The following is a 49115-nucleotide window of genomic DNA, read 5'->3' on the forward strand; positions in this document are numbered from 1 at the left end:
CCTCTACCTTGGCAGAAGCCTCTCGAAAAATTAACCCCTGGAAGAGTTGCTCAAGCTATGGGTGGAGTTTTTGCGGTGATTGGTACTCCAGCCCAACCACCCAAATCTCGCGGAAAGTCTCCAGGCTGGAAGACGGATCAACCACGTAAACGTAGAATTCGCTACCCCATAGTTAAAAAAACTACAACCAAGCCCCGCAAAGAGCAATCAGAATCTGCTTAGTAGTGTAGATTTTCATCTCTGAAGTCTGTTTCTTTTCAACTCAGCGTTGCTGAGTCTTTTCTTGTTGCCTAGTCTAAACTCCAGGAGGAACTACCATAATTCTTTCCTTATTGGAATAATCTTTACAGCCCTAACTAGGGAGTTACTTTCCAGAAGCGAATCAAGCCAGCTTTTTCGTCATGAATACGCTGTTCGGGTCATGAATGTAGTCAGCGAAGGGGCCTCGGTACTCGAACCCATACCGTATCCCGCTGTGAATAACTTTTACCAAAAACTTAAGTTACGCAACAGAATTACTGCTGCCACTAGCTACACCTTGCGATGTAATATCGTACCGCATATGAGTGGGAACCGCTATAGTTGAATTTAATTACCAAATATTATTGCCCTGCTGTAAATACTCACCTCGCCAGCTCATACATAATCACTTTTCCTTTCCAATTTTCTTCCACAAATACCAAATACTCACCATTTGAACGACGAAAAGCGCGGATACCGTAAGGTATATCAATCCAGCCACTTTCGCCGCCAACTTCTGGGCCTGGTTTTAACTGTTGTACTTGTGCTCCCGTCTTGGCATTGTAGACATATACCTCGGCGGTTTTAACTGTCACGGCAAATACATAATCTCCCGCCACACTCATAGCCGCCGTGGACACTTCGCGTTTGCCGGTGGTGTCGTAAGGAATTACAATCCGCCAACGAGGAGTACGATTTCCTTTACTCCAATTGTCAAAACGGGCAATCTCAGATCCAGCAACTCCAGCATCGTCACCGAATGCAGGGTGAGCTACTGTAAAGCCTGACAAATACATACTATCTGTTTCGGGGAAATATTCGATCCGCCGCAAGTCGTTAAATATGTTGGGAGTAGTTTGCTTTTCCATCGAACTATAGCTGTAGATGGGGTTGCCTTTAGGATCTATTCCCTGTAAAGGATAGTGGCGAATGCCATCTTCTGTTCGTAAAGCTTTCCAAACATCTCCTTTGCTGTCTACCCACCAGCCGCCGATATAAGGATAATCTTTGCTGGTATCATATTCGTTCTTTTCAAATTTGCCATTACCGTTGCGATCGCGCCAGATCCATTCCCCTTTTTCTGGTTGATACGGTGGCCAATTTCCGGTGATAAATGGTTTATCAGCGCCATTGCTACCGACAAACATTCCTGCTGGTATAGCTACTTTACCATCTGTGCCTGGATTAAAACGATATATTTGCAGGAAGCTGTTATACATATCTGTGAGGAACAAAAACGGCTTCCCTTGGATGCGGCGAACAAAGGTTCCATCTGGCGATGTATGCAGACGGGGATCTTGAGGATATTTGAAAGCATTTAAGGTGTAGGCTTTGTAAGTCCATTGCTTACCAGCAGGCTTACTGTAATCCATTAGATAGTGTTCTTGTTTGGTGAATACATCTGCACCATCAGTTTTAGGATCGGCATCTGCATTATCGACGAATATCAATCCTAGCGATCGCCACATTAGTTTTCCCGATGGCGAAAATTTCCGCAAATCTGTTCCTGATTTGTTGAAACCATTACTATTTATATAGATATTGCCTGAAGCATCTGTACCAACTCCGGTAAGTCCATAAAGTTTTAAATCTTGAACTTCACCAGGAACTCCTGCATAGATACCGCCTTTCGCACCAAAACTACCCACCTGCGTCGGCTTATCTTTGATGTCATAAATCAACATTTGCTGACGCGGCCCATTTTCTGCCACTAACAGCTTACCTTGATGATTAATTGCGATCGCAGTTGGTTCAACAATATCTGCAATCTGTTGGGGTAATTGCTTTCCACTCGGCGAATAATGAAGAATCTTGGCAGGCTTACTACCATTTTTGCTTTGAATAATCCACAGATTTTTTTGTGGATCAATAGTTATTGCTCCGGGATTAGCAAAGGTAAAGCTGCGTAGTTCCTTCATCGTATCAGTATCATAGACACGAATCTGGTTGGTAGCAAAATCACTCACATACAACTCGCTTCCCACAGTTGCTAATCCAGTGACTTCACCTTTAGTACTGGTAATTAACATACTTTTATCCCAGCCACGCCCTTCAGGAAACGGTGCAGGTTTTCCCGACAAATCATAGCGTCTAACGCAATGCCAAGTTGTTCCTTCTGCTGGGTAATCTTCATTGGTTTTGCCCTTCGATCCCTGAGTCATGGCAATGTAAATATATTTACTATTTACTGTTACAGCTTTGCCACCTCCACGACTCCAGCCGTGAGTATCCCCAATAGCACCAATAACCTTACCATCCTTATAGATAGCTGCTTCCATTCCCGCCTCATCCCAATGGCTGTTAGTATAAACTGTGCCATTAGGGGCAATATACATTGCCTCAATATTGTTTTGTACCCGCAAATTTCCACTGCCAATCGTGTTACCTATCCACGATGTTTTATAGGTAGATGTGGATGTTCCCGTATTGTGTTGTATCGGACTTTCACTGGCAATAGTATTACTTATCGAGATTTCTTTGTGTGTAAGTGTGGGTGTTTCAGTATTGTTTTGTATCGGACTTTCACTGGCAATAGTATTACTTATCGACGATGTTTTGTAGATAAGCGTGCGTGTTCCAGTTGTCGCCCAGTCTGTTGTAATTCCAAGAGTAGTAACAATTACTCCAACAGTCAGACTGAGTAAAAAGTTGAAAGTTTTACTTTTTTGTATATATCTAATCTTAAATATTGTTTTGAGGTGCTGGTTGAGTCGGTGACGGAGTTTTATTAACTGCGTCAGTAATTTATTTTTCATATATTTTTTAAGCTTTTAATTATTTATATACAATCATTTTTTCGGTAATCCGCAAAAAATATAACTATTTTGAATTGGCTAAGATACAGGCTATCCATAGACATCACATTTAATAGCAAGTTTTACATAAGCTTTATAAAACTGACCTGATTATTTGAAATTTCAACTAATACATTTAAGGTATTAATATTTACCTATTATTTACTAGCTATGGTAAAAATTAATACAAAATAATTCTGAATTTATTACTTTTTATCAGCTTTTCTCTCTCCCTATATAGCATTCAACTTTCTTGATTGGCAGGTATCATATATGTCTAGTTAGGTGTTGTTTGGTTACTAAAAATACAGTTTCAATTCCTTGTTGACGTTGACATATAAATAGTTTATAAATTGGTGTTCTATACAAAAGCTCTTATTGATAATGTATATTTGAAAATTTTAGTGATTTCGGTTTGTATACAGATGTAGACGCGCACGACTGTGCGCCTGTTTTAATATATTTATAGGAAATACATCAATGGGAAATAAATCAGAAAACTTTGCTTCATCGTCTGCATCTATTCTCACCCTTGGATTGGGCTGGTTTCCCAAAAGTCCCGGTGGACTAGAAAGGTATATTTATGAACTAACTCATAAATTAGCAGCAAATCAAGACCAGGTTGAATTATGTGGAGTCGGTCTACCAGAGGCGGAAATAAATTCGCCAATTAAGCTGACTAATTTGGCTTCTGTTGATAGTGCTATTTGGCAAAGATTATGGTCAATTCGCACTAATTTCCAGAAAACAAGAATAAGCAAACCAGATGCTATTAATCTGCACTTTGCATTATATAGCTTTCCTATTTTAGATATTTTACCAAAGGGAGTACCAGTTACTTTTAACTTTCATGGGCCTTGGGCTTCTGAGAGTCAGCAAGAGGTAGTTAATAAAAATCTCAGTCTTTTGATCAAGCACTGGCTAATAGAAAAAAATACTTATAATCGCTGCGATCGCTTCATTGTTTTGAGCAAAGCATTTGGTAAAATTCTACATGATAAATATCAAGTACCGTGGAGCAAAATTAATATTATTCCTGGTGGAGTTGATATTAACTGGTTTCAGCCAAATTTATCACCCCAGGAGGCTTGTACAAAGTTAGGCTGGCCTAGTAATCGCCGGATAATATTTACATCCCGCCGCTTAGTACATCGAACCGGAGTTGATAAATTATTGCAAGCACTGGCTATAATTAAGCCCAGAATACCAGATGTTTGGCTAGCGATCGCAGGTCGTGGTCACATCCAATCTGCACTACAACAACAGGCTACAGAGTTAGGACTAGATGACAATGTTAAATTTTTAGGTTTTCTACCTGATGAGCAATTACCTATAGCTTATCAAGCTGCTGAATTGACTATTATGCCTAGTCAATCTTTTGAAGGATTTGGATTAGTAATAATCGAGTCTCTAGCCTGTGGTACTCCTGTTTTATGTACTCCAGTTGGGGGAATGCCAGAAATTTTATCAGAATTCTCACCCGATTTAATTACTACTTCGACCGAAGCCTCAGCCATTGCTGAAAAATTAGAGCAAGTGCTTTTGGGAAATATCCCCATACCTTCACGAGAAGCCTGTCGCCAGTACGCTACTACACACTATGATTGGAATCAAATCGCCCAACAAGTACGGAAAATTTTATTAGCTTAAAGAAGTGATTGTAATAGCTGACTTTTTAAGTTATGTGGAAAAGTCCACCAAAAACCTAACCCCCTTACCGACGCGGTAAGGAGGAAAATTCAAAGTCTCCTAAAAGGAGAGAGAAATAGAAGTGAGGTTTTCCAGATGCCGTGAAAAGTCAGATTGCAATAAATATTAGGGGCACTACGCGGGCCAAAATTAGCTAAAGTAGAGGTTTTATGAGAATTCTTTTCTTAGACCAAAGCGGTAAACCAGGGGGTGCCGAATTATGTTTAATAGATATTGCTAAACCTTATGGCGATCGCGCTTTGGTAGGTTTATTTGCAGATGGGTCTTTTAGAACTTTATTACAGCAAAATAATATCCCAGTAGAAGTTCTTGCAACTCAAGCAATCCAAGTTCGCAAAGAAAGCAGTTTGCTACAAGGATTCAAGAGTCTAGGACAACTTGCACCTTTGATTACTAAGGTAGTTAAAAAAGCCCGTGAATACGATTTAATCTATGCCAATACCCAAAAAGCATTAGTTGTAGGAGCATTAGCAAGTTTTTTCAGCCGTCGCCCTCTGGTTTATCATTTACATGATATTCTTTCCACAGAACATTTTAGTCAAACTAATCTTCATGTTGCTATTAACCTAGCTAATCGTTTTGCCTCATTAGTAATTGCTAATTCACAAGCTAGTAAAACCGCCTTTTTACAAGCGGGAGGAGACCGAAATATAGTTGAAGTTGTCTATAACGGCTTTGATCCAAAAATTTATCAACCTGATGAGTCTGACATCAATAAATTACAGCAACAGTTAGGGTTAGAAGGAAAATTTGTAGTCGGACACTTTAGTCGTCTTGCACCTTGGAAAGGGCAGCATGTTTTAATTGATGCCCTTGCCAAATGTCCACCAGAGGTGATAGCAATTCTAGTGGGTGATGCACTGTTCGGCGAACAAGATTACGTCCAAAAGTTACACCAACAAGTTTCTGAACTGGGACTAGAAAACCGCGTTAAATTTTTAGGATTTCGTTCTGATATTCCCCAGTTAATGGCAGCTTGTGACTTGGTGGCACATACCTCTACTTCCCCAGAACCCTTTGGTAGAGTGATTGTAGAGGCGATGCTATGTGGAAAACCTGTAGTTGCAGCAAAAGCTGGAGGTGTAATGGAATTAGTAGAACATGGACTTAATGGTTTTTTAGTGACACCAGGAGAACCCCAGGAACTTGCACAAGTAATTATCACCTGTCTTCAGGAGATGGAAATAACTGCAACTATAGCCAATAATGCCAGGGCTACCGCTAGTCGGCGTTTTGATATTGCAATTATTAATCAACAAATTGCCCAACTACTATCCGACAGATTATAATTACCTGATTAATCTAATCTACCTAGATACAACAGCAGAGTCTGTCTCATGCAAATGGGATCTCTCAGTTTGGGTTTGCAAGTAACGATAGAGACGATTCAGGGCATTTAGATGAGCGTAAGCTGCGGCTACTACAATATCAGTATCAGATGCTTGTCCAGAGAATATCCGCTCTTGATGCTTCAAACGAACTGTGACTGTTCCCAGTGCATCAATTCCTCCAGTCACAGATTGGACAGAAAATTCAATCAGTTGATTGGGAATCTGCACCAATTGATTGATTGCTTGATACACCGCATCCACCGGGCCTGTGCCTACACTCGCATCTGTGAGAATTTTGCCCTCAGGAGTGACAATTGTAATGGTTGCAGTTGGGCAAGTGCAGTCACCACAAATTACTTGGACGTGTTCGATTTGGAAGCCACTTTCTACTTGAATCTGCGTTTCATCTCGAACGAGCGCTTCTAAATCCCAATCTGAGATTTCTTTTTTCTTATCGGCCACTTCTTTGAACCGATTGAAGGCTTTATTCAAGTCCGCCTCGTTCAATTCAAACCCCAATTCCTTGAGCCTTGTACGGAAAGCATTTCGTCCAGAGTGCTTGCCCAAAACAATGCGATTTTCTGGCAAACCGATCGCAGCAGCTTCCATAATTTCATAAGTCTGGCGGTGCTTGATGATCCCATCTTGGTGAATACCAGATTCATGGGCGAAAGCGTTTGCTCCCACGATCGCCTTATTGGGTTGAATCAGCATCCCAGTTAATTGGGAAACCAAGGATGAAGTTTTGTAAATCTCCTGAGTCTTGATATTAGTCAGGGGTGTATCGGCATCAACCGGACGACCAAAGTAAGGATTGAAAAAGGGTTTGCGAACCTGCAACGCCATGACAATCTCTTCTAAGGCTGCATTGCCTGCTCGTTCCCCAATGCCATTAATGGTACACTCCACTTGACGCACGCCATATTCAATTGCTGCCAAAGCGTTAGCTGTCGCCAAACCCAAATCATTTTGGGTGTGAATGGAAAGAATCACCCCATCGATATTGGAAACATGTTCTCGAATTCCCTGAATCAGAGTTCCGATTTCCTTGGGTGTGCAGTAACCAACGGTATCAGGAATATTAATTGTAGTTGCACCTGCTGCGATCGCTGCCTCCAAAACTTCATACAGAAACTCTGGTTCAGTGCGGCTGGCATCCATTGGTGAAAATTCTACATCGTCTACAAACGACTTAGCATAGGCAATCATTTCTGATGCGATCGCTAATACTTCGCTACGAGATTTTTTCAACTGATATTGCAGGTGAATATCGGAGGTAGAAATCATTGTGTGGATTCTGGGACAAGCCGCTCCCTTCAAAGCTTCGGCGGCTGCGTGAATATCCTGGCGAATGGCTCTAGCTAAACTGCAAATGATTGGCCCACCAGGTATTCCAACTTGTTCAGCAATGCTTTTAACAGCTTGAAAATCTCCCGGACTAGCAACAGCAAAACCGGCTTCAATCACATCGACACCAAGGAGAGCTAGTTGATGAGCGATCGCTAATTTCTCTTCTACATTGAGGGTTGCGCCCGGTGACTGTTCACCATCCCGTAGGGTGGTGTCGAAGATGATAACTCGGTCTGGTTGAGATGCGATGCTCATAACTGTCTCCCGTGGTATTGAAGGGATGTTTAAAAAGCTGACTTTGGATATTGTATACAATCTTTTGGATTTTGTATACAATATTCAATATGAACTTAAATGACCTAGCAGCGAATGTGCTGCAACAACAACGCAGTACCCCAGATTTAATTGCCGATGCTTTGCGGGAAGCGATTCTGGGCGGCATTTTTCAGGAAGGACAATCTCTGAGACAGGATGAAATCGCCACTCAGTTTGGCGTTAGCCGCATTCCCGTGCGCGAAGCCCTCAAGCAGTTAGAAGCAGAAGGATTAGTGACACTGCATTTAAATCGTGGTGCGATCGTATCGGTGTTGACAGCACAAGAGGCGCAAGAAATTTGTGAAATTCGCAGCGCTTTAGAAGTGAAAGCGATGCAGTTGGCAATACCCAAGTTCAGGGAAACAGATATAGAAAAAGCTGCTGTGATTTTAGAAGCGACAGATCAAGCAACTGATGCAGGTGTGTTGGCAAAACTCAACTGGGAATTTCACGCAACGCTGTACACCACTGCTGAACGTCCCCGGTTGCTGACAATGATTAAAACTTTACACGTGAATTGCGATCGCTATGTTCGCGTACAATTAGCGCAGATGGATTACCAAGAGCGATCGCAAAAAGAACACTATCAACTCCTAGATGCTTGTCAAAAGCAGGATACAAAAGCTGCTATCAGGTTACTGAAACGACATATTGACACCGCAGGAGAACAGCTAATTGCATACTTGCAGCAAATTGCTCAGAAACGCTGATTCTTGTTGGAACGAGATGATCTAGCAGAACAGATTAAACCGGAAATTACCACTATCCTGTTCAACAAACCTCTCCCTACCTTGAACTAAAGTTCAAGTCTATCCCTCTCCGACTCGGAAAGGGACGGTTTTACATTGTAAAACCAGGGAGAGGTCTTTTTATTCAGCTCACGTTGTTCAGAGAAATAGGTGGTCATCCATGAAAAAACTGATCCAGCGTATTAAGAGATTGCTCCAACGTATCTTCAAGAGTTTTGCATCCACTCCTCAGCAACCATCACCCTTAATAAATTCTCGCCCTTTAGACACTTCTATTCCCAGTGTTTCTCCCCGATGGGAGTCTGGTTTGGTGCTTGTGTGTTCACAATGTGCAAACGAGCAATCAGGCTCAACGGCTTCCGAAGACTTAGAGAATTGGTTAAAATCACGTTTAAAATTTGAGGGATTATGGGGGGAATTTCGGGTCGCTAGCACCAGTTGTTTAGGAGTTTGTCCAAAATCCGGCATTACTGTCGTTATTGTAAGTAATGGAAGTAGCGGTAATAGTCCATGCTTAATTGTAAATCCTCGGAGCGATGTCTACGACGGGCTACGCCTACGCGAACTTCTTTACTCACGCATCAAACAGAATAAAGATTGATTTTGCAGCTTTACTAACGCTGAGATTAGGATATTTATTTCACGAAATTTTTGAATACAAAACTATGTTTTTTATTACACAATAGTTCGGTTAAGTGGCAAAGCAAAAAGGGGTGAATTAAAATATTCACCCCTTAGCTTTTTCCCACAAGAGAAATGAAGAATACTTATCCAAATCTCATCTCTAAACGATTACTACTTTAAGCGAGGTATATTTGGTATTACCAAAGTACTTGAGGAATTAGTGCTTCGGGCATTAGTGCTTGAGGAAGCAGTAGTTGGAGAACTAAGATTCAAGAAATCGATGAGTTTGAGAGTACGTTTACGAATTTTCCAGCGCCGATTTTTATTGATAACTTCATCTTCATAAGTACCATTAGCAACATCAATGCTGGTTTCCGAACGTTTGTGAGTTGCATGGAGGTAAGAGGTCATCGTTGCTTGATTATTTTGAACTGAAATGTTTATCGTACCTATCAAGTGTTGGGTAGCTGTATAACCATTTCCTTGGAATACTGAATAGACAAAATCTGCCCAAGAATCTGTTCCAAAACGTGTTTCACTCGCCCCATCAGGAAAAATGGCAGTGAGGACTGAATCTTGAGTAAAACAATCCCGATAAATATTCTTTCCCTCTAGGAGATTTCCTCTACCAATAGCATCAGTTCCTAACGCGTAACAAGATGTTAATTTTTGAATTTCTAATTCTGCGTTAGGTTGAGATGCACTTGCTAGTTCAAACTTACCTCCAATAAACAGCACAAGAGTGACTGCAAGCACAATCAAAGTTATACGATTTAACAAAAACGAGATAGCCTTTGGAACTATTCGCCCACTTTCTCTTCTCTTTTCCACAGGATGACCACCTTAATTTTTACAATTTTCGTATCTTGTACTTGCTGTAAACTCAAGTTTTTGCTGGACTTGTTAGCTCATAAAAACTTGGCTAAAATCCTTGGGAATTTAGCGAGAGCTTACTTTGATATCAGCTAGTAAATTAATTTACTAGTAAACAAGAAAAATAGTACAAGATTTGATGTATGTAATTATTTATAACAGATAAATGATGAAATTCTGGGTATTAATTATCACTGCATTTGTGTTGATTTGATTAAGTAATAAAGTTATCATCTGCATAGTTTTATGAAAAAGTAAATAACCTTTGCTTGACAATTTTTTCCAACTAAAATAGAGTTACTATAGCAATATTTAAACATTCGTGATATGAGAAATACACGACTTATTTGAAAAGTTGCGTATCTGCGGATATAGCTTTGCTAATGGGTCTCTAGCGTGAGAAATTATTCTCCCAAAACGGGAATAGAAATTATAAATTCTGTTCCTTGTCCCAACACTGATTCACAAATCAAACTTCCACCGTGATTTTCTACTATAATTTGGCGACTAATAGATAATCCTAATCCTGTACCTTTTCCTACACATTTAGTAGTAAATAAATTTTCAAAGATACAGGCTTTAACCTCTTCTGACATCCCCTTAGCATTATCTTGAATCTTAATTATCAGATTATTATCTTCATCTATCTTAGTTAAGATAGTAATAGTATTAGGGTGATTGTCTTGAATTTCTATAAAACTACGACCAATATTTGCTTCTTCTAAAGCATCAATTGCATTTGCAATAACATTCATAAACACCTGATTCAATTGTCCTAAATAACATTTGACTAGTGGGATATTTTCGTACTGCTTAATGATTTGAATTGCCGGACGATTATGATCAGCCTTTAGCCGATGCTGTAAAATCAATAAAGTACTATCAATACCTTCATGGATATTAGCTAATACTTTAGAGGTAGTATCAGCCCTTGAAAAAGTACGAAGGGAAGTACTAATATTACGAATGCGCTGTGTCCCTACTGTCATACCATCAATCATTTTTGGTAAATCTTCTAGCAGGAAATCTATATCTATTTCTTCGGCTTTTTCTTCAATTTCAGCACCAGGATTTGGGAACTTTTCTCGGTACAGTTGCAGATGCCCTATTAAATCTTTAACAGTATCTTTTGCTTGGAATATACTACCTGTAATAAAAGCAACCGGATTGTTTATTTCGTGTGCTACACCTGCTACTAAATTACCCAAAGAAGACATTTTTTCACTTTGGATAAGTTGTAGTTGTGCCTCTTGAAAATCTTTTATTAACTGTTCTAATTCTCTAGATTTGTCTTGTTCTCTTGTGTACAATCGGGCATTTTGTATGGCAATAGCCATTTGAGAAACCAAGACTTTTAATACCTCTACCCTTTCTGGGACAAAAGCTCCTGATGATATCTGATTTTCTAAATAAATAATACCTGTAAGCTGTGATTGGTAAATAATGGGCAAGCAAAAGATTGATTTTATTTTAGATTCCTGAATATAAGTATCAAGGTTAAAAGGTTCTGTAGCTACTGCATCATTTAATACAAGATATTGCTGAGTTCGAAAAACGTAATTAATTACAGAGAGCGGTAAATCCTGATAGGTTTCAACAGGAATAGAGCGTAAAACTGTCACTACATTGTCAGCAAGATTTCCAGAAGCTTCGATATATAGTTGATTATCTTTAAGTAGAAGTAGTACTGCTTTTTGTGCAGCAGCATTTTCTAGTAAAATTTTGATTAGCTTGCTCAACAAATTTTCTAAAATAATTTCATTGGTAATCGCTTGCGAAAACTTGATGAATGCATTAAAATCCAAAAAATCACTCAAGCTGCTATTAGTAGTCGTGGTAGTGGTAAGGTGAATTGTATCTATTTTTGAAGTAGTAGTTTCTATCGTATTAGTTTGTCCTACTAGAAAAACATACTTTGATTCTAAGTATTTAACTTTAGCGATCGCACCCCAACGAATATAGGCATAATAAGCTTTAGTTATATAAGTTTGATGAATTAACTCTTTACCTAAAGATTGATAAAATTTTCCTGCTAACTCATAGGCTAAAGCTTCCTCTTGGAGAAAACCATTTTCTTGAGATTTTGCAATAGAGTTTTCATAGTAGTCCATTGCTTCAAGCTTTTGACCCAAAACCTGATAACGTTCTGCCTCCACGAGATAAAATCTATGTAAGTGATTCGTTGGAGCATGATTAGCCCAGAGTTCCATCTTTTGCTGATTAGCTTGGACTTTTTCCAGAATAGCTTGCTGCTCAGACTCTTTAGCAGTATGATATATTGCCAAATGGGCTAAAGAATCATAAAAATAGAACAGTGGAACAACAAACAACCCTGTAACACCACCTAAAGATTTTTCTGCGATCGCAGCGTTTTCTACAGCTTTAAAATACTCTCCAAATATGTAAGAAAGCATTAGTTTATTAACAAATAAATGATTAATTGTGTAGAGATCATTTACTTGCTGATGAATTGGCAGCATAGTTTGCTCGTCGTAGGCTTCTCCAATTAAACAGTCCGCAATTTCAAAATTCCCTTTCAAGTTTAAAACTGTTTGTAAATATACTGAGTTCCAAGTTAAAGCTACTTGTTGGTTAATTTTTTTCAGTGATTCACAGTAAGCTACCAGTTCTTTTTCCAGAACCCAAAGTTCCTTACCCAGCCAAAATGAATGGTAGGGATAAATGTAAGCACAATAGCCAGCATATTCTAAATCTCCGGTTTCTAGTCCACTAGAATATCCTGCCATTGATGATGTTAGTGTTTCCCTAACATGCTCTTTCCAATGCATAACATGAGCGCTGACAACCGTCAGAATCTTAGCCTTGAGTTCTTGAGAATCAAATTGTGACACTAGACTTGAAGCCAACTTACCAAATTCATAGCCAGAATCAATTTCTCCTTGAACTCCACAAAGAATTAATCCATAAAGACTATAACCATAGGCAGATACAGCCGTATTGCCATGCTTTAAGGACAAATTGACCATTTTACAGACAATAATTGGCATCATTGCAGGAGCAGTTTGAAAAGCCGCAGGGAGAACCCCCATTAAGATTCTCATAGCTGCAATCTTGTTAGGGTCGGTCATTAATGGTAAGTTAATTAAATCTGCAATGGCTTTCCCTTTCAAAGAAGCAGCGATTTCATCCATCCCCTGCTGAAAATCAGATGATGTCGGTTCATCTGGAAAATTTATTCCTAACAATTGTAGAATTGATACTGCTATTTTGATGGCTTCTAGTTGTTTGCTTTGAATAATAGAAGCGATAATCTGTACTTCATAGACTTTAACTTTATCTAAAAGGATTTTGGCTTCTTGCTGCGCCACCTCAGCCCATTGTTGCATCTGCTCAAAATTACCGCCCAGATAGGCTGCCTCTGCGGCTCCTTCATATAAACCTATGGTTAAGGTATATTCAGTTTGCCAAGCGTCTATATTTAAAAGTTCTATCCCATTTGTGAAGTACTTAAGAGCAGCTTCGTAAGCTGTAGAAGCTTTAGCTTTTCGCCCTGCAATTAAATTTAATTGTGCCAAATCAGTTTTCTCAGATTGCTCTATCAGGTTAACAATACCTACATTCAACTGATTGACAATATCAAAAATATTAGCTTCTATTTCCTCTTTAGGTATATTTTGTAGAAGCAATTGTCCAATTTTCAGGTGAGTAGATTTCTTTAGTTCTTCTGGAATCAACGAATATGCTGCTTGTTGTACTCTGTCATGCAAGAACTTGTAACCCACCCGTGAAGTGTCGAAATTTAAATTGACCGCTTCTTCTTGATTAAAAACCAAAGGAATGCGGTAAGCCTCACTTAAAGGCAGAATTAATCCTGCTTGCAAAGCCGAGTGTAAATCATTTGCCGTCAAAGAAGCCGATTTTTCATTGACTATTGATAAAACATCCAAGCTAAATCTGTCACCCACGCAAGCCGCTAGTTTTAAAACATCTTGGGTGAGCTTTGGTAGCTTTTGAACTCGACTTGCAACCAGTTCAACTACATTTTTATCGGTAATTCCGATTGATTGGATATCCTCTAAGCTCCATTGCCATTTAGCATTAATGAAATCAAATGTTAAAAGTTTTTCTTGATGAAGTGCTTGAATTAGTTGTGTTATAAAAAATGGGTTGCCGCCTGTTTTATTAGAAATTAATTCAGCTAGTTTGATAATTTGATTATCAAATACTCTGTTTTCGGAATCATAATTAACTTCTGTGTCCTGTAGAGTTTCTGCAACTAATTGAGTCACATTCCCTAAATTTAAAGGTTGCAAGACAATATTATTGACAACCGTGCCACTCTTTTTAATTTCTTCTATTTTTTGGATTAAAGGATGTGCCGGACTAACTTCATTATCTCTATATGCCCCAATAAATAACAGATATTTGCTGTCTGTATCAGTTATGAGCAGTTGAATTAAATTCAAGGTAGCTGAATCTGCCCATTGTAAATCATCTAAAAAGATGACTAAAGGATGTTCTTTTTGGGTAAAAACTTGGATAAATTCTTTAAAAACATGGTTGAAGCGATTTTGTGATTCCGTTGCACCAATTTGGGCAATTTCAGGCTGTGTACCAATGATTAGCTCTACTTCTGGAATTACCTCAGTAATAACTTTTCCATTTGTTCCTAAAGCTGATAGAATTTTATTCCGCCATGTTTCTATTTTTTCATTATTTTCAGTCAGCAAATACCGCATTAAATAAGCAAAAGCTTGAATTAAAGAAGCATAAGGGATATTTCGCTTTAATTGATCAAATTTACCAGAAATAAAGTAACCTTGTCTGCGAGTAATGGGTTTATTAACTTCGTTGACTAGAACTGATTTGCCAATACCAGAATAACCAGAGACTAGCATCATTTCACTAGTTCCAGATGTAACGCGCTCAAATGCAGCTAAGAGTTCATTAACTTGTTCTTCACGACCATATAATTTTTGTGGGATTAATAACTGGCTTAAGATATCTAAACGACCTGGAACAAAATCATTAATTGTACCCTTAGTTTCTAACTGGTTGAGACATAATTCTAAGTCTGCTAATAATCCTGTGGAACTTTGATATCTGTCTTCCGCATTTTTCGCCATCAGCTTCATGACAATTTCTGAGACGACGGCAGGAATTTTTGGATTTAATGTCTGCGGTTTTATTGGTTGAACAGCAATGTGACTATAAACTATTTCTAGGGTGTCTTGGCTAAAAAATGGTGTTTTCTTAGTGAGCATTTCATACAAAGTCACACCAAGAGAATAAAAGTCAGTGCGATAATCGATAATGCGATTCATTCTCCCAGTTTGTTCAGGAGACATATAGGCAAGTGTGCCTTCAACGCAGTTAGGGTTAGTAAACTGAGGATTTTCTTTATTGAGGCGGGAGGCTATACCAAAGTCAGTGAGTTTAACAATACCTGTCTGGGAGTTAATGATAATGTTACTAGGTTTGATATCTTTATGAATAATCTGGTGCTTATGCAAATAACCTAGAGCTTTTGTCAGTTGAATAACAATGTTTAAATGCTTGATTAAGTCAAAATTTTCTGTCTGTAGAAGTTGATCTAAAGATTGACCACCAAAGTCTTCTAACAACAGTCCTACACGATTATCAAAGGTTTCCAAACTAATTGCTTTAACTATATTGGGATGGTCTAAAGTTTGCTGAATTTGATACTCATTTTTAAGGCGAGTAAAGGCTTCGAGGGTTGGGTATTCATTTTTAAGCAACTTGAGGATAACTCGCTGTTGCGTCTTTGGGGTTTGTGTTTGATAAATAATTGTTTGGATTCCTTCATGGAGAGTCGAGTTGATTTGGTATCCAGTACGATTTGGCATTGATTTTTGACTATCAAGTTACAAAATTAGCATCACCCCTTGTCTTGTCATCAAAGGGGCTCTATTTTAATTATTCCCAGTACGTAGAAAATTATTAACATTGAGCTCCCGTATCTAAGGGTTATAAATTAACCTTGTAACAAAAACCAATGTCTACAGCCCGACTGTAACTTTTACGCTAACCGCAGATAAGGACACTTCTGTAAAAACCCAGAAGCCTTATTGTGAGCATCTAGGTTATGAGTATGTGCTGGCGTAGGTCGAATAATGCCATCAAATAAGTCATCTAACCCATAAGGAGTAAAAAATTGCCATTGGCCTTGTGTATCTAGCCGAACTCCCACAGCAGTAGCAGTGTGCAGCCAATCTGTGATGCCATCCTCTGTACTAGTGTAGGATCTGCTACCAAGCCGCCAACGAGCAAAACTGGCTTGATTTTTGACATCAAACTGGTCATGAGGAAATTGTTCTGTAAGAGTCGCCTTTGCTGCTAGTTCCTGAGAACGGTTTCCCTCTATATCAAAGAATGCAATATCAAAATCTTTAATACCTAACCCACACTCATTACCAAAAATTGAAGACCAAACTGTGTTTCGGACTGCACCCCCGGCTAACCACCAGTTAGGTAAATTTAGTTGAGCGATCGCAGGTAATACTGTATTAATACGTGTATCAGTTAAAATCATCTGTAGACGAGTGTTACTATTCATATCAAATTCCTGAAATTGTCAAGTAGAAGGTGAAAATATTATTATTCACATTTCATTAAGCTTACGGTGTTGATAGTCCTGCTATGACACTTGGCAGGTCAATATTTTTAGGGTAACTGCTGAAGTCATAGTATAAAGAGAACAGGATTTTACGGAAGGGTAAATGGTGAATTTAGAATTTAGAATTTTTATCTATGGAAGATTTATTCGCACGACTAGAACGCACACTCAATCCTGAACTGCCTTCTCTAACAGAGTCACAACAAAAACTTCTACAAGAACTTAGCATTGATGAAAATCAACCCGGTACGATTCTGCATGATTTTCAAACTTTGATAGATTTCTTGCAACCAAATGGAGTGGAAGTTAGTAGTGTTAATAACCTTTTACCACTTAAAGTACTATCGGAAGTTAATTCTCGGTTAAGTCACCCAATTGAAATTAAACTCAAACGCCCTGTACAGAAATCATACCCCTACATTAATGGACTATATTTGTTATTACGCAGTTCTGGGATAGCCCAAATTAGATCCCAAGGTAAGAAGCAAATTTTAGTATTAGACGCAGCTACCTTAGAATCATGGTCAAATCTCAACTCAACAGAACGCTATTTCAACTTATTAGAAGCCTGGTTAATTTGGGGAAATAACGAAATTTTGGGTGAGCATCAAGACTCATTCGGTAATTTATTTAGATGTATTCAACTTTGGCCCCGCGTTCCAGATAAATGTTTAAAGTTTCCTAAATATGAAGACCAACACAATATTAGTTATGACCCTGGTCTGCATAATGTTGCTCTATTAGAGTTATTTGGATTGATATCAATCAAGCAAGGGAAACCACAAGAAGGCAAAGGGTGGCGCATTACTAGTTTACAACGCTTGCCCTTTGGTGATGCTCTTTTGCAACTACTATTTCCGCTAGGGATACGAGGAGAATTACAAGATGATGTAAATGTGAATTTTGGAAAATTGCAGCCACATTTACAACCATTTTTTCCAGAGTGGGAGCATAATTTATTCGTTCCAAAACAAGGCTTCACTAATGGTATTTATATTTTTAAAGTGTCTATTTTTCAAGCTTGGAGAAGCATTGCCGTACCAGCAAAAAAACCACTATGCTGGCTAGCAGAGACAATTCTCGATGCTTTTGATTTTGACTATGACCACTTATATGAGTTTAGTTATAAAGACCGTTTTGGTCGCACAATCAAAATAGGTCATCCCTATATGGAAATCCCCCCATTTGCAGACCAAGTGCAGATTGGTGACTTGTCTTTAGAACTAGGTGCTAAAATGACCTATCTTTATGATTTTGGTGACAGCTGGAAATTTGATGTACAGTTAGAAGCAATTAATCCGCCTGATAATAAAATCAAAAAACCAAAGATTTTAGAAGTTCACGGAAATGCACCTCAACAGTATTGGAGTGAAGATGATGAATCAGATGATGATGAGGGAGAGTAATTATACTGTTTTAGTAACTCGATTTATATAAAAGTACCCCTAGTAAAATTAATGTCACTTTCTAAATAAGTGATAAGATAATAATTTTTATTTTACCCAACTGAGCTGTCGAAGTAAAAGACAGAATTTTATCAGTAAAGTGATTTAATAAACCTATTAAATTATTTAAAATATCAATATTGAACTCAAATTATAAGCTGAGTTTGTATATCATAGAGTTTTACTTAGTTATCTGACAATGATGTGAAAAACAGCTAACACGGTATCAATATTTTCCCGTAAAATCTTACTGGACATATCGAATTATGTAATTTAGGTAAAATTGGATAATAAACTTAATTTCAGTTCATTCTCGAAAGTTTTAACAGTTATTTGCACACAAGGTTGATGAAAAACGATACACCACAAGATTTAAACCAAGACCAAGAGATTGGACGCTTGATTGATGAAGTAATGTCTTCATCTCTGACTGATGAACAGTATCGCAAAAAGATGCAGCGGCGTAAGGAAGTACAGGATCAACGCATAGCACAAGCTGTACCAGAAAAAGGATTAATTATTGTAAATACTGGTAATGGTAAAGGTAAAACTACTGCGGCTTTGGGGATGGTGTTACGATCGCTTGGTCACGGGTATAAAGTTGCGATCATCCAATTTATCAAAGGTAGCTGGGAACCTTCAGAAAAAAGGGTTTTCAGTTATTGGGAAGACCAGATAGAATTTCACGCAATGGGCGAAGGCTTCACCTGGGAAACTCAAGACCGCGATCGCGATCTTGATAAAGCTAGCGCCGCGTGGGAGAAATCATTAGAATACATCCGCAACCCAGACTTTCATCTGGTGTTGTTGGATGAAATCAATATTGCCCTCAAAATGTCTTACTTAGAAGTGGATGATGTTTTAGCAGGTTTGGCGCAAAAACCAGCTAATAAGCACGTTATTCTGACAGGTAGAGGCGCACCAGCTGCTTTAATTGAGCGTGCTGACCTCGTAACGGAAATGACCCTAGTTAAGCACCCTTTCCGCGATCAAGGCGTTAAAGCGCAACCAGGAATTGAGTATTAACTTGAAGATTATTTGCACATTTGCAACGTGCGGCGATCGCTAGCAGTGATGGAATTTAAGCGATGAAAGTCTTGCAAAGCCACCGAGTAAGCATAAGAGTTTAACTCATCTTCACCGACTTGAGGCAATCTATTGCTTGCAGCTACCTGATTCGACTGAGCAGAACTGGCTTCATTTGACGAAGTATTAACCGTCATCGCCAACTCTCCTGATGGGTTGAGTGTACCCTGAAAACAATTAAACTCTGATTGGGGCATATACAATGCACCCGTTACCTTATTCTGCTGCTTTTGAAATATGATGTAACCTTGACCAAGCTGGTTAGATTTTGGGGATTGACCATAGAGGTAAACCCCATCTTTTACAGGAAAAACTGCTTTTGGTAAAACTTCTGTCCCTTTTGTAGCTCCCTGAGAACTTGGAACCAACGCTGTGGTTGTAGGTAATGTTTTTCCGCTCTTATGGACAAAAAGCCCTCTATCTCCAGAAGCTGCATTCAGTTGACTTCTCTGCTCTCTAACTCTTCTTAGCTGCGACAAAAGAGAGTTTTCGGAGGTTTTCTGAATCTGAGCCGATGATAATGGAGAATCTGTAACTGATACTACTTGAGTTTGCTTGGCTATACAGCCCAAACCGAGAAGTAAGCCTAAGCCCGCGAGGGAAATTCCCCACTGACGGGGAGATAAGAACTGATGAAGGTTGTTAAGCACCCTACTTCTCCTGTTAAAAAAATAACTAAGTTCTCTAGAACTTACTTAAATCATAACCAAGTCTTAATTGTCAAAGACTTTGTTAACGACTTATATTACTATTGTCCAAAAAAGAAAACTGTCAAAAACTAAAGTTTTTATTTAATTTAGTTCAACAATCTTAGATTACCATCAGTTAGAGTCTTTATTCTTCATCCAATAGATTCATCCCATTGGGTGAGGTTAATCAGAAATTAAAGGTTCTCAATTAACATCGTTTTTTGGCATTTTGTTTTTTACTTTTTAATAAATAAAAATTACTGACACTATTTTCTCAGATGCATCACCGTATAAATACAGTGTGAAATGTGAAATCTAAATATTTTCCCTGGTTATCAGCATAAAAAAATCGCCCCCTGAATTCAGGAGGCGCATCACCAAGGTGGTTTAGAGACGCGGCATTTTGCGTCTCTCGTTTTAGCTAGCAACGTATTCTTTAACATTGGCACGACGGCGACGCAGATGAGCCAAAGCTTGATGTTCTAACTGGCGGACGCGTTCACGGCTGAGATTCAATCTCTCACCAACTTTCGCCAATGACATTTCGTTACCATCTTCTAAACCAAAGCGTAGGGCTAAAACTTCTCGCTGTTGTGGAGTTAGCTCTGCTAGCAGGTTGTTCAAGTCTTGGCGTAAAAATTCCTGGTTGGTGTAATACTCTGGCGATGGGCCGCTATCTTCGAGCATTTCTTGCAACTCAGTATCCTGGTTATCGCCAACTTTAACATCCAAAGACACTGGTTGACGCGCCATGTTCAGGTACTCGCGGATCTGAGCAGGTTCTAATTCCAGTTCTTTGGCAATTTCCGCTGGAGTGGGCGATCGCCCCAAGGTTTGAGCCAATTCGCGCTGCACTTTCTTGATTTTATTCAATTTCTCAGTGATATGGATCGGTAACCGGATGGTGCGACCTTGTTGAGCGATCGCTCGGGTAATCGCTTGGCGAATCCACCAGTAAGCGTAAGTTGAGAACTTATAACCCCTCATTGGGTCAAATTTCTCAACACCCCGCTCTAATCCTAGTGTTCCTTCCTGGATTAAATCCAGAAATTCCATATTCCGCTTTTGGTACTTTTTAGCAATAGCAACAACCAAGCGTAAATTCGCTTCGATCATTTTTTGCTTTGCCCGTTTACCTTGCGCCACCGTTTGTTGCACCTCGGTTTCCGATTGTTGAACATGATCAGCCCACTCTGACATATTCGGTTCGCGGTGCAATTGCTTCGCCAAAGCTTCTTTGGCGTCGATGAACTTCATCATTTGTTGTACCTGCTTCCCATAGACAATCTCTTGTTCACGGGTTAACAGTGGTACACGACCAATTTCCCGCAGATAGGTTCGCACCATATCAGCCGTGAATTTGGTATTGAGGTTTTCCGTTTGGGTGTTGACAGTAGGCATTGGTGCGTTTTCCTCTACTCCGTAAACACAAAGTATATTTTCTTACTAAAATGGTTAGGGAAAGGTAGTAAATCTATCACAAAATATCGGAAGCTATCAAAAGTAATTATCAATTGATGCAGCCGTTGTCCAGACGGTAAGCCCCCAATGATAGGTTCCCCTACCTTTCCTAAATTTTCAATCTTTATATAAGCACGCTGGTTGTTTTTGAGAATTCTTCTTTAGGCAGTTACTGACAGTGGCTGAAAATCCGAAGTCGGTATGAGTTCCACTTAGCTTTATAGTACGATAAATCAGGCAGATAGTAAAGTATCTTAAGATAAAGCTTCTAATTATAATTCAAAGTTGCCCGTTTGCAAAAAAAATTAAACTTCCTTGAAATTACTGACTATATCTATAGTGACGCTAAAAACTCCTCTTCTGTTGCCAAAAACTAGCCGGATAACCGAACTAAATTTGCTGTGAGGATGGAGGGATGTTACGAATTGGGCATTAGTCATTGGTCATTGGTCATTTGTCATTTGTACTGAGTGACTCGTGCCGAGCAAAACCGAGGTAAGTCGTTGGCGCAATCTCTGTGTCCGACACGCTGTTCGCGTTCGTAGAGAAGCATTGTTCATTTGCAAAGGACATAGACGCACCAGCGGCTTCCCGCAGGGTAGGACAACTGACAAATGACAATCTAAAATCCAAGGTCAGCTTTGGCGAGTTCAGCAGCGGCAAATACTTCTGCGTCAGGTTTTTCTTCCCAGGCTGGTTCACCAATTTCTTCGTAAAAAGTTGCATCGTAAGGACGGGTACGCACTACTACTGGCATCGGAACAGCATGACCCAAAATTAAAGCCTGTTGCTTAGAGTCTAACTTTGCCAATACCGATCGCAGTCCGCTACCACCAGATACACCCGTAAAAATCGCGTCAATGTCTTTTTCGTCATTAAGCAAAGCGGTAATGCGAGTCCCGATCTGGGACATAACTTCATTATCTATTCCTGATGGACGTTGATCAACTACCAAAAGTGTGACAAAGTACTTCCGCAGTTCACGGGCAATAGTCCCAAAGATAGTGCTTTGGACGATAGCCGGGTCAAGGAAACGGTGCGCTTCTTCAATGGTAATCATCAATGGCGTCGGGCGATCGCTCGGGTTTTTGCTTTGCAGGAATTTATCTGCTTTCTTGACGTAATGCTCGTGAATACGTCGGGTGATCATATTCGTCACCAACATATAAGAGAGCATATTAGACTGGGAACCAAATTCTATCACAACATTCTTCCCAGATTCCAGGCACTGGACAATTTTACTAATATAATTCTGAGGGCAAACCGCTCGCATGTACTTCAAGCTATCCATCCGCAGGAGTTTGCGCTGCAATGCCATAATCGAGCCTTTGTGTCCGCGCTTCTCGTCGCAAAACATCTCGATTTCTTCATTAGTCATATTCAGCAACTGGACAATCCAAGATTTGCCAAACTCGCTATATAGAATATTGGCGTTATCCAGGGCTGCGTCAGAGAGTCCTAAATCTCGACTACATAACTTAATATCTTCAACTTCAATTTGCTCGTAACTCAGATAGAGTTCTTGAGCATCACGCACACCCCGGCGCTTTGTCGATTCCGGGTCGAGGGTGTAAACTTCTACCTTGCTGGGGAATAGTTGCTTTAAACCCTTAACTGTATTTACGTTCTTCCCTTCTGCAACAGCTTCCCAGCCATACTCAGAGTGCATATCAAAAATCAAGTTTACTGCCGCATTTTTACGGATAACACCAGCTAAAAGTAACCGTGTTAGAAAGGATTTTCCAGTACCAGATTTCCCAAAAACCCCATTACTCCGTTCCACGAAGCGATTTAAATCGATGCAAACGGGCACATCCATGTCCAAAGGTTTGCCGATAGAAAAATTGCGCCTCTGGGGGTCATCTTCCCAACCAAATACCCGGCGAAAATCGTCAACACTTGCTTCGTAAACTTGACTAAAGTGGCTAGGAATAGTTTTAACAGGCAACAATTCCATCGTAGTACTGGTTTGGGGCACAAATGAAGCCAAGCCCGTCACCGATGGGAGGAAGGGGTTTGTGGATTTGCCATTTGTGGGGGAGAAAGATTCTTCCGATTCAGGAGTGAACATCAACATCGGTGCGAGGTTGATAGTACCGTATGTACCACTTCCGGCTAAAACATCTCGTAAAAAAGTGTCTTCCCAACTGGGGGGATTTGCAATAATTCGGGCATTAGCAGCTCCCAATGCTACATCTGTCAGCATACAAAAAAAACGCGATCGCATCCCTTGCACAACGAGGAACTTACCTACCCGCATATCTTCCACAGAAATGTCAGGATGCAATCGTACTTCTAAACCTTCAGTTAGAGAACCTTGAATAACCGAACCTAATGGCTGTCCCGAATTCATTTTATTAGTCATTAGTCATTAGTCATTAGTTATTTTCCCCCATGCCCAATGCCTAATGCCCCATTACTTAGTCAATCTGAATTGAAGTTGGCGCACTTCCCGTTGGTGGAGTGGTACTGATTAATGGTTTACGGAATTGAGCATAAAGGCGATCGCGCCAGCTAAAGAATGGTTCATAATCTATATTCTCTGCAAAGATTGGCAATCCTTTACCTCTAATAGAAGCTGGTAAATCCAGATAGGGGCCAGATGGGAACTTGAGCAATATCGATAAGCCAGCCACTGCCAAGTCAGCTAAAGTCGGCTCATCTCCTGTTAAATAAGGACTATCTGCCAATAATAACGTTACCGCTTCCAAGTCTTGTTTTAAGGATGCGATCGCTGACTTTATCACATCTGGACTATAACCTACGCCAAAACCCATCACTGTCAGTAAGTCAGCAGGTACTCCTTCAACCAGACTTTTAAATATATCTGGTGTTGAGGTGGGTAATAAAGACTTGCGGAAATTTTGATCTTGACTTATGGCTGCAAATAGTGCTTTGCGACCTTTGATACCTATGGACTCATCAGCCCATTCTTCTATTAATAAAGTTAAACCCCGTTTTTTAGGGTCTTGCGGTATTATCGGGCGATCGGGATATTCTAAGTCTAAATACTTAGCTATTTCCGTAGAATCCGCAATATACTTATTCCGATCCTTTAATACTGGGACTTGTTTCTGACCAGTCAGCCGGAACAGTTCTACTTGCCCAATACCAGGCGTAACCTCTATTTTGCGGTAATCTAGTCCTTTAAAATCTAGAATTAGGCGCACTTTCTCTGAGTATTGAGATAGTTCCCATTGGTATAATTCCAACATGTTGTCTACCTTATAACTGGTCAACTTCTTAACTTTACAATTGTATCTTTAGTTAAAGTAATTTTTCTTAACATTAGTTGCTTATTATCTATCTAATTGACATTAGGATTGAACTTATACCTGAGTTTATAGAAAAATTCTCGATTGAAAAAATATTATTTTCTGAGTTATCAAATAATTAAATAATTTAATTGGGTATACATAAAACAATTGAACCCCTAAGTCTTAGTCTTCAGCAGTTACTTTAATTTCCGTAACTGGTTAGCCTACTTAAGATATTTAAGTACTTAATTTATGTACTTTTACTGAGTCAATTAATGAGGATTTTGGCACCGTAGCCCTGTCACATATATAACTCAGGTTTTTTAGCAACTATTAAGTCATATATAAATTCGTATAAAAGCTTACCTTGGGTAAACTCTGTAACAAAGCTTGTCATAATTCATAACTTGTAAATGTGAGATTTTTCCACTTTCTTAGAATTTACGATATACCAAGTGAGACTTTTTAACTCCTTTTGGTGTGATGGAGAAAATCTGCTCAATTTACATGAAATGTATGCTAAGTATATTTCATCTGTTAAGCGTTAGTCGGGGTTATATATTTAACCTCGTCAACACAAACTCTTCGGAGGAATAATGTTACTTCCCTCTTCGGTTAGATTTTGTGCATAGCAAAATGTTATAAATCTTTATGTAATGTGTGGACAAAAAAGACAAACAAAATTTATGAAGACAAATTACAGCAAATTGCTGACCACGTTGGCAGGCATAGCAGGATTTACTAGTTTCAACCTTCTCATTACCTTACCATCTGATGCGAAATCCGCACTAAATCCTAACCCCAGTATTTTCAACGAAGCCCCTTATAATCAGGGTCAACGGCTTGAAGCAAACGCTTCCCCAATAGAAAAAGGCAATACCAAACGCCAACAAGTAGCGCAGCAAAGTGGTAAAACAAATCCCAGACCAAGTATTTTCAACGAGCCTCCTTATAACCGGGGCGGTAGTGCTACACCTAGTGAACCAACACCCCGCACCCCACGTAGTACCCCAGAAACTCAACCCACTGAGACACCTACTACAACTCCACCAGGGCCAGGGGCAACTGACAATCAAGGTAAAAACTTGTTAGCGTTGGCAGAGTCAAATGCTTCTTTTACCACCTTAACTAAGGCTTTAAAGGCAGCAGGGTTGACTGGGGCTTTGCAAGGCAAAGATAACTTAACTATTTTTGCACCCACTGATGCAGCTTTTGCTAAGTTGCCACAAGATGCTTTGCAAGAATTGTTAAAACCAGACAACAAAGAAGTATTGCTCAAGATTTTAACTTACCATGTAGTGTCTGGTAAGGTATTGTCCACTGATTTGAAATCTGGTGAAGTTAAAAGCCTTGAAGGCGGCGCAATCAACGTTAAAGTTGATCCTGCTACTGGTGTAACTGTCAATGATGCTAAAGTTACTCAGGCAGATATCACAGGCAGCAACGGTGTAATCCACGCAATTGATCAGGTTATTTTACCTCCTGATTTGTAGTTTTTCGGTATCAGTGCAACCTGTAGAAGACTAGGTTGGCATTAAATATTAATACGAAAAAATTCCGTTCAGATGCTAGTTTTGGACGGTTTTTTTGTAAGAACATTGCATGACTTACTCATTGACACGCAAGAGCAAATATGAGTGGTTTGACAAACCATATCTGTCTTCAAGGCATTGGTGTCAACTTAACGTGAAAGCTAGTCTAAAAGCTTTTATCTCGTTCCCAGTCTCCGACTGGGAACAAGGTTTTAAAGGAGTTTTAACTTAAGTTGACACGTATGAGCATTACTGTGCTTCTACAGTGCTAGACTCACCGCGATGCATTTGCTCCCCTACTTTGACTAGGTTTGCATTACAGACTAGACATTACATCCCGTGCAACCGCTAAAGTCTGCTCAATGTCTTCTTCGGTGTGAGCAAAAGAGGTAAACCCAGCTTCAAATTGAGAGGGTGCTAAGTAAATACCACGCTCTAACATACCCCGATGGAAGCGTCCGAATTTAGCTGTATCAGACTTTTTCGCATCTTCGTAGTTATGAACTGGGCCAGAGGTAAAGAATAAACCAAACATCGCGCTGATTTGACCGCCACAAGCTGCATGACCAGTTTCTTTAGCAATTTGCAGCAAACCATCTGCTAGCTTTTTAGTAATCCGCTCAAGATAGTCGTAAGTACCTGGCTTTTGCAACAATTCTAAAGTTTTAATACCAGCAGTCATCGCCAAAGGATTACCAGAAAGAGTCCCAGCTTGATATACGGGGCCGGCCGGAGCAACCATTGACATAATATCTCGACGACCGCCATAAGCTCCTACTGGCAAACCACCACCAATCACCTTACCCAAGGTTGTTAAATCGGGAGTAACGCCAAATTTTTCTTGAGCGCCACCGTAAGCAATACGGAAGCCTGTCATCACTTCATCAAATACCAATAACGCTCCATGCTCATGAGTTAGTTCCCGTAATCCTTCTAGGAAACCCGCGTCAGGTGCAATAAATCCAGCATTACCAACAACTGGCTCAAGAATAACGCCAGCAATCTCGTCACGGTTTTCTTCAAACAACGCTTTGACAGATTCTAGGTCATTGAAAGGCGCGGTTAGAGTGGTGCTAGTTGCCGCTTTCGGAACTCCTGGTGAGTCTGGCAAGCCAAGTGTCGCAACACCAGAACCTGCCTTCACTAGAAAAGTATCGGCGTGTCCGTGGTAGCACCCTTCAAACTTGATGATTTTGTCTCGTTTTGTAAAAGCCCGCATTAGTCGCAAAACTCCCATACAGGCTTCAGTTCCAGAGTTGACAAATCTGACCATTTCGATGCTAGGAACGGCATCGATGACCATTTCTGCCAAAACATTTTCTAGGACTGAGGGAGCACCGAAACTGGTACCTTTTTCTAAAGCTTCATGCAACGCTGCAATTACTTCTGGATGAGCATGACCGCAAATAGCTGGGCCCCAAGTACCTACATAGTCTATGTATTGGTTGCCGTCTATATCCCAAATATATGCGCCCTTAACACGATCAAAAACGATGGGTTGTCCGCCCACAGATTTAAAGGCACGAACAGGAGAACTGACTCCTCCTGGCATGAGGTTTTGAGCAGCGGCGAAGACTTCTTGTGATTTTGTTGTTTTAATTGTGGTATTTACCAAGGTTCTCTCCTAACAGTGGGCAATAAAAAGCTCTATCTTAGGATAGGGTCAAAAACTGCTTAGAATTTCTATCCTATATAAATAGCTGAACCAAAAAATAACAATATGTTATACAAGTCGAATAAAGACTTGCCTCTAGATATTCAAACTCGATTATCTGAAGCATACCAGGATCTTTACCGAGCAGCTTTTAACTCGGCAATTCATTGGTATGGTGAAGCCTCAAAAGCTCACAAAGTCGCGTTAAGTGCTGTAAAGATGCAGTCTGCTATGGAACGAAATACTCTTGTTGAGAGCTAGATAAGATAGTGCAATAAAAAAACATGCCAGTTGCTCTATTCAGAATGGTATCGTGAATCCATAAATTATTCTCATTAGAGCAAACTAGCTGGTATGTCTTCTAACGATTCGCGCTCACTGCATTACACCATCCCTGTTGAGAAAATTCGCTACGATGAACGGGGTCTGGTGCCTGCAATTGTCCAAGATTATTTGGATGGAACTATCCTGATGATGGCGTGGATGAATCAAGAGTCGTTACAAAAGACTTTGGAAACTGAAGAAACTTGGTTTTGGAGCCGTTCCCGGCAAGAATTGTGGCACAAAGGAGCAACTTCTGGGCATATTCAAAAAGTGCAAAGTATCCGTTATGACTGTGATAGTGATGCGCTGCTCATAGGGGTAGAACAATTAGGAGATGTTGCCTGCCATACTGGAGAACGCAGCTGCTTTCACCAAATAGAAGGGAAAATTGCCCCACCGCCAGGGGATACATTGTCGCAATTATTTCAAATAATATGCGATCGCCGCGATAATCCTACTGAAAGTTCTTATACCTGTAAATTGTTCGCAGGTGGTGATAACAAAATTTTGAAAAAGATTGGTGAGGAAACTGCTGAGGTGGTAATGGCCTTCAAGGATGATGAAGCAGATGCGATCGCAGGTGAAGTTGCTGATTTGTTATATCATACTTTGGTTGCCTTAGCTCACCATCAAGTTGATTTGAAATCGGTGTATCGCAAGTTGCAAGAACGTCGTCAGTAAATAATATAGGCAAATAAATGAGCGAGTCGGGGAAGTAAATACAAAACTTTTTCCCTAACTTCGCCAGTCTCTAAAATTAAACAAGTGTGCAAGTGTGCCGTTTTTTCTAGATGATATGCTCTTGTGATGCATCACTCAGCTTCAGCAAGGTGTTACGAGATAGTGGTTCACCTTTAATAAATCTATAGCTAGCAAAGCCTTCTCCCAGGTGTTCAAAGTGGGGAACTCGCAGTTCAACATATTTTTGCACCACTTCTAATACCTTAGCTTCATGGGAAAGTACCTGTTTTCCCCAGTCATCTTTGGCAAAACGACATACAATCTCATGATTAACAATCACCACATCGTTAACCATTCCATCTTGATTAAAGTCAAGATGCTCAACAGAGATATTGGGATAGATAGCACCAATTTTTTCGATATACGAAGCAGGAATATTCATAGTAGATTATGACACCATGACAACAAACAAAAAATCAAAATTTATCGGACTTTTAGCCTGATCGCAGCGATTTAAATGATTTGTCCGTTTGTTGTATCAACGTACCACTATGATTTAACTCCCTATAAAATCGCTAAACATGAGCATAATACCATTTTGGTGATTACTCGGCCAAAATTCGATTGAGATACTGTAAAATTGCCACAGCGATCGCCACACTCAAGATGAAGCATAGCCAGAAACTATTGGTAATAATTTGCGGATGATCTAATGCCCATCCACCCAAGGGATGACCAATAAAAGAGCCAACAGCCCAGCACAAAGCGTTAATGGAAAAATAAACGCCGCGTTGATTTTCCGGGGCTAACTCAGTGACTAAAGAGGCAGCAGATGGGTTGTAGGAAACAATCGCCATAGCAAATACTCCTAATGCCAATATTGCCCAAACTAGATGATGAGATGGGGCAGTGCCGCTTACCCAAATCAGGCCAAAACCAATTGCCCAAAGAATGGCGGAAACAGTGAGCGCGAGTGTGTGTGAGCAGCGTTTTAAGACACTGGTAACAGGCAACTGACAGATGATGGCGAACACCAGATGCCAAGCAAATAGAACACTAATCGTAGTTTGAGCAAATCCTTCGATAGTACTTTTTATAACAAAGTTTTTGAAGTAAAGCGGCAGGGTGCTGTGGATTTGAGAAATATAGATTGTGAAGAATATATTAACTGCTATATACACCAGGAAACGGCGATCGCTTAATACTGCAATCCAAGAAGTAAAAAGTTCTATCTTTTCAGATTTCCCTATCTGCTGTTGTTCGGTTTCACTAATTCCCACATAGACAACCCCAAAAAATACTAAAAAAGAGATGGCATCAATGACAAATAGCCATCGATAACTCCCAATTATCGCGATCAAAAACCCAGCGAGCACAATTCCGATCGCTAACCCAAGATTATCAGCTAGTCGAGCGATCGCAAAAGTTTCGCGGCGATTGTCAATTTGGCTAGCGTCAGCAACAACAGCTTCAGCAGCCGGCCAATAGAAACCTATCCCTAAACCGCTAATCAAGCTACCGATTACCAAAATAGTAAAATTATTGGTTGCAGCTAACACTAGAGAAGCAATTGCTGAAATCGCCGTCGCTAGCAACAAAGTGCGGCGACGTCCCCAGTGTCCAGAATCAGCCAAAGAACCACCTACAATCCGCCCTACAATGCCGGAAATCGAAGCGCTACCCAAGGCTACCCCAACACTGGTTGCAGATAAACCAACTTGATTTACAAAAAAGATCGGAGCGTAAAACAGGGTACAGCCGGTGCCAACTTCCGACAGAAATCTACCAATTGCGAAAATCCATACCTGGCGATGTATCGAGGGCAGCCACGATGATAACTGAGATTGAGAAGCTAATTTCATTAGTTTAAATGTCATAGTTTGGTGACATTTTTGTAATTCTTATCATTGGCTGCTATTTTCCTCACTCATTCCACAGGGTTTCCACAGGGATTTTAGCAGTTTTCCACAGGTGCTCTACGAGTCAATAGGCTGTTGCCGTCTTACTGGGGATTGTTAATTAACAGTGCTAAGGAACTTCAAGGGCTGAGTTTTTGTAAAGTAAAGTAACGAAAAATCGGTTCTAATGCTGATTATTTCGTTCGTGTTTATTTTTTATACAATCGTTTTTAACATTTCGCAGCATTGACAAACCCACCCCCTCTTGGCGCACAATGATTCGGCTTGCTTTTGTAATCCGTTCAACCGTTGGCATCAAATGTGTAAAATATATTACCACCAGATGTAAGCGTAGATTGACGGGATAGCGAAAGAGCGTGTGAGGTAGCCTTAAGCCGCTTTACCGCAAGCAACTTGTCCCTCTTGATTATCCTCATAGGAGGAAAATCTCATGAAAGCAACGGTTAGCATCTTTACTGAAATTCCCGAAACACTCCACGAATCCTTAAAAAACTACTTAGAAACCCATCCTGATTGGGATGAAAACAGAGTATTGACGGCGGCGCTATCATTGTTTTTACTCCAAAATGGAGATAGCGATCGCCGTGCTGCTCGAGTCTATCTGGAAACTTTGTTCCACCACTCCACAGTAGAAATGCCCAGCATCGATTCACCCGCAACAGCTAATCTACTAGACACCCCATAGGTACTGGTATGAACGGCGTTATTCTGGCTCATGCCCTAATAGGGGCACGTCAAACCGTGCCCCATAAATGGGATTTTGATCCAAAGCGATCGGCCATGTTGGGGCAATATTACAACAAAAAAGATCAGTAGATTCTGATCCTTAAAGAGGTTCCAATAGTTTCTCCTGTTGCCAAAACTACTAGTTGGTAATAGCGCAAGATTTAAAATTGAGGCAAGACTTGAATATATTAGTTGACCGTTAGTACTTGTTGTATAGCGGTTTTATTTTGGATACAAACACGTTCGTAGGGGCGCATAGCTGTCATTGGTGTCAGAAATAGCTTAACTGTTGGCTTCCTCACCCGCCTAGAACTAAAGTTCAAGGCTAACAGCTAAAGTCTACTGAAGTAGATTAAAGATTTTTGGGTATATTTAGTCATCAAGAGATGGCTTTTGTTATTAGCAAGGAACTGAGGTTCCTTGCGGGACATAACTTTTACATTAAATTGACACCAATGATAGCTGTGCGCCTCTATTAACTCCAACCTCAGCACCGTTATATCTACCAAAACAGTCAGATGCAAAGAAATATTTTCCAGTGGACTCTCCTTCCTGCCCACTGTCTCAAACAGATAAATAAATATCTCAAATAATTGCCTGGTCTGTATTTGAGGAATATCTATCTATTTTGATTGTCTAAAATTTGTCTTTTACCGAAGCCAAAGAAATTCACTAATTTCTCCCCCAAGAGTCAACAGTCAAGAGTTAAAAAACTCTAGACTGTTGACTCAGGATTTAGCTTCCAATTGCTGGGGATGAGCAGGAGATTCAAACTTATACCCAACACCACGTACAGTTTGAATTAATGCTGGCTGACTAGCATCAATTTCAATCTTCTTGCGAATTTGGCCGATATGGACATCTACAACCCGTTGATCGCCGACATATTCATAGTCCCATACCTCTTGGATTAGCTCCGCACGCCGCCAAACTCGACCTGGATGACTGGCTAAAAAATGCAACAAGTCAAACTCCAGAGCAGTTAAAGGTACTGCTTGGTTATTAAGTGCCACCTCCCGTCGCACTGGGTCAATCATAAGCTTTTCAAATACCAAGCGTTTTTGCTCGGCAGTAGTTATCACTCGTTGACGCCTCAAAATAGCTCCGACTCTGACTTCTAACTCTCCTAGCCCAAAAGGCTTGGTGAGATAGTCGTCAGCACCTTTAGCAAAGCCGCGAATTTTGTCAGCTTCGTCAGCACGGCTAGTCAACATCAGAACAAACACACCATTACGACTTTGCATCTCTTGGCAGAGGTTAAACCCAGTGATATCTGGTAAATTCACATCTAGAATCACCAAATCGGGGTTAAATTGCTCAAATAGAGTTAAGGCTGTCTTTCCATCTTCGGCAGCCTCTACCTGATAGTTCTGCTTAATCAGAAAGCGTTGGATTAAATTCCGAACCGCAGGGTCGTCGTCTACTACAAGAATCTTGGCAGGAGCCATGACCATTACTTTGCACAAAAATTCGTAAGATTAACAAGAGGGTTGCGTAAAAACGCAGTTGCCACTTTAGGACTAACTAAGAATCTACATGGCTACGGTATGAGAATCCTGATCATTCAAAAATAAATACTCTAATCAGGTTCTTGACACCAAGACACGTTCTTGATCCCAGTTAGGTGGTAACTTAAAACGTTTCAATTTTAAATCGATATGCGGTTATATACCACAAGCGATTATTCAGTATAATTAAAAAAAACTCTATTAGGGCACAGTAAGTTGCCAAATTTGAAACAGAAAAGTTGATTTCTTCATAAAAACTATGTGTTTTAGGTACTCTCCGTTCAAATTCTAGATTAGAGCCAGAATTAGGCAACGACATGAGGGTATACACGGAGTTATGGTGATATGTTAAAGTGACTATAGTTGAAATTACAAAGTCGATCAAACTAACCCGTGCTACTATCCTGGTAGGGCATAAAATAGGTCGAGACTTTAGTTTCGATCAAAATAAAACCTAAAGCTGTTTTTTCTTCGACAAAAGACTGCCGCTGACTGAGGCTGAAGTAACAAACTCCCATGAGCGATCAAAATCCCTACGAAAAACTTGGGGTATCAGAAGAGGCTAGCTTCGATGAAATTCAGGATGCTCGTAATCGCCTATTCGAGCAACATAGTGGCGATGCCAAGCATTTAGAAGTAATTGAAGCAGCTTACGATGCGATTTTAATGGATCGCTTACGGATGCGCCAGGAAGGTAAAATTAAAGTCCCTGAGCGTATCAGGTTTCCCGAATTGCGCGTGCAATCGCCTCCAAAAGAAAGTCCAACCCCTCGCGAGCAGTCACCTGCATGGCTGCAACGCATGCTGGATCAGCCAACGCCTGCGGATATACTCTTACCAGGAGCTTGGTTTCTTGGTTTGAGTTCTATTAGCCTGTTTTATCCAGAGGGAGGCGATCAGGTTTTGCAGTTAGCATTGGTAGTTGGGGTAGGCACCAGTATTTACTTTCTCAATCGTAAGGAAGGCAAATTTGGCAGAGCAGTTTTGTTCACCCTGGTCAGTTTAATAATTGGCTTAATCGCTGGGGGACTAGTTGCTAGCTGGCTATTACCACAAATATCATTTGCCAGTCTGGGAACCAATCAGTTCTCTACTGTAGTGACGTTTATATTGCTGTGGTTGGTTAGTAGCTTTCTACGCTAAATTGCTACTGGTAAGCAAGTTTCTATAAAGAAGACGTGGTTTATGTGTGTTCTTCTTAAATAATAAAATCAGGAGTCAGAATACCTTTTCTGACTCCTATTTTAATTTTCAACCTGAATGCTGATTAGATTATAAAAATGTTGGCTGAAAACCCTAAAGTTGAAACCTAAATCCATATTCCGCAGGTTAGTTAACAAAGAAAATAGTATTTTCGACAAGATATCAACAGCTTGATACAGCGACCTAGTTTTAAACGTACCGATGAAGATTTTTATACCAAGATAGCTAAAAAGTAAAACTGCTCTGGCCTGCGCCCAGAGCAGAATTTAAACAGAGGAGGTTTATTTCGGGACTTAATAGTTAGTGTTGTCCCGGTTCAGGTACACCCTTCCAAAGCTAAGAGTTTGGTTGCTCCTTGCTTTAAAAAGACCTAAATACACTTGCGATATTTGATGTGATAAACCAAACCACGGTGGGCGAGGTCAAAGGAGTCAACAGTCGCCATCCCTTGACCATTGGCGGTCATCGCAGCATTCACCCGCATATTTACACTGTCGCCACAGCGTGACCAGACATCAGCCACAGTCACTAATTGATCTCGAACGTTGTAGTCTCTTTCGCCGTTAAATGTCCTAGAAAAAACAGGGCCACGTTGACCAGCAAAAAAGTACTCTGCTCTTAGTCTGCCAATTGTGGCGGGAGCAACATAGCCCCGATAATCAGCATCGTAGAGGGAAATTTGAAAGCCTTGAGGTACTTGAATCGGAATGCTCAAGTTACAGCTTTTGCGTCTTTCTGCTGTCTTATTCCCCAGAGCTATAAACTTATCAAATAGAATACTTAGCTCTTGGCCATCGGGACTCACACCCACACTAGCAGATCCTTCAGGGCAACCGTTACCACCATATTCTGCACCTAAAATTTCAACTTTGTCGTTAGCAAAAGCAGGGCCGATAGAAGCCGTCATCAGTGTAGCCGCAGCCAGAAAAGCTTTTATAAAGTTGTTAGATGTTTTCTTGAAGTTTTGATTATTCATCACTCACCTGTCTTGAGTATTTTCAATAGTATTAAATCCAAATTGGATGCGACCAATTTCGGAAATCTCTGAGGCTATTCATAAAAGATAAAGGGGAAACAATCCTGTAGAAGAATAACTGTAAGATTCAAATACAAAGTATATTTACTGAGTAATAATGTCTTGCATTCAGTATTTTTGAACTCTACTTGGTATTTCTTGGTTATTAATCATTTTCGAACTCCAGTAAACTAAGTTACCCTCGTCAGGTGAAATTCACCTTTAACTTTTTACATGACTTACTATGCCTGGATTTTCCACTTGCGAGAAATCCAGGTATTGCTAAGAGGCTATTTATAAAGTAAATCTAAAGGAGGGTCATCAGGTAAAAACGCAACGATACTATACTGTTTATGCAGTATATCTACATAGTAAATAATGCGAAAGCCTTATTCTACAGACCTTAGTGACTCAGAATGAGCAATTTTAGCTCTTTTGATTCCACCAGCTAAACGCGGTGGACATACCCGAACAACTGATATGCGATCGTTATCCCTAATAGGGATTTTAGTTGATTGCGATTTTCTATTTTTTACGATGAATCACTTGAGCCACCAGTTTCAATCTCTAATAAGGATTCTAGTTGATTGCGATCGCTTCTCTCTGAAAACCCTGCCTTATTTGGTTTTTAAGGTTTAATAGCGCGGGGTGCAAAATTCTAACATAAAGAGTGGCAATTGTGCTAGACGAAAATATCTGAAAGCCATTCTACATAAGCTGCGCGGATATTTGAAAGATTATACAGCCGTCAAGTCCTTAAGCTCAACTACAGACTTTCTTTTATTCCTAGCGAAAACAATTGCCACCCCTCAAACCTCTGCGTTTCACTTTTAACCCTAAATTTGCCACGATGCACCAAACTGTACCTAGCTGACCTTAAAGCGATGCCTGGGTTGGGCGACATCTACGCACTTTCTATGATGATATCGTTATAAAACTTAAAATTTTTCCTTAGCAGCTAACATCTGTAAAATCTTTTCTACATGATCCAACTCTCCAACGATTCGCCGAATTGGGTGCGGCCAAACTTTGACAAGGGTGGGAGTTGCAGAAACCTGATTGAGTTCTGCTTGTTCTGGATGAGTTAAAACATCAATCACTTTCAGAGTATAAGGATGTCCGAGCGATCGCTCCAACAATTCGTGTAAATTTTGCAGAATGCGTTCGGTGGTACTGCTATGTCCTGCAACAAACAAGCGCAGAACATAGCCTTGAGTGATTACTTCCTTTTTTTGTACTATTACTGGCTGGTGGTATTTTGGCACAGGATCAGAAAGGTCTAGACGAACAATTAAGTCATGATCCTCCCAAAGCTGCGAAAATGAGGAACGATAAGTTGTTAACACCATGCGATCGCACAACCCCTCTTGCCAGGGAGCAGCTTGCCATACTAATTCCCCTGTGCCAAAAATGGCATTAAGCAAAGCTTGATGTCTAATTACAGCTGGATAAGCTTCAGCAAAAGTTCGCACTTGTTGAGTGCGTGGATCTAACCAGTTGTCAATAGTAGCAGTATAACAAGGCACTAAAAAATGCGGCGGCTCTGGCAAATCTAGGATTTCTTGCAAAGCCGAGCACAAATGCAAGTGCCATCGACCTTGCTTGCTAGGGTCGATGCAATAAATTAAATCTCCTCCAGGTGTAAATAGCGCAATGCCTTTAAACAACTGGGGTGTAGATAGTTTGTTTGTCGTCAAGATATTCACAGAGGCTAGGAAGCTAAAAGTAAAAGTTCTCTCTTTTACCTTTTACCTTAGCTATAACCGCAACCAGGATCAGCTAGAAAATTGCGAACCTATTAAAAAACATGTAAATCTCGTTTCTAGTCTCTGACTAGAAACAATCTTAATTGGGCGGCTACCGCTAAAATTGGAGGCGGAGCCTCTGAATTCGCATTCCCAGTCTGAGACTATTGGTGACAACTTAAAGTGAGCGTCAAAATGTCAAGTGGGGTGCGGAGATAAGTTCAAAGTGGGTTGCTGTCGGGATTTGGGTTGATATTTAACAATTCCCAAATCTCGATTTTTGGGAGAAACAAGGTAAGCAATCAGATCAGTAGCAAGCCCGTGATTGTAAGCATAGTGAAAGTGGTAAAAAGAGCGAAATAACATTTCCAGGGAAATTTTGTCAGTTTCAATAGCAAGTTCATCAGCTACAGCATCAGCGACATCAAGTAAAACAGCATAAAACAACCAAGTAGCCCAGATTTGAAGCTTGATGCCATTAAGAGAACCTGTCCACAAATAGGCAAGTCCTAATAACCGCTTCACCAGACAAAATGCAGTTTCAATCTGCCATCTTCGACTATAGAGGTCAGCAATTACATCGGGAGGTAACTCCATTGGGCAAGTAACACTGGTAATGTACTTATACCAAGTATTACCGCACTTGATTTCTATCAAACGCACAACTATTGGCTTTGCCCGTCCCCGTTTGTGCCCCAATTCAATGATTTGGTCAACAAGTTTTGGCGTATGACTTAAGGTTTTTTGGACGCGGTAGCTGGCTTTTTTTAGTCGAGTTATCCAAGCAACACCTTGAGTAACAAGTGCCGCAAACTCAGTAAAATCATAAAAACCTCTATCAAAGATCAATAAAGTTGCTGTTGGTGTACGACTGCGTAACCAACCCCACATCGGGAGCATCCGAACAATATGGATTTTCCTCGAATCGAATTTGTACTGGTAAATGGGTTGTTAAATCCACAATGGCGTAGATTTTTCCGGCGAGTAAACAGCTTTTTTCTTGTAAACTCTCAATGTTAATAGCTCTTCCATCCGCGCTGCCAGCACTTCGTTTTCTACTGCGGGCATATTTCGCGATCGCTTGTGGTCTGGATTTCCTACCCGTGCCTTCCCCATCACTTTTTTCCTAGAAATGCACCTCTTGACAACATTACCTTTTTCTTAAGTTGTCACCAATAGTCTCAGACTGGGAACGAGACAAGAGTCAATCTCTAAAAGCTTGTTAGAGACTGGCTTTTACGTTAAGTTGACACCAATAGGCACTGCCGTGCCCCTACAAAGAATTGTGATTCAAATAGATGAAGAAGGCTGTAAGCAGAGAATTAGAGCAAGCCTTAATTGTTTACATTTTTGCAGCAAATAGATGCTGCTTCACCACATCTAAGCGTGAACAATTCCAATAATCGACATGGGAGACAATCAAACCATCAGAGTTAATACCTAATTCACTCCAACCAGGAATAGAAATCCGTGGCTTCCAGGGGAGAGGAGTATTCCAACTGAGTGTCCACTCAGTTTTTATTGTGTCTCCTAAACGTTGAATATTATGTAAGTCCATCTTGGGATCTAAAAACCAAGTTTGGATAAAATTAATCATTTCTTTGTAACGTTTAACGCCACGAAATTTATTCAGCGGGTCTTGAAAATAAACGTCTGGGGCGTAAATACTGTAAGTTTGATTTACTGGGAATCTTTGATAGTCTTCTTTGAGGATTTCAATGATATCCATGATTTTATAGATATATCTGTAAACTACTTTAATTATGTCAATGTGGCGCGGATATAAATCCCGATTAAAATTGTATGTAATCAACTCTCATTCCATAAACGTTCTAATTGATGTCGCCAAGCAGCTAAAACTTCTTCTCGCGCCTCTGTAGTTTGATTTATTTCACCCATGAATCCTTCTGCGTAAAAGCGTTCTAAGCTTTGCATAGTAGCTTGCAGAGATTGCCCTTGCTGTTTTGCTGCCTGAATAATTTGCCGGACGCGACTTTCAATTAGTCGATTAAAAACATTATTTAATCTAGCATCATAGAGAGATACAAGTCGGTTAATTGCATTGGACAAATCCGCACCCACTAAAGTGTCACTGTTGTGTTGAAAAACTCCCCAAATTACCCCTTCATACAAAGCGTAACGTACTTCCTGAGTGTCATCAAAGTTAGCTTCTAGGAACTGTTCTAAAAATGGTTGCCCTTCTTCTACGGGCACAATAGGTAGTAAAATTCGCAGCCAAGTCTTATCTTCGGAAAGCAGCACTAATAGCCGAAAAGTAGAGGTGTCGACTTGCCACGATCCAGGAGCGATTGCACCAACAGCCGATGTGCCAAACAATTCTGTTAGAGTAGCTGCAATTTCTTCAGGTGTCATAAGCTTTTGTTTAGATATAGCCTCTAGATTAGCGCAGAGGTGCATCAGCTTATTCACTAGAACGTTGAGTTGGTTGCAACTTTCAGTCTGAAGACGTAGTGGGGGCCTACACTTAACTGTACGCCCCCACAAATGAATGTATTCCACTGAATGGCAATATTGAAATATATGATTTAAATGAGCGAGTTTCTCAAAAACACGATGCCGATCGCACAGAAAGCGAAGCCAGCAATACTAATTTTAGAGGGTAAAATTCGGTTTATTTCTCCCATACCCATTGCACCACCAATCTCTCTAGCACTCATGACAACCGCAAACAGAGTTAAAGTTATGCCTAGTATATAGGCAATTAGTGGCATTATTCCTGCCCCAATAATAGATTCAGCATCAGCGTAACCCTGAAATAAACCAGCACTGACACCCACTAGAGCAAGTACTATAAAGTTTGGTTGATTTGGCATCATCAGCATAGTACCAAAAACGATGGTAGAAATTGCGAGCGCAATTTCTGTGCCTGGGAAATTTAGCTGGAATAAATGAATTACAATCCCCAAGATTGCTGCTAAGACAAAAGATCCAGCGATCGCAGCGCCACGAACAAACACAGATGAGAGTAAACCAATAGCAATAATCCCAATTAAACAATCCAAGCCAATTACTGGATCTGCCAGTCCCCAGAGTAAACCTTCCCAGCAGTTAGAGATGGTATGACGATCCGGTGTTCCACTCAATGAACTCAGTAAGCTAATTAAAATTAGAACTGCGATCGCCCCAATATGGCGATGCATTAAATTTAAGGTCGGAAGTTCCCCCCAAGCACGGGATTGTGATAATTTAGTTGTGAACATTACCATCTGCCAAATTAGTTTTTTCGGTAATTTATACTACCCACCTATCCAAAAAAACTAACGTGGTTAAAGATTGATATTTGGTGAGTTTTATGCCGTTTGGCCGTTTGTGGCGATCGCTATTGTACCGTCAAGACTATTGCCGTTGATTTCGATTAGACCAAATTGGCAGTTTATTCACTTTTTCGAGTGTTAATTCTACATAAGTTGTTTGGCTTTGCCCGATTGTTGTTGTACCAAAATAACCTTGAGATCCACTATGAGCATGAGGGCCTGTTTTCATAACTGTATAACGTCCTTGAAGACGAGCTTGATTGAAAGGTGAACCTACTGTAATTGGCCAGCGTGAAGCAAATACAATCTGGCTAATATCTTCAATCCAGTCTCGACTACCTACAAGTTGGTACACATGGTCAACTTTATCAAAGCCTGTTTCGCCATCAAAATCACCACCTATTGAAACAACAATTAATTGAGCATTTAGCCACTGTTCGAGATCAGAAACCGCACCAAGAGCAACTTGCACTCCGCCACTGGTTCCAACTAAAATCACTTTCAGCCCTTGTTTAGGACGTTTGGATAAAGGATATACGGCATTCATGCGATCGATGATCGCATTCGCAATTCCCAAGTTATAAATCTGTCCATAACGGTCATCGGCAGAAATAGCAAACCGCCAGAGATTACGGATTTTAATTAAAACATCTGTATTAGAGAACAAACCATCTCCTTTTTCAGCTGCACTCCACAGAGGTGCTAATAACCGTTGCCCTCCTAAACTTTCGTTAGCAGCGGAGTAAGGAAAAACATCCCGCACTGTTACACAATTACGATGAATTTGCTCTAATTTATTTAAAAAAATTTCTTCGCCTAGAGTTAATTGGTTGGCAGAGAAATCTCCTACTCCTGGTAAAAAAACTATATAGCAATCAATATTTTTCGATTTGTCAACTTCCAGCGAACGGTTATCTCTGGGTAACTTTTTCGTTGGATCTTTCTTAATCCCCAAGCTTTCAGAACTTTGACTCAACCACCATACCAATGTTCCCACAGGGGCAAAAGTTCCCCAGGCAAGAAGTATTATCCCTGCTAATACCAACAGTCTTAATGTTCCACTTTGCAACCATAGCAGTATTTGTCCGCCAATTCTACGCATTTGAGATTATTGTTTTATATAGTTAATAAATAAAATAATCTTAAGCTTAAAGCTTTGATTTTTAATTGCTCATTTTATAAAATTCTGTTTTTTGTAATTTGTCATCCCTCATTAGTTAGAAAAAATGAGTAGTAATAATAAAAAATCAAGGCAAGGTTTGTGTCATACACTTTGGTATGCTCTAGCTTTGAATGGCGACTTCTATGAAAATGCTCGCAATACACAGCCAAACCAGAGGTTAGCTCTAAGTATTGTCATTCTGGCTGCTATTTCTCATGCCATAGGTAGTGGCGTAATTTTATTAATAAATCGAGCTACGGTTTTTGTACTTTTGACGGGTCTTTTGATTGATGCGATCGCTATTGTTGCAGGATACTATTTTTGGACATTCACAATTTTCAAGATTGGGCAATGGCTCAAACCCATCGATCCTACTTACGGTGACTTACTTATTCCGATAGGCTTTGCCTATGCACCGCAAGTACTGAATTTTTTAACTCTCATTCCCTTACTAGGACAACCAATTGAGCTTATATTGGCGTTGTGGAGTTTATTAGCGGTAATTGTCGCAGTCCGCCAAGGGTTAGATATTACTACTCGAGGAGCAACATTTATTTGTTTAGTAGGCTGGCCCTTAATTCAAATTGCGATCGGTTTTGTACAAGTTTTGGAGCAACAATTAGTAAGATGGACAAGCTGAGAGGTATCCTACATCCTTTTGGCTTCTCCACTAACTCTTAAAAAAGAATTTCCTGAGCGAAGGAAGTTGTATCTGGAAGGCCTAAATTTAGATGACTAATTTCTGACAATGTACTCAACCAAATTTTGAATTGTTTGGGCATCTGTTTCACTTAAACTTTCCAATTCAAATCTGTTGCCCTCTTGTGGCGTACTAAATTGGCTACTGTATATACGACGACTCAACCCTACCGGACTTCCTTGGTAAAAAGTTGTATAAAATACACATGCTGCTACGTATGAGCCAATGGGACTAGGGTGGCTTTGATCAGAACTATAAAGGTTTAATTTCGGATTTGCTTCCTGAACTTTTTGCCAAGCTATTCCAACAGGTGCAACCTTGGCTTTCAGTTCTCTAGCAATTTTCATGTATGAATCAGTCAATATCTGTTGCGTTTCTGGTTGATTTTGCTTTGCCCAAGTCAAGTAGAACACTGTTTGGGAATTCACTCGCTTAATTTCGGCATCAAACAGACTGGCGTACTTGTACATTTCCTTGGGATTGGTAATTGGTAAAGTACTTTGCTCTTGGAGTACTACGTAATCCCATCGTTTCGCTTTTAGTAGCCTGAGTGCTTTACCACTTTTCCAGTGGCTTTTGAGGGTAGCTGCACCAACCACAACCATTTCAGTTTCGAGCTTTTTAGTTTCTTTTGCCGACTCAGCCAACTGTTGTGTCAACCAAGGAAGATCATTGACATAGGTATAGCTATTGCCAATAAATAAAACTCTGATTGTCTGCTGTTGAGCTACTTCAACAGAATTTGCCTCAACCGGCTTCTTTATAAACCGAAACAAAACAATCATCAAAAAGAGAAATAAACATACATATACTATCTTTGTGTTTATCATCATCCCTGAAACTTTTGCAGCATAATTTATTGTTGGACAGACTTTTTCAGAAAATAGTTCTGATTTTTATAAATTTGTATACGTTAAATAAAGCACAAGTTTTACCTAAGCTAAAGCTTGTCTTAACTGAACTCTATTAAAAAGAAGACTAATCTAGAAATACCTTCATTGGTAGAGAGTATGAAATTTCTCAAATTGCTACTACTTAGTATTGCTCTCGTCTTCTTAGCATCGATTAGTCCACTGCAAGCTAGCCTCATAGCTCAATTACCAACTCCTTTACCTTCAGTTACAGAACGTGAAACAACATCTCTAAAAAATTCACAGGATGTATTGACTGTTGCAACTTTTAATGTAGAGAATTTAGACCCTAAGGATCGACGTTTTGAGAATATTGCCAAAATTATTCTCAATAATTTGAACGCACCAGATGTCATCAGTTTAATTGAAGTTCAGGATAACAACGGGCCAATCAATGATGACGTTGTAAATGCAAATCAGACTTACCAAAAACTGATTGCAGCGCTCGAAAATATTGGTAGTCCAGCATACGACTTTGTTGATATTGCGCCCAGCGACGATCAAGATGGTGGAGAACCTGGAGGCAATATCCGTGTCGGTTTCTTATTTCGACCCAGCCGGATAACTCTAGCAAAACTGCCCAGAAGAGGTGGTTCATTAGATGCTGTGGCTATTACTCAAGATTCAAATGGTCTTGACCTCTCGCTCAACCCAGGTCGCATTGATCCCACAAATAATGCTTTCGAGCAAAGTCGTAAACCACTTGCGGCAGAATTTATATTTAACGATCAAAAACTGTTTATTATTGCGAATCACTTTGTTTCTAAACTTGGAGGTTCTCCCAGCGATGCTCAACGAGTCAAGCAAGCCCAAATTGTTAATGAATTTGTAGCGCAACTACTAGAAGTTGACCCGCAAGCCAAGGTAATTGTACTGGGTGACTTAAACGATTTACCAGATTCGTTACCTTTGAAGACCTTGAAGGGTAACATTCTTGAAAATCTAACGGTTCGTTTACCTCTTAGCGATCAGTTTACTTACAAATTTCGTGGGAATCCTCAACTGATTGACCATTTATTGGTCAGTGAAAATCTTTCTCGTGCTGCTCAACCAGAAATTGACATTGTACATGTCAACGTTGGCTTTAGTAGACCTGTCAGCGACCATGATCCTGTGATTGCCGCGTTTACATTACCTGCTAACCAGTCCACCTCTGACACCATCCCTCCCGTAAGCCAACCCACTCCCGTGAATGATTCGGCAATTATATTGCCTCAATTATCCAAATTCGCTTTAGTTGATGAACTAGCTAAGGAGTATACGCCTAGCAAAGTCTTGAATTATGATCGGGCAAGAGACCAAATGTTTGGCATTATTGATAACCGAGCAGGCATTGTGACAGACATTTATGCTAGTTATGCAATTCGTCTAACTGGCAGTGGCGATCCTAGTCAGGAAGCTGACAAATTAGGGCTGAATACCGAACATGTTTGGCCACAGAGTAAAGGTGCTGACAAGGGTAATTCCCGAAGCGATCTTCACCATCTATTTCCTGCACGAGAAAATATTAATAGTGAGCGAGGCAATAAACCCTTCGATGATATAGCCGACACAGTTACTAAGAAATGGTATCGAAATGATACTGTTCAATCGACAATTCCTACTAGTGCAATTGACGAGTTTAGTGAATCAGCATCTGCTAAATTTGAGCCGAGAGAAAAAGTAAAAGGGGATATAGCTAGGGCAATGTTCTACTTTTACACTATCTATCGGAATCAGGCTGAGAGAGTAGACCGAAATTACTTTCAGAATCAGCGCCAGACTTTGTGTAAATGGAATCAGCAAGATCCCCCAGATATTACTGAAATAGAACGCAGTAATGCGATCGCTAAATTTCAAGGTAATGACAATCCATTTGTGTTAGATGCCACATTAGCAGAACGGGCATACTGTAATTCCTAAAGAGAAGGGGCGCATAGCTAGTTGTGCGCCCCTTCATGCAATGAAATATGCTTTTTTGCCAAAACTCTAATGCAGTAATTCTTCAACCTGATGCTGGCTCCACAAAGTTCTGTACAGACCCTCTTGTTGCACTAGTTGTAAGTGATTGCCTGTCTGAACAATTCTTCCTTTTTCCATCACAAAAATCCGGTCAGCAGCCGCCGCCGCCGATAATTGATGGGTAATGAAAATTACTGTTTTGCGCTCTGTACCACCAGAGAGATTTTTGAGGATTTGCGTGGCTGTTTGATTATCCACGCTAGAGAGGGCATCATCCAAAATTAATACTGGAGCATTAACCAGCATAGCCCTAGCCAAGGCAGTACGTTGTCGTTGACCGCCAGAAAGAGTAATACCGCGCTCACCCACAAGAGTGTCGTATTGCTGTGGAAAATTGTTAATTTCTGATTCAATCTGGGCAAGTTTAGCGACAGATTCTATCTGCTCTTGTTCGCTAATTGGATCGCCATAGCGGATATTATTTTTGATTGTAGTACTAAATAGAAAGCTATCTTGAGGAACGTAGGCGATCGCACCTCGTAAATCTGCCAAAGCGATCTTAGTAATATCTAGCCCATCTAAAAACAATTGTTCTGATTCAATATCTAACAAGCGCGGCAAAGCATTCGCCAAAGTAGATTTCCCCGAACCAATTGCTCCAACAATGGCAACGGTTTCTCCAGGAGCAATGGTAAAGTTAACATTTTCTAGAGCTGGAGTAGTGGCACCAGGGTAAGTATAAGTGAGATTTTTAGCTGTCACTTCCCCTTTAAGTTGAGCCATTGGTAAATGTATGGCATCGGCTGCGTCTTGAATTTTCGGTGTGACAGAGAGAATAGATTCAAGGCGATCGATACTAACTTCACCCCGTTGGTAGGCAGTAATTGTGAATCCTAAAAGGGCTGTGGGAAAAACTAGACGCTCTACATAAATTAACAGTGCTAAAAAGTCGCCAACTTGAAGGGTTCCAGAAGACATCCGCGCCGCCCCTAGCCAGATGATCACCAGTGAACTGACATTAGCTAGCCCACCAATTAGCGGAAACAGTGTATTTCGAATTTTTGCCAGTTCCAGGTTAGCAGTCAATAGCTGCTGATTTTTCTTGGCAAAAGCTCGACGCTCGTTTGCTTCTTGGGCATAGATTTTAATCAAGGCAATGCCACTGATATCCTCCTGGATGAGTTCGCTGATGTCAGAGAGTTGCTCTTGAACTGCTGCTTGTTGTTTGCGTAAGCGATCGCTAAACAGACTCACTAACAAGAGCATAAAAGGGTACACTGCCAGGGAAGCTAGTGTGAGATCCACACTAATCGCCAGCATTACTGGCAGTGTCAGGGCGTAGGCAAACACTGTATTTGCCAAACTCAAGACTGCAAAACCCAATAAACGCTTGATATTGTCCACATCACTGGTAGCTCGATTAATCAAATCACCAGCAGTATTGCTGGCAAAATAAGCCGGCTCCAGCTTGAGTAAGTGTTCAAAAATCCGTTGTTTCAGGTCAAATTCTACCTGTCGCCCCACCCCAAATAGCCAAATACGGGATGCCATCCGCATTAGCCACATCGCCGAACTGAGCAAGACAATGATTACTACGTAATGTAGTATTTGGTTCCAGCTAAAGGTTGTCGAAAGTTTATCAACACCAGCACGAATCAACCAAGGAATATAAACGCCCAGTGCATTGACAGACAATAAAGCGAGAATCCCTAAGGAGGCCTCTCGCCAATGGGGTCGTAGGTAAGCACTGAGTTTAGCGATTCGTCGAGATTTTGCCATTAAAGCAATTTTGCAACTTTATCATCTTAGATTAACTGCTAGTCCAACGGGATAGTTATTGCCGTTCAGTACTAGTAGCCCACCACACCAACTTTAATGGGTGAATAAGTTCGTAGTAAGGACTTTAGTCCTTAATTTGAGCGCTGAAGCGCTCACTACAAACCAAGCATTGTTGACTTGGCGGACTACTAGTAGCCCACCACACCAACTTTAATGGGTGAATAAGTTCTTAGTCCTTGGCTTGAGCGCTCAAGCACTTACTACGAACCCACTAAAGTTGCCTTGCCAGAGTACTAGTACAACACGGCGCAAATCCAGCTACCATCTCAGTTAACCAGACAAGTTTTTCTTTTTTAACTTTATTACCGCTGAACACGCAAGAACCTGTAAATTTCAACGAGATAACTTTCCCAAGTTCTTGTTGTCAATTGCAATGTTTCCGAATTCGGTACAAAGTCTTCAAGTCGTAAACCGCGTGTGCGAATATCTTGAGGATTTCCTTGTAATAGGTAGGGAGGCACTCTCAAATTATAAGAAAGAATGCTATCCCCAGTTACATCTGAGATGTTCGCTGTGGTGGTTGGTTGCCCTAATGCCACCAGTGTCCCAGATGTGGATGTAGCGCTTGCTACATAGGTTTCACCCGTCATTGCTAGAGGTGCCCGATAAAGGAAATAGGCGACTGCTGGTGTACTTGCCAACAACAAAATCGTCAGTGCCCAACCTATCAAGTATCCTCCTGGTTTCTCTATCCCACCTCCTTTGATTTTTTGAGCCGCAAGAATCATCAGTAAAACAGAGGCTCCTAGAGGCTTGAGTGGAAAAGATAACATCCTCCACAACGATGCCACAGCAGGTTCATTGGGGTTCAGAAATGATAGGGCTACGATTACTAAGATAACGACTAAGATTAATCGCCCTACAAAAGTTCCAGAGGGATAAAATCGCTGGAACAGAGAATATACGATAGTACCAATCAGCAGCCACAGCAGTACTCGGCTTAACAATAGAAACATAGATTAACTCTCAAATTTTCTGGTGCAGTGAGCCAGTGTGGTGATAAGACAGTCCACCTTTATAGGGGTTTCCACGCCACATGCTTCTCCTTTTGGAGACGCTGCGCCTAGCTTGCTTTGACCTAGGAGTACAACCGAGAAAACCCCGGTAACGAACGCAGTGGCTCCCCAAGAGGAACTGCCGTGTATGAATTCCCTGGATAAAACAACTGGCGACTTCTTAGTGATCGCGACGCTAGAAGCGTCACCCGTAAGGGTCAACCTAGAGGTTTCGGGAAATGGATTTATTTTATTGTCAAATTGTAATCGCACTGTTTGACTTAAAATACTTCAAACCTCACACCTAATGACTACCGTCGTAGTGATTTTAGTGCAATTTTTTGACACTGCGTCTATTATTTATAATTTTCCAGAAGAGTAATGTGGCACCGGTAAACTAAATTAATTGAGTAATCCACTCAAAAGGAAAAACTATGTCGCCTGGAAAGCCTAGCATTTTGGTAACTGGGGGAGCTGGATATATTGGTTCCCATGCGGTGCTTGCTTTGAAGCAAGCGGGTTATAACGTTGTGATACTTGATAATCTGGTCTATGGGCATCATGACCTAGTAGAAAAGGTTTTACAGGTAGAACTGATAGTAGGGGATACAGGCGATCGCGCCTTGCTAGATCACCTATTTAAAACCCATGATATTGCGGCTGTAATGCACTTTTCTGCCTATGCCTACGTAGGAGAATCGGTAACTGACCCAGCCAAATACTACCGCAATAACGTTGTTGGTACTTTAACCCTGTTAGAAGCGATGCTGACAGCATCTGTAAAGAAATTTGTCTTTTCTTCTACCTGTGCCACCTACGGGGTACCGGAATTCGTGCCCATTCCAGAAACTCATCCTCAAAATCCGATTAATCCCTATGGCGCTACAAAGCTGATGGTAGAGCGGATTCTCTCTGATTTTGATGTTGCTTATGGTTTTAAATCAGTGCGTTTCCGCTATTTCAATGCTGCTGGCGCTAATCCCAGTGGCTTACTCGGCGAGGATCACAATCCAGAAACCCATTTGATTCCCTTGGTGCTGATGACAGCTTTAGGTAAACGAGAATCTATCTCAATTTTCGGCACCGATTACCCCACGCCCGATGGTACTTGTATTCGTGATTATATTCATGTTAACGACTTAGCAGATGCCCATATTTTGGGATTGGAATATTTATTAAAAGGTGGCGATAGCGAAGTTTTTAATTTAGGTAATGGCAGCGGTTTCTCTGTCAGAGAAGTAATTGCAGCTGCCGAACAGGTGACAGGACATTCTATAGCAGTAGAAGAACGCGATCGCCGTCCTGGCGATCCCCCAATTCTCATTGGCACCAGTGAGAAAGCCAGAACAATTTTAAGTTGGCAACCTCAGTATCCATCCATCAAAGATATTGTCGCTCATGCGTGGCAGTGGCATCAAAAGCGACATAAGTAGGAAAGGAGTGGGGGCAGGGGGCAGGGGGC

At 40.5% G+C, this 49115-nt stretch carries 38 protein-coding genes and 2 pseudogenes; 16 read left to right on the top strand and 24 right to left on the bottom strand.

All coding sequences use genetic code 11. The features are described from left to right. Positions 1-222: pseudogene (locus F8R90_RS10705) on the top strand (NF041680 family putative transposase); the annotation flags it as partial. A 401-nt stretch (positions 223-623) separates the two neighbouring features. Here F8R90_RS10705 and F8R90_RS10710 read toward each other — a convergent pair. Continuing rightward, entirely contained in the window at positions 624-2996 is a 2373-nt protein-coding gene (locus F8R90_RS10710; protein ID WP_196510718.1) for a hypothetical protein, read from the bottom strand. 519 nt (positions 2997-3515) lie between these two features. Between F8R90_RS10710 and F8R90_RS10715 the strand changes: the two genes are divergently transcribed. Further along, complete coding sequence (locus F8R90_RS10715) at positions 3516-4685, top strand: glycosyltransferase family 4 protein (protein ID WP_196510719.1); 1170 nt, start codon at positions 3516-3518, stop codon at positions 4683-4685. 209 nt (positions 4686-4894) lie between these two features. Next, positions 4895-6034, top strand: coding sequence for a glycosyltransferase family 4 protein (locus F8R90_RS10720; protein ID WP_196510720.1), 1140 nt, complete (start codon positions 4895-4897; stop codon positions 6032-6034). 18 nt (positions 6035-6052) lie between these two features. On the opposite strand, the gene F8R90_RS10725 is transcribed toward F8R90_RS10720, so the two are convergent. Then, positions 6053-7675, bottom strand: coding sequence for a 2-isopropylmalate synthase (locus tag F8R90_RS10725; RefSeq protein ID WP_196510750.1), 1623 nt, complete (start codon positions 7673-7675; stop codon positions 6053-6055). A 95-nt stretch (positions 7676-7770) separates the two neighbouring features. Between F8R90_RS10725 and F8R90_RS10730 the strand changes: the two genes are divergently transcribed. Continuing rightward, positions 7771-8451 carry a GntR family transcriptional regulator gene (locus tag F8R90_RS10730; protein WP_196510721.1) on the top strand — a complete coding sequence of 227 codons (681 nt, stop codon included), beginning with the start codon at positions 7771-7773 and terminating at the stop codon, positions 8449-8451. Between the two features lie 199 nt (positions 8452-8650). Further along, positions 8651-9091: a (2Fe-2S) ferredoxin domain-containing protein gene (locus F8R90_RS10735; protein WP_196510722.1), complete on the top strand. Its 441-nt coding sequence runs from the start codon at positions 8651-8653 to the stop codon at positions 9089-9091. 194 nt (positions 9092-9285) lie between these two features. Here the strand turns inward: F8R90_RS10735 and F8R90_RS10740 are convergent, their stop codons facing one another. The 3 genes from F8R90_RS10740 to F8R90_RS10750 form a co-directional block, all read right to left on the bottom strand. Next, complete coding sequence (locus F8R90_RS10740) at positions 9286-9945, bottom strand: nuclear transport factor 2 family protein (RefSeq protein WP_196510723.1); 660 nt, start codon at positions 9943-9945, stop codon at positions 9286-9288. Positions 9946-10391: 446 nt separating this feature from the next. Continuing rightward, positions 10392-15815 carry a trifunctional serine/threonine-protein kinase/ATP-binding protein/sensor histidine kinase gene (locus F8R90_RS10745; RefSeq protein WP_196510724.1) on the bottom strand — a complete coding sequence of 1808 codons (5424 nt, stop codon included), beginning with the start codon at positions 15813-15815 and terminating at the stop codon, positions 10392-10394. A gap of 173 nt (positions 15816-15988) precedes the next feature. Next, on the bottom strand, positions 15989-16525 hold the full coding sequence (locus F8R90_RS10750; protein ID WP_196510725.1) for a nucleotidyltransferase family protein: 537 nt from the start codon (positions 16523-16525) through the stop codon (positions 15989-15991). A 194-nt stretch (positions 16526-16719) separates the two neighbouring features. Here F8R90_RS10750 and F8R90_RS10755 point away from each other — a divergent pair, with 194 nt between their 5' ends. Next, positions 16720-17991 carry an IS1096 element passenger TnpR family protein gene (locus tag F8R90_RS10755; protein WP_196510726.1) on the top strand — a complete coding sequence of 424 codons (1272 nt, stop codon included), beginning with the start codon at positions 16720-16722 and terminating at the stop codon, positions 17989-17991. Positions 17992-18378: 387 nt separating this feature from the next. After that, complete coding sequence (gene cobO, locus F8R90_RS10760) at positions 18379-19056, top strand: cob(I)yrinic acid a,c-diamide adenosyltransferase (RefSeq protein ID WP_196510727.1); 678 nt, start codon at positions 18379-18381, stop codon at positions 19054-19056. Between the two features lie 8 nt (positions 19057-19064). On the opposite strand, the gene F8R90_RS10765 is transcribed toward cobO, so the two are convergent. The 4 genes from F8R90_RS10765 to F8R90_RS10780 form a co-directional block, all read right to left on the bottom strand. Then, positions 19065-19766, bottom strand: coding sequence for a hypothetical protein (locus F8R90_RS10765; protein ID WP_196510728.1), 702 nt, complete (start codon positions 19764-19766; stop codon positions 19065-19067). Positions 19767-20222: 456 nt separating this feature from the next. After that, the gene (locus F8R90_RS10770; RefSeq protein WP_196510729.1) at positions 20223-21206 is read right to left on the bottom strand and encodes an RNA polymerase sigma factor, RpoD/SigA family; all 984 of its coding nucleotides are present in this window, start codon (positions 21204-21206) and stop codon (positions 20223-20225) included. Between the two features lie 682 nt (positions 21207-21888). After that, positions 21889-23619, bottom strand: coding sequence for a helicase HerA domain-containing protein (locus F8R90_RS10775; protein WP_196510751.1), 1731 nt, complete (start codon positions 23617-23619; stop codon positions 21889-21891). A 67-nt stretch (positions 23620-23686) separates the two neighbouring features. Further along, complete coding sequence (locus tag F8R90_RS10780; protein WP_196510730.1) at positions 23687-24481, bottom strand: glutathione S-transferase; 795 nt, start codon at positions 24479-24481, stop codon at positions 23687-23689. A gap of 728 nt (positions 24482-25209) precedes the next feature. Here F8R90_RS10780 and F8R90_RS10785 point away from each other — a divergent pair. Further along, positions 25210-26016, top strand: a complete 807-nt coding sequence (locus F8R90_RS10785; RefSeq protein ID WP_190894857.1) for a fasciclin domain-containing protein — start codon at positions 25210-25212, stop codon at positions 26014-26016. 355 nt (positions 26017-26371) lie between these two features. On the opposite strand, the gene hemL is transcribed toward F8R90_RS10785, so the two are convergent. Further along, the gene (gene hemL / locus F8R90_RS10790) at positions 26372-27670 is read right to left on the bottom strand and encodes a glutamate-1-semialdehyde 2,1-aminomutase (RefSeq protein ID WP_190894858.1); all 1299 of its coding nucleotides are present in this window, start codon (positions 27668-27670) and stop codon (positions 26372-26374) included. A 105-nt stretch (positions 27671-27775) separates the two neighbouring features. Between hemL and F8R90_RS10795 the strand changes: the two genes are divergently transcribed. Then, on the top strand, positions 27776-27970 hold the full coding sequence (locus tag F8R90_RS10795) for a ChaB family protein (protein WP_196510731.1): 195 nt from the start codon (positions 27776-27778) through the stop codon (positions 27968-27970). Between the two features lie 93 nt (positions 27971-28063). Next, complete coding sequence (hisIE, locus tag F8R90_RS10800; RefSeq protein ID WP_196510732.1) at positions 28064-28714, top strand: bifunctional phosphoribosyl-AMP cyclohydrolase/phosphoribosyl-ATP diphosphatase HisIE; 651 nt, start codon at positions 28064-28066, stop codon at positions 28712-28714. Positions 28715-28820: 106 nt separating this feature from the next. On the opposite strand, the gene F8R90_RS10805 is transcribed toward hisIE, so the two are convergent. Further along, positions 28821-29156, bottom strand: coding sequence for a hypothetical protein (locus F8R90_RS10805; protein ID WP_196510733.1), 336 nt, complete (start codon positions 29154-29156; stop codon positions 28821-28823). A 163-nt stretch (positions 29157-29319) separates the two neighbouring features. Continuing rightward, positions 29320-30591 carry an MFS transporter gene (locus F8R90_RS10810; protein WP_196510734.1) on the bottom strand — a complete coding sequence of 424 codons (1272 nt, stop codon included), beginning with the start codon at positions 30589-30591 and terminating at the stop codon, positions 29320-29322. A 472-nt stretch (positions 30592-31063) separates the two neighbouring features. Between F8R90_RS10810 and F8R90_RS10815 the strand changes: the two are divergent. Together F8R90_RS10815 and F8R90_RS33415 are read left to right on the top strand one after the other, a co-directional pair. Then, positions 31064-31255 (top strand): annotated as a pseudogene (locus F8R90_RS10815) (DUF2811 domain-containing protein); the annotation flags it as partial. Positions 31256-31326: 71 nt separating this feature from the next. After that, a complete protein-coding gene (locus F8R90_RS33415) occupies positions 31327-31449 on the top strand; it encodes a hypothetical protein (protein ID WP_269141753.1) in 123 nt (40 codons plus the stop codon). A gap of 638 nt (positions 31450-32087) precedes the next feature. On the opposite strand, the gene F8R90_RS10820 is transcribed toward F8R90_RS33415, so the two are convergent. Continuing rightward, entirely contained in the window at positions 32088-32807 is a 720-nt protein-coding gene (locus tag F8R90_RS10820; RefSeq protein WP_196510736.1) for a response regulator transcription factor, read from the bottom strand. A 576-nt stretch (positions 32808-33383) separates the two neighbouring features. On the opposite strand from F8R90_RS10820, the gene F8R90_RS10825 reads away from it, so the two are divergent. Further along, a complete protein-coding gene (locus tag F8R90_RS10825) occupies positions 33384-34010 on the top strand; it encodes a CPP1-like family protein (protein ID WP_190894865.1) in 627 nt (208 codons plus the stop codon). Between the two features lie 430 nt (positions 34011-34440). Here F8R90_RS10825 and F8R90_RS10830 read toward each other — a convergent pair whose 3' ends face one another. The 8 genes from F8R90_RS10830 to F8R90_RS10865 all read right to left on the bottom strand — a co-directional run bounded on the left by F8R90_RS10830 (position 34441) and on the right by F8R90_RS10865 (position 41207). Continuing rightward, positions 34441-35046 carry a DUF4360 domain-containing protein gene (locus F8R90_RS10830; RefSeq protein WP_196510737.1) on the bottom strand — a complete coding sequence of 202 codons (606 nt, stop codon included), beginning with the start codon at positions 35044-35046 and terminating at the stop codon, positions 34441-34443. A 977-nt stretch (positions 35047-36023) separates the two neighbouring features. Then, a complete protein-coding gene (locus tag F8R90_RS10835) occupies positions 36024-36782 on the bottom strand; it encodes a circadian clock KaiB family protein (RefSeq protein WP_230966241.1) in 759 nt (252 codons plus the stop codon). A 246-nt stretch (positions 36783-37028) separates the two neighbouring features. Continuing rightward, positions 37029-37775, bottom strand: coding sequence for a transposase (locus tag F8R90_RS10840; protein ID WP_331000639.1), 747 nt, complete (start codon positions 37773-37775; stop codon positions 37029-37031). Positions 37776-37781: 6 nt separating this feature from the next. Next, positions 37782-37946 carry a hypothetical protein gene (locus F8R90_RS10845; protein ID WP_196510740.1) on the bottom strand — a complete coding sequence of 55 codons (165 nt, stop codon included), beginning with the start codon at positions 37944-37946 and terminating at the stop codon, positions 37782-37784. A 226-nt stretch (positions 37947-38172) separates the two neighbouring features. Continuing rightward, a complete protein-coding gene (locus F8R90_RS10850; protein WP_190889823.1) occupies positions 38173-38559 on the bottom strand; it encodes a DUF2358 domain-containing protein in 387 nt (128 codons plus the stop codon). Between the two features lie 80 nt (positions 38560-38639). Further along, positions 38640-39203, bottom strand: a complete 564-nt coding sequence (locus tag F8R90_RS10855) for a hypothetical protein (RefSeq protein WP_196510741.1) — start codon at positions 39201-39203, stop codon at positions 38640-38642. 173 nt (positions 39204-39376) lie between these two features. Further along, the gene (locus tag F8R90_RS10860) at positions 39377-40051 is read right to left on the bottom strand and encodes a HupE/UreJ family protein (RefSeq protein ID WP_196510742.1); all 675 of its coding nucleotides are present in this window, start codon (positions 40049-40051) and stop codon (positions 39377-39379) included. A 136-nt stretch (positions 40052-40187) separates the two neighbouring features. After that, positions 40188-41207: a hypothetical protein gene (locus F8R90_RS10865; RefSeq protein ID WP_196510743.1), complete on the bottom strand. Its 1020-nt coding sequence runs from the start codon at positions 41205-41207 to the stop codon at positions 40188-40190. Between the two features lie 124 nt (positions 41208-41331). Here F8R90_RS10865 and F8R90_RS10870 point away from each other — a divergent pair, with 124 nt between their 5' ends. Further along, positions 41332-41907, top strand: a complete 576-nt coding sequence (locus F8R90_RS10870) for a hypothetical protein (RefSeq protein ID WP_196510744.1) — start codon at positions 41332-41334, stop codon at positions 41905-41907. Between the two features lie 95 nt (positions 41908-42002). On the opposite strand, the gene F8R90_RS10875 is transcribed toward F8R90_RS10870, so the two are convergent. After that, positions 42003-42752, bottom strand: coding sequence for a DUF4886 domain-containing protein (locus F8R90_RS10875; RefSeq protein ID WP_196510745.1), 750 nt, complete (start codon positions 42750-42752; stop codon positions 42003-42005). A 225-nt stretch (positions 42753-42977) separates the two neighbouring features. Here F8R90_RS10875 and F8R90_RS10880 point away from each other — a divergent pair, with 225 nt between their 5' ends. Beyond that, on the top strand, positions 42978-44780 hold the full coding sequence (locus tag F8R90_RS10880; protein ID WP_196510746.1) for an endonuclease: 1803 nt from the start codon (positions 42978-42980) through the stop codon (positions 44778-44780). 66 nt (positions 44781-44846) lie between these two features. On the opposite strand, the gene F8R90_RS10885 is transcribed toward F8R90_RS10880, so the two are convergent. Further along, positions 44847-46598: an ABC transporter ATP-binding protein gene (locus F8R90_RS10885; RefSeq protein WP_196510747.1), complete on the bottom strand. Its 1752-nt coding sequence runs from the start codon at positions 46596-46598 to the stop codon at positions 44847-44849. A gap of 362 nt (positions 46599-46960) precedes the next feature. Continuing rightward, positions 46961-47614: a hypothetical protein gene (locus F8R90_RS10890; protein ID WP_196510748.1), complete on the bottom strand. Its 654-nt coding sequence runs from the start codon at positions 47612-47614 to the stop codon at positions 46961-46963. A gap of 473 nt (positions 47615-48087) precedes the next feature. Between F8R90_RS10890 and galE the strand changes: the two genes are divergently transcribed. Beyond that, positions 48088-49086, top strand: coding sequence for a UDP-glucose 4-epimerase GalE (gene galE, locus F8R90_RS10895; RefSeq protein ID WP_196510749.1), 999 nt, complete (start codon positions 48088-48090; stop codon positions 49084-49086). Positions 49087-49115: the final 29 nt, after the last annotated feature.

The organism is Nostoc sp. NZL, assembly GCF_015714705.1.
Lineage (GTDB): Bacteria > Cyanobacteriota > Cyanobacteriia > Cyanobacteriales > Nostocaceae > Nostoc > Nostoc foliaceum_A.

What these genes read in the sequence shown, in the direction of transcription:
- F8R90_RS10875 (WP_196510745.1), bottom strand. Translation starts at nt 42,752, where the DNA reads ATGATTGTTTTGTTTCGGTTTATAAAGAAGCCGGTTGAGGCAAATTCT.
- F8R90_RS10890 (WP_196510748.1), bottom strand. Translation starts at nt 47,614, where the DNA reads ATGTTTCTATTGTTAAGCCGAGTACTGCTGTGGCTGCTGATTGGTACT.
- F8R90_RS10750 (WP_196510725.1), bottom strand. Translation starts at nt 16,525, where the DNA reads ATGAATAGTAACACTCGTCTACAGATGATTTTAACTGATACACGTATT.
- F8R90_RS10830 (WP_196510737.1), bottom strand. Translation starts at nt 35,046, where the DNA reads ATGAATAATCAAAACTTCAAGAAAACATCTAACAACTTTATAAAAGCT.
- F8R90_RS10785 (WP_190894857.1), top strand. Translation starts at nt 25,210, where the DNA reads ATGAAGACAAATTACAGCAAATTGCTGACCACGTTGGCAGGCATAGCA.
- F8R90_RS10780 (WP_196510730.1), bottom strand. Translation starts at nt 24,481, where the DNA reads ATGTTGGAATTATACCAATGGGAACTATCTCAATACTCAGAGAAAGTG.
- F8R90_RS10770 (WP_196510729.1), bottom strand. Translation starts at nt 21,206, where the DNA reads ATGCCTACTGTCAACACCCAAACGGAAAACCTCAATACCAAATTCACG.
- F8R90_RS10775 (WP_196510751.1), bottom strand. Translation starts at nt 23,619, where the DNA reads ATGAATTCGGGACAGCCATTAGGTTCGGTTATTCAAGGTTCTCTAACT.
- F8R90_RS10730 (WP_196510721.1), top strand. Translation starts at nt 7,771, where the DNA reads ATGAACTTAAATGACCTAGCAGCGAATGTGCTGCAACAACAACGCAGT.
- F8R90_RS10795 (WP_196510731.1), top strand. Translation starts at nt 27,776, where the DNA reads ATGTTATACAAGTCGAATAAAGACTTGCCTCTAGATATTCAAACTCGA.
- F8R90_RS33415 (WP_269141753.1), top strand. Translation starts at nt 31,327, where the DNA reads ATGAACGGCGTTATTCTGGCTCATGCCCTAATAGGGGCACGTCAAACC.
- F8R90_RS10755 (WP_196510726.1), top strand. Translation starts at nt 16,720, where the DNA reads ATGGAAGATTTATTCGCACGACTAGAACGCACACTCAATCCTGAACTG.
- F8R90_RS10865 (WP_196510743.1), bottom strand. Translation starts at nt 41,207, where the DNA reads ATGCGTAGAATTGGCGGACAAATACTGCTATGGTTGCAAAGTGGAACA.
- F8R90_RS10825 (WP_190894865.1), top strand. Translation starts at nt 33,384, where the DNA reads ATGAGCGATCAAAATCCCTACGAAAAACTTGGGGTATCAGAAGAGGCT.
- F8R90_RS10745 (WP_196510724.1), bottom strand. Translation starts at nt 15,815, where the DNA reads ATGCCAAATCGTACTGGATACCAAATCAACTCGACTCTCCATGAAGGA.
- F8R90_RS10735 (WP_196510722.1), top strand. Translation starts at nt 8,651, where the DNA reads ATGAAAAAACTGATCCAGCGTATTAAGAGATTGCTCCAACGTATCTTC.
- F8R90_RS10850 (WP_190889823.1), bottom strand. Translation starts at nt 38,559, where the DNA reads ATGGATATCATTGAAATCCTCAAAGAAGACTATCAAAGATTCCCAGTA.
- F8R90_RS10720 (WP_196510720.1), top strand. Translation starts at nt 4,895, where the DNA reads ATGAGAATTCTTTTCTTAGACCAAAGCGGTAAACCAGGGGGTGCCGAA.
- F8R90_RS10880 (WP_196510746.1), top strand. Translation starts at nt 42,978, where the DNA reads ATGAAATTTCTCAAATTGCTACTACTTAGTATTGCTCTCGTCTTCTTA.
- F8R90_RS10870 (WP_196510744.1), top strand. Translation starts at nt 41,332, where the DNA reads ATGAGTAGTAATAATAAAAAATCAAGGCAAGGTTTGTGTCATACACTT.
- F8R90_RS10860 (WP_196510742.1), bottom strand. Translation starts at nt 40,051, where the DNA reads ATGTTCACAACTAAATTATCACAATCCCGTGCTTGGGGGGAACTTCCG.
- F8R90_RS10710 (WP_196510718.1), bottom strand. Translation starts at nt 2,996, where the DNA reads ATGAAAAATAAATTACTGACGCAGTTAATAAAACTCCGTCACCGACTC.
- F8R90_RS10820 (WP_196510736.1), bottom strand. Translation starts at nt 32,807, where the DNA reads ATGGCTCCTGCCAAGATTCTTGTAGTAGACGACGACCCTGCGGTTCGG.
- F8R90_RS10845 (WP_196510740.1), bottom strand. Translation starts at nt 37,946, where the DNA reads ATGGGGAAGGCACGGGTAGGAAATCCAGACCACAAGCGATCGCGAAAT.
- galE (WP_196510749.1), top strand. Translation starts at nt 48,088, where the DNA reads ATGTCGCCTGGAAAGCCTAGCATTTTGGTAACTGGGGGAGCTGGATAT.
- F8R90_RS10885 (WP_196510747.1), bottom strand. Translation starts at nt 46,598, where the DNA reads ATGGCAAAATCTCGACGAATCGCTAAACTCAGTGCTTACCTACGACCC.
- F8R90_RS10855 (WP_196510741.1), bottom strand. Translation starts at nt 39,203, where the DNA reads ATGACACCTGAAGAAATTGCAGCTACTCTAACAGAATTGTTTGGCACA.
- F8R90_RS10805 (WP_196510733.1), bottom strand. Translation starts at nt 29,156, where the DNA reads ATGAATATTCCTGCTTCGTATATCGAAAAAATTGGTGCTATCTATCCC.
- hisIE (WP_196510732.1), top strand. Translation starts at nt 28,064, where the DNA reads ATGTCTTCTAACGATTCGCGCTCACTGCATTACACCATCCCTGTTGAG.
- F8R90_RS10810 (WP_196510734.1), bottom strand. Translation starts at nt 30,591, where the DNA reads ATGACATTTAAACTAATGAAATTAGCTTCTCAATCTCAGTTATCATCG.
- F8R90_RS10715 (WP_196510719.1), top strand. Translation starts at nt 3,516, where the DNA reads ATGGGAAATAAATCAGAAAACTTTGCTTCATCGTCTGCATCTATTCTC.
- cobO (WP_196510727.1), top strand. Translation starts at nt 18,379, where the DNA reads ATGAAAAACGATACACCACAAGATTTAAACCAAGACCAAGAGATTGGA.